Raw genomic sequence first — 57,671 nt, forward strand, 5'->3', positions numbered from 1 at the left:
CACCTAATATAGCTTGAGTGATTTTTTGTTCGGTTAAATCATCTGCTTTTTGTTGGATAATTTGAACATCACTGCCTGGTGGTATGGTATAATTGGACACTGTGCCATGATTGGATCTACCAAGCTCTTCTGTAGATGGGAACCACTCAATCCAATTAGTCATTTCATATTCTTTTAATGCTTCTTTCTCAGCACTGTTATAGTTAGCTACAATTTGTTCTTCAGAATTTGGTGTTATTGGTTGACCCTCTGAGTCTACAGCACCATTACCCCATTGTGGGAATGGATAGACATAGTAGCCGACACCTGTTTCTTTTGCATAATCTGGATCATTGTTCATTCTTTCGCGATCATCTTCTTGCATGACACGTTTTCCATCAACTATATCGTAATTCTCGCCTTCAATTCCCCAATTAGTAAGAATTTGTGCTTCTTCTGATGCCATCCAATCTAGAAATTCAAATGCTTCTTCCTGATGTTCACTCGTAGATGAAATAGCTATACCCCAACCACCTGCAAATCCATAATCCTTTAATGCTTGAGATTTATATTCCTCTCCTAATGTTACAGGTAAAGGAGCATAAGTTCTCCATTCTTTACCATCAGCAACTAATGCTTTATCGGCATCTCCAAAGTTCCAATTCTGATCGGCTACACTTAGCACGCGTCCAGATGATAATTTGGAGATATACGTATCATAAGTTTGCGTAAAGGATTCTGGATCTAGTAATCCTTTTGCATTCATTCCATTTAACCATTTGAAATATTCTTTAAATTCTGGTAGTAAAAATTTATAGGATGTTTCACCTGTTTCGTCATTAACCGCCCATTGGCCATCATCTTGTAATCCTGCTGCAAATCCTGCAGGGTTTCCTACGGTAATAAGCCAACGCCAATCACTACCTAAAAGCGATAGCGGGAGTGTTTTCTGTCCATCAATTTCAGGATATTTTTCGTAGTATTCTGTTAACGCTGCTTCAAAATCCTCTAATGTGCGAATCTCAGGGTAACCTAATTCACGTAATACGTCTAATTGAATTTGGAAGGTTCCACTCGTTTCCCAGTAGGCATTTTCCACACCATATGTTCCTACTGTATAAATACTTGGATCCTCAATTGAATTACGAAGACGGTTAATTTGATCGCCATACATTGCTTTTAGATTATCACCTTTTTCTTCGATCAAATCATCCAGCTTAATGACACCTCCAGCTTCGATTAATTTACCGATATCACCTTTGGCAAAAATAAGATCAGGGTATTCCCCACTAGCAATCATTAAAGGAATCGCTTCATCATTTCCACCAACTGGATAATCCATTTCTAGTTTGATACCAGTTTTTTCTGTTATTTTTTTGGCAACTGGATCATCAAACGTTTTTTCTTCTCCTCCATCAGCATTGAAGAATGTTAAAGTTAATGGTTCATCTGAGGAACCCTCTCCTTCCTTCTCTGCATTATCTGAAGTTTTGCCATCACTACATGCAGCAAGTACGACTAAGCCTAGTAAAATAAGTACTGCTAGCGAAAATTTTGATAGCCTCTTACTCATATTAACCCCTCCATTTTGAATGTTTATATATATATTAATTATAAAATTAATACCTTAGCTCTTGACTGCCCCCAATGTTAGCCCTGTTACAAAATATTTCTGTAAAAATGGATAGACTAGAAGGATTGGAACAGTTGCAATAATGGTAATCGCCATTTTAATTGACTGTGGATTCGTTTGACCTGCTACAATTTCAGCATTTTGTGAATTAATATCACCACTGGAAATATTGGCATTGTCAATAATCTTCATCAGCTCGAATTGCAAAGTCGTTAATGCTTCATTGCTTCTAACATAAAGATACGTATCAAACCAACTATTCCATTGTGCTACGGCCAAAAATAATGCTATCGTTGCAATTACTGGCATACAGAGCGGGATAATAATCCGACTAAAGATCACAAAATCATTAGCCCCATCTATTTTTGCTGACTCCTCTAACGCTGCTGGTAAGTTATCCATAAACGAGCGGATTACGATTACATTAAAGGCAGACAGTAGCATCGGTAGAATATAAACAGAAAAATCATTAATTAAACCAAGATTACGAATTAACATATATTCTGGAATCAGACCACCACTAATGAACATTGTTAGCACTAATAGTAAGCCAACAAAGCCATTTAAGACGAAATCCTTTCTACTCAACGTATATGCCAGCATGGTACTTGCAATAATTCCTGTAACCGTACCAATGACTGTTCGTAAAATAGACATGAAGAAGGCTTGTAGTAAACGATCATTACTACCAAAAATCTCTTCATAATTCGCAAAGGTAAATTCCCTAGGCCAAATATGAATACCACCTCTTGCTGTATCTGTCGCATCATTCAAAGAAATCGCCAATATATTTAAGAACGGGTAAAGTGTAATGACAACAACAAATAGCATAAATAGCGTCAATATGATATCAAAAGCTGTCCATTTCTTTTTCATTGTGTATGCTCCTTTCGTTCATTTATCATTAAAATACCCTACCTTCGCCTATTTTTTTGGCAAAGCCATTACAAATCAAAATTAGAATGACACTTATGACTGACTTAAAAATACCGATAGCTGTACCAAACGAATATCGGAACATACCAATACCATAATCTAAAGCATATAAATCTATAACAAGTGCCTTTTCCTGTACAATGTTGTTTCCTAGTAACATTTGTTTCTCAAATCCAATATTGATTAGATTACCAATATTTAAGATTAATAAAACGATGATCACAGAACGAATACTTGGCAAGGTAATATGCCACATTTGGCGGATTCTACTTGCTCCATCCACTTTTGCTGCTTCATATAATTGAGGATCTACACCCGCCATTGCAGCTAAATAAATAATGGCATTCCACCCTGTTTCCTTCCACACATCAGCTGCTGTTACAATCCCCCAAAACATCTCAGGCATTGCCATGAAATTGATAGGATTATCAATGAAGCCCATTCCTGTTAAGAGATTATTAATAATTCCTTCTTGTGAAAGCATTGTTATCACAATGTTAGCTGCAATAACCCATGAAACAAAGTGTGGTAGATAAGAAATCGTTTGTGTCCACTTTTTCACCACCATAAAGCGCAATTCATTTAATAGTAAAGCAAATACAATGGCTGAAGCGGTACCAAAAATAAGCCCTAAAATCCCCATACCTAACGTATTTTCTAATGCCGTATAAAACATGGGCTCATTAAATAAATCTTTAAAGTGATCAAGACCTGCCCAATCCTGCTCCAAAAAACCAAATTGTGGTTTATAATCCTGAAAGGCCATTAACCATCCCGCAATTGGGATATATTTAAAAACAATTAACCAAATAACAAATGGTATCGACATGAGAAGAAGTGCCTTTTGCTTACTTGCCCTTTTCCAAAAGCTTTTTTGGTCTGGTCCTGCAGAAGGTTTCTTCTTCTTTCTTAATCCTGTTCCCGTTCCTAGCTGAATTTGTTCTCCTACAGAAGTAGCAGCTTCAGGCTGTGTGTTTGACGCATTATTTGCTTGACTCATATTTTTCTCTCCTTACCTGAAAACCTAATTATCATGATTAAAGAAATCCTTAATCTATGTAAGCGCTTCTTACTTATATAATATTATAACGGAAACCGCTTTCCCCATATACCGTATAAACTAGTGATAAAACCTAGTAAAAAGGAGAGGTGATCGAATTTTATAGGCAATTTTTAGATGTTGACTAAAATACATCAAAAAGGAAGAGATTAAGACATAAAATACAAATTCGAATAGAGAGAGCCTGAATCCAAAAAATCGGAATCAAGCTCTACCTGATACTTTTTATTCGTTCGTACCCCAAAGTTCCATCGTATCTTTTACTTTTTGACTCATTAATTCATTTGCCTTTTCTATGTTCATTGCTTCTAATTCAGTAATCATATCATCCCATGCCTGATCAAAGTTTGCAGGGTCTCCTAAGATAGCTTGTGTAATACGTTGTTCTGTTAAATCATCGGCTTTTTGTTGAATAATTTGAAGCTCACTTCCAGCAGGAATACTATAATTGAATGCCTGACCATGTTTCGAAATTCCTAAATCTTCTGTTTGTGGGAACCAGTCAACCCAGTTTTCCATTTCATACTCTTTTAGAGCTTCTTTTTCTGCACTATTGAAGTTAGCAATTGTCTGTTCTTCAGAGTTAGGAGTGATAGGCTGCCCACTTGAATCTACCGCACCATTACCCCATTGAGGAAATGGATAGACATAGTAACCAACACCTGTTTCTTTAGAATAATCAGCGTCACTGTTCATTCTTTCGCGATCCTCTTCTTGCATAACTCGTTTACCATCAACCATGTCATAGTGTTCGCCTTCAATTCCCCAATTCACAAGAATCTGCGCCTCTTCCGATGCCATCCAATCTAGAAATTCAAATGCCTCTTCTTGATACTCACTAGTTGAAGAGATTGCTATTCCCCAACCACCAGCGAAGCCATAATTTTTCAAAGATTTAGATGTGTATTCTTCACTGATAGTCACTGGAAGTGGTGCATACGTTCTCCACTCTTTCCCATCTGCTACTAAAGCCTTATCAGCATCAGTAAAATTCCAGTCTTGGTCTGCAATGCTTAATACTCGTCCTGAAGATAACTTAGAAATATACGTGTCATATGTGTGTGTAAATGATTCCGGGTCAAGCAACCCTTTTGCATTTATACTATTTAACCATTTAAAATATTCTTTTAATTCTGGACGAAGGAATTTATAAGTTGCCTCTCCTGCTTCCTCATCTACTACCCATTGACCATCTCCTGCAAATCCTGCCGCAAAACCAGCTGGATCCCCGACTGTAATTAACCAACGCCAGTCACTCCCTAGTAAAGATAGTGGAATGGTTTTTTGCCCATCGATTTCCGGGTACTTTTCATAATATTCCGTTAGTGCCGCTTCAAAGTCTTCTAGTGTCCGGATCTTGGGATAGCCTAACTCACGCAAGACATCTAATTGAATTTGGAAGGTTCCACTTGTAGACCAATAAGCATTTTCTACACCATAAGTACCAACTGTATAGATACTTGGGTCATCTAATGAATTACGTAGTCGATCTAATTGATCGCCATACATCGCTTTTAAGTTTTCACCTTTTTCTTCGATCAAATCATCAAGCTTAATAACACCACCAGCTTCGATCAATTTTCCAATATCGCCTTTGGCAAAAATAAGATCAGGATACTCCCCACTTGCTATCATCAAAGGAATAGCCTCATCGTTTCCTCCAACTGGGTAATCCATTTCTAATTTGATACCAGTTTCTTCTGTTATTCTTTTGGCAACTGGATCATCAAACGTTTTTTCTTCTCCTCCATCAGCATTGAAGAATGTTAAAGTTATTGGTTCATCTGAGGAACCCTCTTCTTCATTTTCAGCCTCTTTTGAAGTTTCGCCATCACTGCATGCTGCAAGTGCGATCAAAGTAAATAGAATAAGCACTGCATGCAACCATTTTGATAGCTTTTTAGCCATATTAACCCCTCCATTTTTGGATATTTTTATATATTAATTATAAAATTAATACCTTAGGCCATTGACTGCGCTTAAAGTCAGTCCCTTTAAATTAAATTTCTGTAAAAATCGATAAACAAGCAGGGTTAGAACAGTTGCATTGATATAATCATCTCTTAATCGATGATAGATGGCTTTGACCTGCAACAATTATTCCATGATTAGAGAAATCATCGGTATCTGTAAGCGCTTCCCTATAATTATAATGGAAACCGCTTTCTCCATATACCGTATAAATTAGTGATAAAATCCTGTAAAAAGGAGAGGTGATCGAGTTTTATAGGTAATTTTTAGATATGGATAGCAATGCTCTGTTAGAAAAACTCGCATTCACTCGTCCTTTAACCGATGTGTTAGCTTTTCTAATACTTTAGACATCAAAATTTTCACTTCGTCGCAATACTTCCTGAAAAAAATTTATACTTTCCTAGCGTAAAAAAAGAGAAGCTGTTGCTAAAATCAACTCCTCTTCTTGAAACCTCAGTTTAAGTTATGGTAGAACATTGGCCAGTGCCTCTAATGCCTGATAAACCTTATCTTTCTCAATAATAAAATCGATCCCTTCATTATTTTTGTTTAGCGCAAAATATTTATCATCCATCGATAAAAATTCCAAGGAGTAAGTTGGGTCTTGTTCCTGATCCGTATCAGCTGTATATTGAATCATTAATTCCCGCTCCATCTCTTGAGGCAAATCTTCCACAACTTCATCAAAAGTTAGTCCTGCTAAGGTTTGATATGCCTCTCTCCAATCTATTAAATGTATTGGCTTATCATTTATTATAAAGGACGACTCTGTTTCTTCTTCGTCCTCTGATCTCTTGTGTTCCCCCAAAACCGTCCAATGGTATTCGTTTGATTGAATTTTTAATTCTTTCACTGCATTTAATGGGAGAATATGAACAAAATGATCAATTAAATCAAAGGAAGGATGACTATATGGCTCTAAAGCTTCCGTTGTCACAGTAAATACTTCGTCCTCCCCTTCCAATTTAGCATAGTATTGCTGATTGGCAGCAGGCTCCCCGATAAGCAATGTTTCTGATTGGTCCTTTGCTTGAAAGGTAATTTTAAAATCTGTTTTTCCGAGCTTTGTTGCATCCTCCACAACTTGAGTTTTAGTTAAGCCTTCGAGTCCACCCAGGATTGCTTCCATTTTCGAAAAGGCTACACTATATACACTTTTATATGGCTGATACATATACCATCCGCTAATATGGGCAAGTGACTCGCGTTCCGTAAAAGGGGAGTCATTACGAAGCTGGATAATTTCCGTTCCATTCTCAATATCAATCTTCTCTAATTCTTTGGCATTGATGCTAATAATTTGATTATCTAACAAGCTATTTACATTTAATGGAATGGTTTCAATATCCGTTCGATCCACTAGATAAATCGTTTCTGTTTCATGATGTTCAATATAATATTTATCCCCATTTACATTCGTCTGACCAACTGATACACGTTGTTTGTCTCCATCCTCATCCGCAAATACGACAGTAACCTCTGGAAATTGCAAACTTACCTCATTTGGTTTAACATTTGCTTCGACTCCTTGTAATCCTTGCATTGTTTCCACAAAATGAGAAACCTTTTCATTATTTTGTTCACGTCCCACCCCCTGTAATCTCCATTGATCACTTTCCTTCTTTAACTCCACTTTTTTGTCTGCTAATACTTTAATACTCGTAATCTCCTTAAAATCTTTCACGATAGCCACATTTTTGTTATCATTCTTCTCGGAATCGGTCTGATTTGAAATGATAAAAAGTAGGGCGACAATGGCAATGATACCTAGTACTAACCAAATGATAAATTTATGCTTTTTCATCCTTACGCTCCTTGTTCTCATTTGACATTTCTAATTCCATTACTTCAAATGGCTTACGCATATTAAACATAATAAAAAAGGTAGCAATACTCATACAAAACCAAATCGTAATACTAGGTGCAAAGTAATAGATAACACCTAATGATACAAAGGTAGATAGATTTAATAATGTTGTTTTAAAAAATTTAAAATTGGCATATATCGCGACAAGCCATAAATTTTTTATTTTTACTTCAAACCTTGTTAATATAGGAAAGGCATATAATAAAATGAGTAATGCGACAATAATTAAAATAAAGATAATCGGTGTTAAAACCTGGATATTAAAGCCTGTATAACGCAAATCTAACAGTAGAATAACGAGGATCGTCCATTTTAACAGCCAATACTTCGTACCAATCATGAAGTTCTTCTTATAATAGGTCCAAAAATCCTTTGTCGGACTGATTTCTTTCTCTCGAACTAACTTGCCCATTGACGCAAAAAGTGCAGCAAAGGCAGGCCCAGCTGGTAATAGCGCCAAATAAAATAATAGAATATTATCCAATGTTAATTCGACAAATAAAAATACCACCAAAAAAAGAATATTTGCAAGCATAAAATAGATATTTGTCATCAAAAAATAATAAATATATTGTAATGCAACATAAAGCGGTCGATCTATCCCCATTTCCATTCCCCCATTCTATTCATGTCTTTCCTGTAATTCTATCGCTCTTTTTTGAAATTCCTTTGGACTAATGCCAATATATTTTTTGAACTTTTTATAAAAATAATCAATATTATGATAACCAACCATTTCTGACACTTCATAGACCTTTAGCTTTCTTTCTTCTAGTAATTGTTGTGCCTTTTGCATCCGTACTTTGTCTAAATATATATGAAAATAATCCCCTGTATAATTTTTAAATTTTTTTCCTAAATAAGACGGATTATATTTAAATAGCTCTGCCATCAATTTCAAATTGAGTTCCTTATCATAATATTGCTCGATATATTGGATGATTTTTTTGACAGGATCATCAATATTTCCAACAAATCCGTTAACCTTTGTCGACAATTGAATAAATCTTTGCTTAAGACAATCTAATAACATGATTAAATTAGGAGATTGGTAGATTTGTTCCATCCATTCGTCAAGCTTTATTTCTTTTACATCAGGATTAGTTTTGCTAAGGCGATTATAGACATTTTTCACCAGCTCGATTAATTCCACGAGAATATTTTCCTTTTTAACCACATGTCGTTGATAGTATTCCTTGATTTCGTCCAACAAATGATCTAGCTTTAAAAAGTTCTCAAATTCAAGTACTTGTGATATTTTATCATCCCAATTCTGCGCTGCTTTTGGTCTATTTTCTCTAGAATGAATGATTCTATCTGTAAAAATAATGGTATCGTCATAACTAAATCGAAAATCTTCCAAATGACGTAAGGACTGATAACCTGTAGATAAATCTAATAGGGAGAATGTTTTTTCTACTAGTTGTATCTTAGTATCCCTTGCAATCGATTTTATTTTCATTCTAGCCTTTTCCAAATAACTCTTTATTGTGGATCGATCATAATTAATGAATAGAATGCAAATACTCTGTTCCATCTGTAAGATTTTTGTCTGATAGTCCTCCATAGACAATAGCTTATTCTGTATGTTTTCCCAATCAATTGGTTTACTTGCAATTATATTTGCTAAATGAAAGGTATCATTTTCATAAGTGAATAAAAGCCTCTGACTTAATGTGTCTAGTTTTCCTACTAATAGATCCTTCCATTCCTGCTTCTCCACCATTTTTTCATAGTGAAGTAGTTGGGAATCCAGCTTACGTTCTTCGATACATTTTTCTTTTATTTTTTGGATTAATGGGATTAATTCATTTTCGTCTACTGGCTTTAACAAATAGGATTCCACTCCTAAACGGATCGATTCCTGTGCAAAGGTAAAGTCAGAGTATCCCGACAATACGACATATTTAGCAGTATTTCCAAATGCCTTTGCACGGGCCACCATATTAATTCCACTAATTCCTGGCATCTTAATATCCACAAAGACGAGATCTGGGTTTTGCTGTCTAATTAATTCCAATCCTTCTCTTCCATTTTTAGCAGTTCCAACTATTCGATAACCATACGACTTCCAATCAATAATTGAGCATAAGCCTTCACGAATTAATGGTTCATCGTCAACAAAGAGTACTTTTAACATAGGTGAATTACCTCCCTTTCAAAGTCGATTGTTTAGTTCTTCTGCTTAGGTAAATTCATCGACATTGTCGTTCCGCTTCCTTCAACACTGTCCATCCTAATGCCATATTTGTCACCATATAGTAAGCTAATTCGTTGATGGACATTGTGTAACCCAATACTATTCCCATTTGATTGATAGTCTTGATCTTTCATTCTATTATTTAATTCATTTAACTTTTCTAAAGACATTCCTACCCCGTTGTCATTTACTTCTACAAGAATATCGTCCCCATCTTCTTGGATGCGAATTCGTAACATCCCTGGCTCTTCCTTCATTTCTAAACCATGAATGATCGCATTTTCGACTAATGGTTGAATCAATAATGGTGTTATTTTATAAGAAAGGATATTCTCATCTATCTCCATTTTATAGGATAAGTGTTCCCCAAATCGTAGCTTCTGAATTTCTAAATAGTTTTCAATTAAAGCAACCTCTTCACTCAATGGGATCGATTGATCAGTTCGCTTTAGGGAAGAGCGCATCATTTTGCTAAGCATTTTTATTACTTTTGCTACCTCAGGATCTTTATTCAATATAGCCTTCATTCGTATCATTTCTAATGTATTATAAAGAAAATGTGGATTGATTTGACTTGCGAGCATCTTAAAATCCATCTCTTTTTGTTTGCGCTTCCAAGTCTCTTCTTTAATCTTATGAATATAAACTTCATCAATTATTTTTTGCACACTTTCGGATGTGGTTTGTAAATCCTTGTACACGTCTTTTATTTCATCATGACCCTTCATTTCCTGTGTAATATGGAAGTTTCCTTTTGCTACTTGGAACATGGCCCTTCGTAATTGCTGAATTCTTTTATGAAAACTATTCGTAAAAAAGCCAATGAGTATTAGTGAAATAGAAAGTGCACCCAAACTAATGAGAAAGCCTCGTGTAAAAATAGTATTCGGTTCATGAATAATGCCGTCAATTGGAACTTGTGTTGCTATTTGAATCGTATTATCTAGTGATTTCTCTGGTCGAAAACTATGAACATTAACCTTCACTGTTTCCTCATTAATCGTTTTGTCCATTACATAATTACCAATATCTGCATTTCTGTTCTGATAAAAATTAGCGTGTCTACCAAGTAAGGCAATATTTTGATTATACACGATCCTTTTATTATCAAGTGTAATAAAGGTATTATAGGAAACACCTTCTACTACAGATTTTAATATATCGGGGGATATATAAATAACTAATACACCTAAAGGTTGATTCTCATGATCAAAAACCGTTCTTGTGAGCGCTAAGTATTTCTTGCTTGTCCAATGATCCTGCATATATAACCATGTCAGTCTCCCACGCTTCATTAATGCATTTTGATACCAGTGTTGATTTTGGATGACCTTATTCGCATAAATAAAATGAGAATCAGTAATGATATCCTTTTTCATAAAAAATTGGATTTTTTCGATTTCTTCATAATAGGTTAAATAATCATCAAAAACTGGATATTGATTATAGGCATTATACACTTCAAGTGGAGAGTCATACTGACCAGCTAGAAATGTTTTTAAGTCTTGATTGATATAGATTAAATCAGATATATTGATCACACGCTTGATGATTGATTTTAAGCGCATCTCCATTTTATCTGCATTTGCCTCTACTTCACTCATCGTATTGGACAAAACGATTTCCCTTGTTCCAAAATTCAAATAAGCACCAACAAGAAGAATGGGGATTGCAGTCACCAAAATGAAAATTCCTAATAGCTTGTACTTCACCTTAAGTAGTTTTTTCAAAAACAATCCCCCTTCCTTCTTTCGTTTTTTTTGCCACTCTCGATTTGGATTACGTACAAATTAGTTCAGGATTTTGCTAGAAATGGCGTTTATTGCTTGGATAAATGTCATTTTGGGCCGGCAGTTTGCCCATTCTGGCGTTTATTGCTTGGATAAACGTCATTTTGGGCCGACAGTTTGCTCATTCTGGTGTTTATAGCTTGGATAAATGTCATTTTGGGCCGACAGTTTGCTCATTCTGGTGTTTATAGCTTGGATAAACGTCATTTTGGGCCGACAGTTTGCTCATTCTGGTGTTTATAGCTTGGATAAACGTCATTTTGACCTCGCATTTGCTCATTCTGGTGTTTACAGCTTGGATAAAAGTCAAGTCCTAAATATTGTGTAAAAGCTGTTACCATATTTTCAACGGTTGCTATGTTGGTTTGATTTGGTTCTAGTAGTGGCCTTAAGGCCACTACTAGAACCAAATCTTCGCACAATTTTTATTCGTCTGTTGTTTTTTTCAAAAAAGTACGATTGCCGAGATCTAATGTATCAGCATAATCCATGAGTGCTGCCGCAATGAGACGAAAAGCAGATTGGTGATTCGGGAATGTCCGAATCACTCGTTCTCGTCTTCGGATTTCGGAGTTCAGTCTCTCTATCATATTCGTCGTACGCAAACTGATGTGGTGCTCATCTGGCTCCGCGAAAAATTGCGTGGCATCATCGAAGCCCTCATCCAATATGTCTACTGCTTTTTGATAGCCTCTAGTATCTTCATATGTTTTGATAAATTGATCTTTGAGTAATCGGGCTCTTTCTATGTTTTCTGCTTTAAAAATCGCTTTAAGATGATTACGTGCTTCTTTCGAGTTTTTTCGTGGTAGGGTTTGAATCATATTTCGCAACATATGAACGGTACAACGCTGCCAACTAACTCCAACAAACGCTTCCGTTATCGCCGTTTTCAGCCCTTTATGGGCGTCAGAAATAATTAATTTCGGTGATTGTAATCCTCTTGATTTTAGTGATTCAAAAAATTGATACCAGCTTGTTTTTGATTCCGCATGATCTACTTTCATTCCTAGAATTTCACGTTTATTTTCATCATTAATTCCAATCGCGAGATACACCGCTTTAGAGACTACCTTGTCATGCTCACGCACTTTAATATACATCGCATCTACATAAATATAGCGGAAATTCATCACATTCAGTGGTCGATCAGCCCACTCATTCACCACTGGATCTAGCTTTTTCGTCAAGTTAGAGACCATAGATTTCGATACAGATTCCCCACATAATTCCTCTACAATTTTGGTTATTTTTCGAGTGGAAACACCATTGACCACCATTTCGATCATTGATAATAATAAGGCTTGATCACATCTTGTATATTTCTCAAAAATCTCTGTTGAGAATGCACCGCTACGCGTACGAGGAACTTTTAACTTTATCTTACCAGATGCCATAATCAGCTCTCGGTCATAATAGCCATTGCGGTAATCTTTTCGCTCCGCATTTCGTTCATAAGCATTGGCTTGAATATAATGGTCACGTTCATTTTCCATATATTGATTCAGTAACAATACAAGCGATGATTTGACTACTTCATTTAATCCTGATTGCATTACCTCGTCTTTAATTTTATCGAAATCTAGTGTAAAATTGATTTGGGCCATCATATATTCCTCCTATTTTTGTTTTTGTGGTTGAAAACATTGTAACATGAGGAACTATGATGCCCTTTCTTTTTACACAATTATATAGACATAATCTGGATAAATGTCATTTTGGCCGGCAGTTTGCCCATTCTGACGTTTATAGCTTGGATAAACGTCATTTTGACCTCGCATTTGCTCATTCTGGCGTTTATTGCTTGGATAAACGTCATTTTAGGCCGGCAGTTTGCTCATTCTGGCGTTTATTGCTTGGATCCCACATTCTCTAGTTAAGAGTTATCTCAGAACAATTCTGTAAAATCTTTTCACTACTTCCCCTCTAATGAAGCAATAAATATCCTATTCATGGTGCAAACGCTTTTAAAAGAGGAACAAAAAAAGCGCCTGTAATATCCCTATGCAGAAGATGACGTTCCAATAGCTGTGGACTAACAGACGCTAATAGACTAAGTATAGTATGGAGCACCTATTACTATGGAAATTGCTCCACCGAACAAATCTGTGGCTGGCTAACTTAGAAATTAGTCTACCAAGTTACCATTTGTTTCAATCACTTTTTTATACCAGTAATAGCTTTTTTTCGGAATTCTTTCTAATTCCTTTTCATCTTGTTCATCCCGATCAATGTAGACAAAGCCATATCTTTTTTGATAACCGTTTAACCAGCTTAAAAGATCGGTAAAGGACCATGCGCAATAGCCGAGTAATTCTACTCCATCTGTCAATGCTTTTTGAATTTCTACAATATGTTCCTTGAGGTAATTAATTCGGTAGTCATCCTCAATGGTACGCTGCTCTGTTAGATGATCATAAGCACCTAAGCCATTTTCCGTCACCATCATTGGTAAATCATAGCGATTTTGTAGTCTTCTTAAAGCAATTCGAATACCAATCGGATCGATTTCCCATCCCCATTTCGTTTTTTCTAAATGAGGATTCGACACATTGGCAAACATCCTTTTCTCAGGACTTTGTGCTTGCTCTTCTTTTGGCTGCATAAGATAAGGATCGGTTGCTTGAAAATCTTTTTCCAAATCTGCCTCACTTTCTTGAAGAGGGAATTCAATCTCATTTGCCCTTACCGTACCTCCATGATAATAATTTACACCAAGAAAATCTGGTTTAGCAGATTGCAGCAGCTCCAAGTCATCATCTTTGATGGATGGTGCTACTCCTAATTTTTCTAGTTGCTTAAAAGTCACTTTAGGATATTTACCATTTACATAGACATCTAACCACCAGTGATTTTGAAATTCTTCCCCATTCAGTGCTGCTAACACATTATTCGGTTCACAATCAAGGCTGTACATGGGTCCATAGCCAAAGCTTGGTCCAATCATACCATTTGGAACTAATTCATGAAAACTGTTAATGGCCTTTGCATTTGCTAGATTAATAATATGATTTGCTTCAAACATTCGCTTCACATCAGCGATATTTGGTGGATGTGCTTCCCAGCGGTAACCAAGTGCTGTAAATACGTTTTGTTCATTAAAGCTTACCCAATATTTTACCTTATCTTTAAATCTTTCAAATAAAATTCTAGCATAATGATCAAAATCGTCTATCACTTCTCTCGATTCCCAGCCTTGGTATTCGTCCTGTAAGGCTTGTGGAATATCCCAATGATATAATGTCAAAACAGGCTCAATGTCATATCTCTTAAGTTCATCAATGAGATTTTCATAGAATAGTAACCCTTTTTCATTTACCTCCCCTTTACCACTTGGAAGAATTCGACTCCATGCAACAGAAAAACGGTAGGCCTTCAATCCCATTTCTACCATTAAACGAACATCTTCTTTGTAACGATGATAATGATCTACTGCTATATCTCCATTTGTTCCTTGGAAGGTTTTCCCTGGTATCTTCGTAAATTGATCCCAGATGGAAGGACCTTTTCCATCTACATCCCATCCTCCTTCGATTTGATATGCTGCTGATGCCGCTCCCCATAAAAACCCTTCAGGAAATTTGTCTAATTTATCATGATACATCTGACTGATCGGCTCCTTTTATAATTGTATTACCAAGCTTTTTGGTTGATTGGGATATAAAGTGAACCTCTTTTCCGACACATCTGCTTCTGAATAAAGAGGCAAATAGATTTCCAAGGTTTGTTCAATCTCACTTAAAAGCTCCATAGCTATATTTTTCTTAGTAAGATCCCACTTTAAAAAAGTAACCTGCATTTGTTCCGGAAGTCGAATGCCACGAATCTCTCCCTGTTTCAATGAATTAGGTAAAGCACCTAATAGTGTTAAGCGATGATGGCTATAGTCAACGAGCATTTCATGAACCACTTGAGGTAACGCCCCATTGCCATCTACATTAAACACCTCTTGATCATTATAGTGTGACATCATTAAAGAGGTATAGAAGCAATTATTTTTTACGAGCAAATGGAAGACCTCTTCCACAAGATCTGGCATATGAAATTGCGTCGCACAAAGAGCAGAATGCATACGACCATGTGTCGAGGACGTATCTGCTTCATTATTTAAAAGCCATGCTTCTAACCTCTTATCAAAAGCTATTTTGGCTGCACGCCACATCTTCGGATCTGTAATTTCATTAAATTCTCTGCTTTGAAAGACAGGGTAAAGATGAGAAAAATGCCGATGGTTGTAGTTCTCTTCTTTTCCTGGAGTTAACCATTCCTTTAAAGCACCATCTTCATTGATTTGATAGGCAGGTAATTTTTGTAGCATTTGTTGCCACTTAGTGCGCTCTGGTGAGTCCATTGATAAAATATCATGTGCTATCATTAAATTTGTTAACACTTCCTTGGCTACAGCTATATCCTGTGTTGCATTATCCGCGCATCCATTTTCAGCAGAATAGGAAGGGGTAAATCGATAGGTGCCATCCTCGTCCTCGATTAAGAAATCCTCATAGAATAATACAATTTCCTTTAAAAACGGTATCGCTTCTTCTTTTAGAAAGATTTTGTCCCCAGTAAACCGATAATATTGGAAGTACCAATGGGCGAGCCAGCCTGCTCCACAGGTCCAAAAATGTAATGGCCAATCCTCATTCCAATGAAGGTGCTTACCACTGTTACTAGCATGAATGGCAGCCATCACCCCTCTTGCTCCATAATATTTTTTAGCATTTTCTCTAAACTCTGGGATGAGTTCTTTTATTAAGCGAAAGTAACCTTGCATACCCTCAAGTTGATGACTAGATAAAGCTGCTGCAATGGATAACTCTACATTGGTATCAAAAGTGAAATCCCCACTCCAGGCAGGCTCAAAGGTTCCTGTCCAGATTCCTTGTAGGTTAGGAGTTAATTCACCGGCACTACATATATACATATACCTTCCTGCATCATACATTTTTTCTAACAGCACTGGTGAAATTGATTTGTTTCTTTTAGCTTCTAATACGATATCATCAATTGATCTCAACCTTTCGTGATCAGTTGCTAGACTTAGCTCCACCCGCTCAAATCTATCTCGATGAATGTCACAATGTTTCTGAAAAAGCTTAGTATAAGTTATACCATTCTCTATCATTTTGGAAAAAACTGATCTCTTGCTCTCTATATCATATGGTATAATTTTCATGACGAGTATTGTAGGTGAAGTGGCACAAATATTGATTGCTTCATGACTAGTGATTAGCTTATCCGCACCAATTACTTGGATCCAAACATCATATCCAGCATCACTATACTCATAATCAAATTGTGCATGAATGACATTTTCTTCTATGACTGTTCGCTGTTTCATTTTTTTATCCACATATTGCTTTAAAGAAATATGATAATTTGCTGGACTTAATTCATGAATAATAGCATTATTCGTTTGGGATACGAACGTTTTCCGACGATAGCTCTGATGATTAACTTGATAGGAAACTTGCAATTCACCAGTTTCATAATCGATACTTCGCCTATATCGGGAATAATTGTGATGATCTGTCTCGATAAATAAATGAAAACCAGGATGGTAAGGATCACTCATCGTCAATCCTTCATAGCCTAATTCTGTAGACTTTCGATAATAATAGGCAATGGCCTCTTCATACCCTTTTGTTCGGATTATTTCACGTACTTTATCTAGATATGGTGCCATTTCTGGCAGCTGATCACTATTTCCTTGAGGTAAGTATAGTCTGCAATGATTGCCAACAATCGTATCCTTTATTGGATCTCCAAAAACCATGACACCATGGCTTCCGTTACCACTTACTAGCGCATCCTCCCATTTCTGGGCTGGGGTTTCCGTCCAAATACCTTTTCGTGGTAGAATATGCTTCATCATTTCTCAGCCTCTCTTCCATTGAATAGATTGTAATTTTAATTTTTCTATCCATAGATAAATGTCCTTCTTATCTTGCCATGGTTTCAATACACAATTGACATCGTTCCATGTCTTCGTATCGATTTCTTTCGAACATAGAGGCTCTAGCATTTTCTCGTTATCATATATTTTTAATACACCACTACCTTTTGCGCGGATTGTTATCTGATTGTTATCGCTCGCTTCCACATTTCTGAACATGATCCACCCCTCGTTATCCGTTGTTACACAAGGTTTCTCCTCTTCGCCTTTTGTTAAATAAACGTTGTCGTATGCATCATAATTCTCGGTAGGAGTGAGGCCATCAAGCGATCTTCCCGTTATTTCCTCGCCTTTCATAGGGTATAGATCAGATCTAATAAAAAGCTCTTCACTGGATGAACCTACTAAAAATTGAACAAAGCCTTTTTCAAGTATGTATTGTTCTTTCCTAACATCAAAGACATGTAATTGATCCGAATGTATCGATATCGTCATACTTTTTTCTTCTTTGGGTAAAAGAACTACTTTTTCAAATCCAACGAGTAATTTATTTGGTCTTTCGTAATAGGTTTCCGTAAAACGGACATATATTTGCACAACCTCTTTAACTGGTATATTACTTTCATTCCTAATTGTAAAGGATAGTTTTATAGGTTGATCATTTGATATGATGGCTGGTTCAGTCTGGAGATTATGATAAGAAACTTCAGCATAGTGTAAGCCATGGCCAAACGGAAATAATACATTGTCTTCCGCATACTGATACGTACTTTTCCCTTTTCGAATATCATAATTCAAAATGGATGGAAGCAGATCATTATTCTTGTACCAGGTCATGCTCAGCTTTCCTGATGGATTATTTTCACCGAAAAGTGTAGCTGCTAAGCTGTTTCCTAATTCCTGAGAGCCATGCGAACTATAGATAATGGCAGGTACATGCTCTTTTTCCCAATTTAAAGCATAAGGATAACTACTAATCACGACAAGAATCATGTTAGGGTTTGCTTGATAAACTGCACGAATCAATTCCTGTTGATAATCTGCTAAATTAATATTTTTCCGATCTTCTGTTTCTTTGCCATTTATCATTGGATGATTTCCTACACAGACAACTGCAACCTCACTATTTTTTGCCATCTCTACAGCCTGATCAATACCATTCTCAATAACGATACGCTCAAATTGCGAGGGATCTTGCTCAGAAGTATTGACACGACCTTCTTTATCAATGGATATATTTTCTCCATTCCAGCTTTCTAATTGGTAGTATGCATTCGTCTTATGATTAACTTTTACTTTTTCTCGGTTAAACCAATCAAAAACCTCTTCTTTTGTAGCTATAAAGGAATCAGCAGACTCGTGCAGTGTTAAATATTTACCTGTTACTGGACTCTTAAATAAATGCCAATTTTCACCCCAATCTTCATCTACTATCATCGCTTTTTTCGGTTCATTTTTTCCTAATGCCATCCATTCTTTCTTTTCATTAATTGTTAACGTTTTTCCACCTTTTGTTCGCCATATAACCCGGTCAAACCCATCACAAAAAGAAATTTTGGTATCTGGCAAGTAGTTTTGAATTCCTGCTAGTGGTGTAATGGTATAAGGAGGATAGCCAGTATACCAATCTCGATAAATATGATTTGCGGTTGGACCAATGATAGCTATATCTTTAATCTCTTTTGATAGTGGTAGTAATGATTGGTTATTTGTCAAAAGAACAATGGATTCATTTGTTGCCTCTCTAACCAGCTTCTGATGTTCCACACTACACATTTTGTCTAGATCAACACTGCTGTAAGGGTTTTTGCGATTGTTTTCATCAAAGTGGCCTAAACGAAAACGAACTTTTAATATACGATTTACCGCTCTGTCGATATCTTCAGGTTGAATAAGCTGCTTGTCTAGTGCTCTTTTCGCAGCATCCTCGACCACTTTTTTGCGATCAACAAAACAATCGATTCCTTTTTTTAGCGCATCGGCAAGAGCTTCCTCATAGGTAGGATAATATTTATATTCTTCGACATTTAATGTTAGTGCTCCACCATCACTGACGATAAATCCATCCATGCCCCATTCCTTTCGAACGATTTCCTCGATTTCATTTATTTGCATGCATGGGATACCATTGACACCATTATAAGCTGTCATCATTGATAATGCCTTACCTTCTTTAAAGGCAGGTTCAAATGCTTTTAAGTAATATTCTCTTCGGTTTCTTAGATCAATGCTATTAGAGGTGGATTCTCTTCCGACCTCATTATTATTGCCATAAAAATGCTTAGGAGCTGCAACAAGCTTGACATAGAAAGGATCTTCACCTTGCATCCCTTTAATCAATTCTTTTGAAAGCTCTCCGGTTAAATAAGGATCCTCACCATAAGCTTCCTCTGTTCTTCCCCATCTAGGGTCTCTTTCCATGTCTATCGTTGGTGCCCACAAGGTTAATCCTGTCTTCTCATTCTTTAATTGATAAAAAATTCTTGCCTCATCCCCGATCATACTTCCGACCTGATACAGAAGTTGTTTATTCCAGGTTTGGGACAATCCGATTGGCTGCGGAAAAACACTAGTTTTACTACCTTCCCTATCTACTACTCCGTGCGCTGCTTCCCCTCCAACCGCATATTCTTTTATGCCTAACCTTGGTACAGCACTTTGCGAGGTGCTTAAAAGGGTAATTTTTTCATCTAAAGTCAACGCTTCCATTAAAGTTTTTAATCTTTGTTCAAGTGAATATTTAGTCGATTGAATAATAGCTAAACGATTCATTTAAAACCCTCCTCCAAGAAACCGGTTTCTTTTTTTCAAAAAAAATAGTGCATTTTTAAAAAAAGTTCCTACGATGTCTGATGGCATGTTTCATTTATTAAGCAATATGGTTAAAAGGGATTACCTCATACTTAAAATGCTCCTATAAATTTATTTTATATATCATTATATTAGAAAACCTTAGTATGAAAAACCAATAAAATTAGACATAAAAACATTAAATTATAGTGATTCTTTATGAATTTCCAATTAAATACAGTTCCTTATTATATTACTTTCTTTTATGTTTTCGTCAAAAGAATATATTCTTTATTATTTATCATCAATAAACCTTACCTCTTTAATCAAGTGATTCATATTGATAAACTCTTAGCTAGAGGAGACGTACATTGAATGACGCTTGTCAGTCTTCCTGCTTCGTCTTCCGTTTTATCCATAATAGGAAAATAGAGGTAAAGGAAACTACTGTCGCTAACTGATACATCTGATTTATTTCGATAAAACGTAATAACCACCCAGCTATTAAATTCCCTATTATTCCGGCCAAACCGAGTGCCACTGCCCAATAAATTGTTTGACCAGTTGCTCGGTATTTAATAGGTGTCAGCTCATCAACATAAGCGACAGCAACAAAATAATGAATGCTATATGATAGACTTAGTAAGATTTGTGACCATACTAATGTATCTAGATTGTCGCTTATACCTAGTACAAGCCAACGTAGGCCATAAAAAAAAGCTACTGATGTTAACAATATAGGAAAAGTAAAAACACTCATTAGTTTTTTTGACATAGAGAAAAATGGGACTTCTAAAATGGATTTAATTAAGAGAGCGATACCAACTAAACTAATCGATGCACCTAAATCCTGTAAGTATACGGCATAAAAGGAGTTATTTGCATGAACTGGCAAGTGTAAAAAAAAGCTGAAGATTAGAAATAGAGAAAATGCTGGATTATAAAATAAACGAATAACCTTCTTTAAATGAAACTGCTTTTTTTTAGCTGTCTGAACCGGTAATTGAAGTGCAAGGATTAGAGCAAAAACAATTAAACTACTATGTAAAACAAACATAATATCTAAACCAAAAATGTCTAGCAATCTTCCAATCGCCACCACCCCTACTGCGTACCCTATGGATCCCCACAGACGAATCTTTCCAAAATCTTTTCTACTTCCAATTATTGATATTGCTGTCACATCTGCAATCGGCGGAATAGCACTATGAAAAAAGAAATAAATAATATTTAAAATGAGTAAATGTTCAAAATTTATAGTAATAGGAAACCACAAGGCAGTTGTTGCTGCACCTAAAATCATAATCAATAATGTTATTTTAGGGGAATTAAGATAATCGGTTAACATGCCCCATAACGGTTGTGCAACGACCATTACCATCGGGCCAACCGCAAATAATACACTAATTTCCACAGAGTTTAATCCGAAATCGACGTAGAATAAATTTAAAAATTGAAATGCACCAGTACCAAGAGAAAAACAAAAGTAAAATAACTTTAAAAATCGATACTTGTTCATCGTTAAATTATCCTTCCTTATAAGAAAATTGCTAACCTTAGGTGAGTCACTTTTTCTACTTTATGAGAAATGTCCATATATTGTAGAATACTGAAGCTATCCAATGATAAGCATTTATTAACAAAAAAATTAAATAAGACCTTGTACCAAACAAATGATACAAGGTTTTTTTAATCTAATTTAAAACTGGACTTCGATTCCTTTTTCACTCGATTCATAAATACCACAAAGTATCTTCATTATTTCAACACCATCTTCCACAGGGCTAAAAGTTTGTGTTTCACCTTTTACACTTGCAATAAAATGATCAATTTCATTTTGAAAGGCCTGCACAAAGTCAAAGGATTTATTGTCTATTTGTGGAGCGGCATTTAAAATAGTATTATATCTCTCTGTAATTACATGTAGTTCTGGCTCTAGTTCGATTCCTCCGTTTTCTCCATAGAGATTTACAGTAATCATATCTTCTTTGGCGTGAAGAGTAAAACTAACATCTACCATTAGAGATGCTCCATTTTCAAAACGAATAATAGCATTTGCTAAATCTTCAACAGTATTTTTACTTGGATCATAATCTGCCGCTTGATAAAATGATAAATTTTCAACATTTGAGCGGTTACCAAGCTTACTATATGTATTTCCACTAACTGACTTCACTTTTGGCTTACCCATTAAGTACCAACATATATCAATAACATGTACACCTAAGTCTATTAGTGGGCCGCCTCCTGAACGTTCTTTATCAGCAAACCAACCACCTGGATTTCCCAATCTTCGTAAACATGAAGCTTTTGCATAATAAATTTCACCTAAATCCCCGCCATCGACAAATTTTTTAACAATTTTGGTGTTTGTCGCATATCTGCGCACAAAGCCTACTTGTAAAATTTTACCGCTACTTTTAACGGCCTCCTCCACTTTCATTGCTTCTTCTACTGTTTTACAGAGAGGCTTTTCTACTAGAACGTGCTTCCCTGATTGTAAGGAAGCAATAGCTATTTCAGCATGTGTATTGTTCCATGTACATATGCTTACTGCTTCAATATCTTTATTTGCTAGCAATTGAAGATAATCTGTGTATACATGTGTTGCTTGATATTTATTTGCTTTTTCATTGGCCCTTTTTTTATTCAGATCACAAATTGCAAAAATCTCCACTTCTGGATGATGATGATATGACTCTAAGTGACTTTCAGAGATTGATCCAGCTCCAATGATACCTATTTTCATGTTAAAATCCTCCTTTATATTTCGTTCCACATTCTTCGAAGATTGTCTAGGCTAAGCTTTGATGCCCGCCTGCTATCCTCCATACCTTCAAACTCGACAGATAGATATCCGTCATATCCATTATCTTTTATTACTCTTAGAACTTCTCTCATCGGAATGTCACCATGACCCACTATGGCACCGCGTAGATAATCTCCAGAAATAGTCTCTAGCCACCCTTCTCCTGGATATAGATGGGCAGGACGATGATAAAAATCTTTTATATGCACCATTGAGGCATAACGTATATTTTTCTTAACAGCTGTAACAGGATTTTCATCCGCACACAAGAAATTACCAACATCTAAAGTCGTCTTAAAATTCGCACGGTTTACATGGTGAAGAACAGTTTGAACTCGATCACTAGCTTGCACATAATAACCATGATTTTCAATACTTGTAGTTATGCCGTATTGGCTTGCATAATTAGCAATTTCTTGACAGGCCTCCACAAGCATTGGTAAATCTGCTTCGAAATTTGCAATGGATGTTTCGGGAATCGGTCTCCAAGCAATATCATGACGCATCAGTTTAACACCTAGTTGATGTGCAATATCTACCTCTTTTTTCACACGGTTCATTTCTGCTTGATAACTTTCTTTATTAGGTTGTAGAAAATTCGCACCAATCGCATAATTGGATATATCTAGACCAAGTTCTTTTGCCTTATTGCGGACCTTCTCTATTTGAGTTTGATCTTCTAATGTAAAACCCAAATTAGGTACTAATTCAACATGTTCTCCCCCTTGTTCTGCGATCCATTCCATTACATCAAGAATAGTCATTTCGCCAGATTTCAAAGTAGCAAACAAGCTATATGAGCTTAACCCTATTTTCATGCCTATAAATCTCCTTTATTTTGAATTTCAGCTTACTAGTTGCGTCATTTTCCTCTATTAGGTGAGCGTAGGGGAACAAAAACATCCTCTACACTCACCAGCTTCTATTATTGATTAGCGGACCATTTTTCAGCTCTATCTTGAAGATCGTCTAAATAGCTTTGAATATCAGGAGCATCCCCATTGTGCGCTTGGCTAATAAAACCATTTACAGCAGGGGCAATCTCACTTCCAAAGAATGGGTTAGCCTCATCCATTAAGGTCGAATTGGTCACACTAGCGATTTCAGCTGCAGTTTTCATATACTTATCCTGATCTGAAACAAAGTCTGCATCTACTAGAGTTGGAGTATACGTGTATTCTTGATAATTATGCTTTTGGGCTTCATAACCTGTTAAAAACTTTAATACTTCCCAGGATGCTTCCACATTTTGCGTGTCTTTCGCCATAACGAATGGATCGACGGCAACCCAGCCCTCACCTTCAGGCCCTAAGTTAAGAACTGATTCAAAACGCTCTAATAACTCTTCATTATCAGATGCTCTCACTTCTGCCATTGTACTTGCGCCAGTTGCATCCAGATGGATCGCAATATTATTGTTTTCTAAACCAAAGCTTTCATTTCCTAATGCATTTAAAAAGTCGGAGGGTGGTAACTGAGCAGCTTTTTCTAGCCATTCAAAGACTTTTACCATTTCAGGAGAATTTAAGCTCCAATCTATATTTTTAGGATCATCTAACGTTCCTTCTCCCCCAGTCGCACCATAAGCATGTGTTAGAGCAACAAAGGTAGAGAGATTTAAAGACTTACCATCCAACCATAATCCATAATTTTGTTCGCCTGTCTCAGGATTTTCGCCAGTCATTTGCTTAGCCTTTTCTAGAATTTCTTCAGGAGTTGGATTTTCTGATAAATACTCTACTCCCCATTGGTCAAATAATTGTTTATCATAGATGGTAACCCGTCGTCCCAAAACAGCAGGAATTCCAAAATGAGCAGACTTATCTGGAGACTTAGTACTGTACGAGTTCTCCCATACTCCTTTTAAATATATACTCGGATCAAAATTGGTGTCGTCTTCGATTAAGTCATCTAATTCTCGTAGTAATCCTTGTTGATACCATTGAGTAGCAAAAGCTCCTCCGGTATACAATATATCGACATCACCTGATTGTAACATTGCCGTTTGTTTTGATTGCGCATTTTCCCAGGGAACCTGTGTTAATTCTATCTTAATATTCGGGAATCTAGGTTGAAACTCTTCTTCAATAAAAGTTTGCATGCCTTTGTTCTCTATACCTGTTATTGGATCAATTCCATCTTCTAGCTGAAAACCTGCCAACGCCACCCTAACAGTACCTTCAATCTCAGAGACAACTTCAATATCACTGTTTTGACTATCAGAGCTTGAACTATCTGAACATGCAACAAGTAACGGAATAAATAGAATAACCAACCAACAAACTAATTTACTTCTCATTACTAGCTCCCCTTTTTATTAAGTTTTTTCTTCGTTCGAACCAGCCTAACCATTTATAGAAGTAATCCCCTCCTTCTCTTACAATTTTTATTGTTTGATTCCCGATAAAGCAATACTTTCCACGATGTATCTTTGCAGGAATAAATAAGTAATAATAACTGGGAGTAAGCTTACTGTTGTTGCAGCCATAATGACTGATGGTAAAGGAAGAGTTTTATTATACGAAAACATGGCTAACCCGAGTTGAATGGTAAATTTATCTGGAGTTTGCAACGCCAATAGTGGCCACAGCAAATCATTCCAAACCGCCAAGAATTGTAAAATTGTCATCGTTGCAAGAATTGGAACACATAAAGGTAAGTAGACTTTAACAAATACTTGAAATTCATTTGCACCATCGATAATCGCCGCTTCTCTTAAAGTACTAGGAAGCTGATCTATAAAAGATTTTGCTAAAAATGTACCAAATGCAAAATTTAACGCCGGTAAATAAAATGCCCAATAACTATCAAGCAATTCTAACCAGTCAAATAATAAATACTGTGGTATCATGGTCATTTCAAATGGAATCATCATTGTACTTAATGCCAGAACCAATACAATTGTAGCGCCTTTAAATTTTAATTTTGAAATGGCATAGCCAGACAACAGTGCAGATCCTAAGCTTACGACAATTACTCCTACTGAAACGATTAATGAATTTAAAATGTATTTGAACATTGGGATATTTGTAAAGGCTAATTTGTAAGTTTTTAAAGAAAACTCTTCAGGCCAAAAACGTGGTGGGAAAGGTATATTCAACCTTGCTTGCCAATCAAAGCTAGTAAGAACCATCCACAAAAACGGGATGATCATAATGAGTGAGCCTATTGATAAAACTACCATTAATAAGATGTTTCCAAAAAGTCTCTGTTTTTTAGCAGAACGTCCAAAACTCTTGTTAGAATACGACTCCTTTAAATGACTAACACTCGAAGGTTCCAATTATTACACACTCCTTCAATCCAAATTACTATTTTTATTGGCAAATAGTAAAGCAATGGTTAGTACTAATATGATCATAAATAAAATATAGGAAGCGGCAGTTGCTATACCCATTTGTGAGGATAAAAATGCATTTCGATAGATATATAATACAGCTGTCATCAAAGAACCTGCAGGATTACCAGCAGTTCCCCCAATCAACCAAACGTCTGTAAACCTTTTCATTGCAGTTATCGCACCCATAATGACCATAAACAAGATAATTGGCCTTAAGTATGGAACTGTGATATAAAACCATTTTTTGAACCAACTAGCTCCATCCACTTCTGCAGCTTCATATAAATCTCTAGGAACACTAGAAAGTGCTGCAATAAAAATAATAGTGTTATAGCCTAACATTCCCCATAAAGTCATTAGAACAATACTAAACTTTGAAAAAGTCGGATTAGTAAACCATCCAATTGGATCTATACCAATTAGTCCAATTGCATAATTTAAAAGCCCTTCTTTCCCAGGACTAAAAAGAAAAGTAAATAAAATACTAGCAGCAACCAAAGACACCACATTCGGTAAGAAATAGACTCCTTTAAAAAAATTTTTCCATTTTAGCCATGGAACATTATGAATTAATGTTGCTAATATAAAAGAAAGGGAGACACCTAAAATAACGGATAGAATACCCATATAAAGAGTATTGAAAATTGATTTCCAAAACATCGAATCTGTTAATACATATTGATAATTCTTTAATCCTACCCATTCACCAGTTAAGGAATTTGCAGTTTGTTGGAAACTCATCACTAATGCAGCAATCATAGGGTATATTGCAAAACCAAATATACCAATTAACAGTGGTGTGGAGAACAACAATCCCGCCCAGTCTCGAGAACTTAATAATTTCTTTTTTGAGCGAGTAATTGACTTGCTATCTGCCATTTCAGATCCCATTGCCATTTTGACGCACCCCCGTCTCAAGTCCTAGCTATTTTTATAAATCGATTCTGTCCAATTCTACTAGTTTCTTATTGTTTGATGATTGATATGCGGCTTTCACAACTTCTAACGCTCTAAACCCATCTTCACCAGTAATGGAAGGTTCTCTACCTTCTTTCACACAAGAAATGAAGTCTTCTATTAATCCTTGATCCATATCCCTTCCCCATGGTAATTGTTGCACCTTGTTATCCCGATCGTTGTACCATACTAAATGCTGTTTAAAAACATCGATAGATAAATCACCTTTTGTTCCAGTAATTTCCATCGTCACATCCCCCCAAGTAGGAAACGTTTTGGGGCGAGACCAACTAGGATCAATGGAAACAATAATACCTGATTCTAATTCTGCCGATACCATGCCACAATCCTCTACATCAATATCATAAAACTTTGTATCCAATTCTGCGTATATGTTGCGAACTTCATCATTTAGCAACCACCGAGTCAAGTCCAGAAGATGTACAATATGATCAGTTGCTGCTCCGCCCCCTGATAAGGATTTATTGATAAACCAACCACCTGGCATTTGGCCATGATTGGTTCCATTAATCGCAACTATCTTACCAATTTGTCCTGATTCAATGATCTTTTTCACCTGTTGCATTACTGGCGAAAATCGAACTGGATAAGCAATCTGTAGTACAACATTCTCTTGATGACAAGCATCAATCATTGCTTTTGCATCAAGCAAATCCGTAGCGATTGGCTTTTCACATAAAATATGCTTTTTTGCTTTTGCAGCAGCAATCACATGTTCTTTGTGCTTAGCATTTTCCGAGCATACTACTACAGCCTCTATATTAGTAGCTAGGAATTCTTCTAGCACTGTATAACAATGACAATAATATTTTTCTGCCATTTCAACTGCTCTTTTGGCATCTTCATCCCAAATCGCAACTAATTCAACTTCTGGGTGTTCCATTAAATAATGAGCATAAGCAGATGCGTGTAGATGAGCAAAACTAATGATTCCAACTTTCATTCCTGCACCTCCTCTTCAGCAAGATACACTGGCACTCCATTACGAGCAGAAAATATCGTAGCCTGTGCTAATTCAACTGCTTTCACTGCTTCTTCAATGGAAATGATTGGGGAGGCTCCATTGACGATACAATCTTTAAAATGACTTAATTGTTTATAGATGGCGGATTCGGTAACTAATTCTTTCGGCAAATAATCGGAAGATTGATTTGGTTGCTTTGTAGCTATTTGAATTGGCTCTTTACTGTCACTGTTGCCCACAAGCAAACCTTCCTTGCCTGCAATCTCAAAGGAAGACTTCAAACTACTTTCTCCCCAAGAAAGCTCCAAGTGAACAATCACTCCATTTTTCATTCTTAAAATAATTAAAGCATAGTCGAATTCTCTATCATCCTTTTGTTTGATATGTCGAGCCAATACTCTTTCCACATCTCCAAATGTCCATAGCAACCAATCCAAATCATGAATACCTAAATCTAACAATATGCCTCCACTCTTGTCATTGTCTCTAAACCAACGACCTGGAAAAGAAGTCTTCCTTGATAACCGGACCACCCCTACTTCCCCTACCACACCTTGCTTAATCTGTTGACGGAGAAAAGCATATTCTGGATCAAATCGTAGTGTATGACCAACAAAAATTTGAATATCCTTCTCTTTGCTAAGCTGCAGGATTGCTTTTGCTTCGTCTTCATTTAGGCAGAGTGGTTTTTCACAAACAATGGATACCTCTTCATCTGTTCCTATCACCTCTTTCATAGCTTCATAATGTAAAAAGGTTGGTAAACAAATATCAACAATTTCTACTTTCTGATCCTCCAATAAACTTCGGATATCGAGATAAGATGTTGTGTTATACGTTTCCGCTAACTGCTTTAATTTATCTAGATCTCTACCAACAATTCCCACTACGTCGATATTACTTATCTGTAACCAATTCTCTAGGTGCCGCTGCCCCATTTTCCCCACACCAATTATTGCAACTTTCACCATTTTGCCACCTTCTTTCTTACATTAAGTCAATGGAATAGGTTTACCTAATTCTTGAGATTTGTTTGCAGCTAATGTGACTTCCAGTGTATTTAAACCGCTTTCATAATTAGATAAAATAACAGCTCGATTTCCAGTTAAAACAGCTTCAATAAACGCCTTATCCTGCTCTTCATAGAAATCCACTTTCGAAGGGTATGTGATCGTTGAGTCTTTTTCTACTATCGTTAAATTTACCCCATCTATTACAACGCGAAAATCCTTTCCTAATAATTCGACGCCCATTCGATGATCTGTTTGAGTAAATGAACAATCTAAATGGCCCACAGCCCCAGAATTTAATGTAAAATTAACAGATGTGGCATCTGGAATATCAATATTTTCTATATCCTTGAGAACTTGTAGATTCATATTGGCGTAGACTTGATTTATTTCTCCTCCAAGATACCGAATGAGATCCATCGTATGAGTAGCTTGCTCTACTAATTGCCCGCCAGACTTATTCATTTCCCGATACCATGGGGTGGGTACAAAGGAAGTAATATAATGTCCTCGAATCATCGCTATTTGTTTGTCTTTCAAATATTCTTTTGCTTTTTTTACTGTATCTAAATAACGAAGACAGTAGCCAGAAGCACAGAGAATACCAGATTCTTGAATAACTTTTAGTTTGTATCTTGCTGTATCAACATCTAACCCTAAAGGTTTCTCTACCATTAAATGAATTCCTTTTTGAGCAGCCTTTTCTTCAATATCACCATGAGCAAATGGAGGAACACATAAGAACAATGCGTCTACACTTTCTTTTTCCAACATTTCCTCCGCATTCGTATATGCTTTTGCATTATATTTAGAAGCGGTTTTTTCAGCATTTTCTTTTACAATATCACAAATTGAAATGATCTCGACCCTATCATCCTTAGCTAAATTTTTTAAATGTATGGAAGCAATGCCTCCTCCACCAATAAACCCAACTTTTACTTTATCCATTTTTATGCCTCCTTTTCACTAGAATTTAATATCATTTCCATATGCCTCGCTGTATCAATTGCTAATGCTTTAGGATCAATTGTGTATGGCGTGAGCTCTGCGGTGATTGTATCCTGATAACCGATATCATTTAAAGCTTTATTCACTTTGATCCAATCTACATCACCTGCTAGTAATGGAACAAATCCTGTTATATTCCCAACGGCATTACTAAAGTCCTTCACATGGACTTTTCGTATTCGATTTCCTAACAAAGTAATCCATTGTTCAGGGAATCCAAATTGTAATACGTTTCCAACATCGAAATAAACACCCACATAAGCTGAACCTAATTCATCCACATAATTAGCCATTTCTAGAGGAGATAACAAAAATTTGTTCCAGACATTTTCAATTCCAATATGTATTTGATACTTCTCTGCAAATGGTATAACTTTTTTTAATTCCTGTTGGCTTCGATGGTAACAGTCTGAATAAGCTACTTCCTTTGTCACGACTCCTGGTACTACAAGTACTGTATCAATATCCATTAGAGCAGCAAACTCAATTTGCTTTTCTATCACCTTCCTCGCTTGTTGACGCACTGATTCATCAGGATCTGAGAGAGGTGATTCCCAAAACAACCCCGTCGATAAGCTTCTTAATTGCAAGTCATACGAATCTGCTAATTGTTTAATTTGCTTAATATCATCGGATGTTGAATCCATTGTTAATCCTACACCACCAGATGGATTCACATTCAGCTCCACAGCATCAAATCCAGCTTCTTTACTATAGCTAAATACTTTTTCTAGTGGCGTGCCTTCAGGATAACACCATTGATTAAAACCTTTTAGCATAATACCCCTCCTATTTGTTTACGTACTTCTATTATGTCTTATTTCATCATGGGTTAATTTAAATTGAAATTTATCTTGTAATAACACGGATGCAGCTCCTATCATTTCAAATTCTTCTCCTAGTGAAGCGATTTTTATATTTACATCTTTATATAGTGTTTTTAGCGATCGATCTTCAACCAAATGACTAAGTCTGTTAAATAATAATTTGTTATTATTCGTTATCTCACCTCCCAAAATAATGATATCTGGGTTAAATAAATGAACGAGATTCACTAAACCCGCTGCTAAGTAAAAAGAAACTTCGTTTAGTACTTCATTTGCCAGCTCATCTCCTGCATTTATTGCTTGGGTAAAATGTTCAGGTAAAATTGATTCGTTCTTACCATTTGATAAATCCGTTAGTAATGTATTTTTTCCATTTTTTATTGCTGTAATTAACCTTTCATGAATGGATGGCCAACTAACGTAATTTTCTAAACAGCCTTTGTTTCCACACTCACAAGGCTTTCCATTAATATTAATCGTGGTATGCCCGAATTCACCCGAGCCTCCTTTAACTCCTCTTGCGAGCGAGTCATTTACAATAATGCCAGCACCAAGTCCATCCCCTATCGTAATATAAACCATATTTTTATATTCTTGGTATAGGCCAAAATTTTTCTCAGCTAATACATACGCATTTGTATCATTATCAAGCCAAGTTGGAAGCTCTAATCTATTTTCGACGATGTTCTTCAAGTACACATTATTTAATTGAAGTTTTGGATTGTGGTGAATAATTCCTTGATAAGCATCCACAATTCCCTGTGTAATTATTGAAATACCTACACAAATTCTATTATCCTTTCGTTCAGTCAAAAATCCATGCAACAACTCCAGTAAATACTCAATTAAATGTTCATTCGTATACCCATTCGTTAAATAAACATTTTTTTGGTTTATCTTTGCCTCCAAGTTCATATCTGCAATGGTAATTTTGGAATATGATATTGATACTCCAATTAAATAATGATTATCTGGAGAAAACTGAAGTAAAATTGGTTTTCTACCACCACTTGATAATCCAGTTCCATTTTCATTGACCAATCTTTCCCTTATCAGATCTTGGACTGCAGATGTTACGGTGGTTGGGCTAAGTTCATTTTTTTTAGCGATCTCACTTCTCGAAATTGGTCCATATCTACGAATAGTGTCTAATACAATGGATCGGTTTAATTCTTGAATTAATTTTAAATCCCCAGTTCTTTTCATCTATTCTCATTCCTGTTCTGTTGTAATAAACTTGTTTATTTCTATCTTACTTTTTCCACCGCGATTATTAAGTTGATGTAAAAAAATATTGGAATACTATATATAATGATTTTTACAGCTAACTTATTCCAATCAGCTGATTAAGTTACGGAGAATATATCACAATATTGTAAGCGTTGTCAATACAAAAAATTAAACTCATGGCTGCGTAATATTTTTTAAGCTTAATAAATAATAATTCCTTAAGATTTTTATTATAGCAATTGATAAGAAATGATGAAAAGATACAATTGATAAAATAAGTAGAGGATAACATTATTGTGAAGGGATGAAAAAAAGTGAATATTGTTCAATCCAAAGATGGTACGCAAATAGCTTATGATGTGCTAGGTAAAGGGCCAGTTCTTATTTTTATTACAGGGGCCACATGTTTTCGTTCATTTGAACCTGTAATACATGATGCATCAACCTTTGCGCAACAATTTACTGTTTACAATTACGATAGACGTGGACGTGGGGACAGTTCCAACACTCTACCTTATTCGATAGAAAAAGAAATAGACGATTTGGAAGCATTAATTGATGAAGCCGGAGGAGACGTACATTTATATGGACACTCATCTGGAGCGATTATTGCACTTGAGGCAGCTATCAGGTTGGATAATAAAATCAATAAGGTAGTTCTATATGATCCTCCTTATGTCGAAGATGAAGCAGCCAAAAAAGAATTTAACCAATTAAAAGAACAACTAAACGAACTACTTGAGCAAAAAAAATATGCTGAGGCACTTGCCTTTTTCTTAGAGGGTATTGGTATTCCAAGAGAAGTAATTGACGGAATGTTTCGCCAATCACCTCAATGGAATAGCATGCTGAAAATTGCCCCAACTCTTGCCTATGACACGATGTTAGCAAGTGATCTAGCCCCTTTAAAAAAAGCTTCAAAAGTCACTGTTCCAGTACAAATCATTGTTGGTAAGGAAAATCCAAAGAACATGCAAGAGGTTGCTAAACAATTGAGTGAAGCAATCCCAAATGCCAAACTTATTGAATTAGAGGGGCAAAATCATATGCCAGATCCTAAATTGGTGCTGCAAATCATGTCGAGCTTCTTAAAAGCCCACAGGTAATAAGAATATTCAACTATTAATGGCGGCTGCTTATAGTCGCCATTTCTATTGTCAGTATGGAATCACTATTTAGCTATATCTTTCATCTATCCTATCATCATTCCTTATTACCTCCAGAGGTAATTCTGTTATCAGTAAAATTTTCAACTGCTTTCTTTTTTTCATAAAAATGATGCGCATTCTGTAGAATTCCTTCTCTTGTATAAAAAAGACTTTCTTCATTTAGTGGTAGCTTGACCGTTTTTCCCAATTGGGCAGATTCATAGATGGCCGTGATCAATTCAAGTGTATTTCTTCCTTGCTTACCATCGATTAATACTTCCGCTTCCCCGAGAATTGCTGATAAAATATTATCAATTTGCCCCAGATGACCCTCAAATGCTAAATCAGATAATTGGTCATAGCTTCGTTGTATTTGTTCATTTAAATCATTATCATCTTCTGGAAAACCATTTTCTCTTGATTTAGAAGCTACTACTTTCCAAGGAGCTGAAACTCTAGCATTTTTCCCTTGAAAAATAAGCTGTTGCTCCTCTCCATGATGAACGACTGAGCTCGTAATTTGAGCTAAACTGCCATCCTCATATTTCGCTATTGCTATGGATATATCCTCAACTTCCGCATTATCATGAGACGTATTGCTTGTGACAGCAGTGATCTCACCAGGCATACCATTCATCCACTGGAAAATATCAATATGATGAACAGCGTGATTCAACGTACAGCCACCACCTTCTTTTTCCCAAGTGCCCCGCCACCACAAATCGTAATAGCTGTGCCCTCTCCACCAATGTGAATCTACTTGTGTATGCACAATTGGTCCCATCAGCTTCGTATCTAAAATTTGCTTTAACTTCATCATAGGTGTTGTGAAACGATTTTGTGCGACAACAGATAAAATTTTATGATTTTGTGCTGCTGCTCTATTCATTGCATCACATTCCTTTAAAGAAGAAGCCATAGGTTTTTCTACTAAAACATGCTTTCCGGCGTTTAAAAAATCTATCGCAATATCAGCATGTGTATATGGTGGGGTACAAATGGATACTAAATCAATATTTTCACTTGTTAAAAAATCTTGATAATCCTTACTTATATCAACCTTTAATTGATGTTTTATTGCTTTTTCCTCCGCTTTCTCTACATAAAAATCACATAGTGCCACAATATTACATCTGTCTTGGAATTTCAGATAGGCATGAATATGGGCATCGGAAATCGCGCCTGTACCAATAATTGCAACATTAATCATTCTTCCATCCTCCTAGTTCAGCATTATTCAAAACGGAACCATGCAAAATCAAACTTTGATCCAGGTAAAAATATAAAGCTAACCTTTTGAACTCCCGTTATTTTGTCTATGGAAAACACTTTAACCTCATAACCATCTGTTTGGTTAAATTCTACAATTTGATTTGTATCCTCTTTGTCTCCTGAAAAACGAACGTGAATCGTGTTCTTATCAATTGAGGAATTTCCACATATCATTAATTTAGTTGTACCCTTTTCCGTAAAATCAAGCTCATCGAATTCTAAGGTAACATTGTTCCCAATGCCTTCCACACCTTCCTCTGTCAATGTATAGGTATCCCCATATATACGGTCCATTTCTGTTGCGTTATTTTGTTCGAACCCGCGATTTTTCGGTTCAAAGGAAAAACCTTTGATATGAACCTTTTGTTTTAAAACAAAACAGATCGATGTGACGCCTTTTAATCTCTTCGACAGTTGATAGGTTTCCTCCTGATAAACATTCCATTTGGATTCCTTTTGATAAATAACATCCGCTACGAGCTCACTCCCTTGCTCTTCTGGCATTCCTTCCCATATCTCTATTCCGTATTCCTCACTTGATAGTGCAAAAATTGGGATGGTGATCATATCTGAGCCATAAGTTCCGAAGTCAATATCACGAAATCCTACATGGGTTTCCCCATCTCTACTTGTTGCAACACCACGCTCATTACCATTCCCGAGGTCTCCTTTACTATAATCATATAATCCAGCGGAGATGAATTGATACGGATTTTTATAAGCTGTTCCAAGTCCTGTTGCTTTCATCTCTAATTCAGAGATCAGCGTTGTATGATTGGTACCATTTTTACTAGTACATCGAACACGAAAATCCCCATCACCTAATGCTATTATTTTTGCTTTCTTCCCATTTGATTCAATTTTTGCAATATTGGACTCGACACCGATATCTGTCACAACACTCCATTCCACATCATGGTAGGAGGTATTGGCTGGATAAAGCTTTGCCTCGACCTCAATCTCTTTTTTATTAGAAGTAAAAAACTGACCTGCTTCACTAATAAGCTCTATCTTTCGCAATGGTATTTCTGCTAGATTTCCCATAACTGGTGGAATGTCTTTATTTTCCATTGATGCAGATATTCCCAAGACTTCTTCTTCAGAAGGTATAGCTGTAAGCTCGATGAACTTTGGATCCATCCCTTTTGAGGTAACCTTGACTTCTATTTTTCCGGGATCTAGTGTAGCGGCAAGGATAGCCATTAGCTTTCCACTAAAAAGCCTTCTGCTCTTTCCTTTATACGAGTCATAATCTGTGCTATCTCCATTATCAAGACCTACTAGCCTAGCTGCACCATTTACTTCCACTTCTACCCGATTTGTGGCATTTTCTACAGGATTACCCTTCTCATCCTTCATCCCAATTTCGATAAAGATCAAATCCGTGCCATTTGCTATTAATGTTTGTTTATCTGCCTTCCATTGTATCTGACTCGCATCACCAAATGATCTCCTAACATCTGTTGCAATTACATTCCCTTTCTCATCATAAGCAATTGCTTTGATTTCGCCTTCCTGGTAGGCAAGCTTCCACCACCCGGTAATCTCCTTAGCGTATTTATGATCGATTTCAAAGATACCTATTCGCTTACCATTGTGTTGTAATTCGACTCTTGGCGCATTAGAACATACTCTTATATCGATGATCTGACCAGGATTAAAATCCCAATACGGAAATAGATGAACCATTGGATGCTTTTTATAATCGCTCCAAGCCGCTTGGTAAATATAAAAAGAATCCTTTGGAAAGGTTGCTGTATCGATTTGTCCTAAATAAGCATTCTTCGTATGGTAAGGAGTTGGTTCTCCAATATAGTCAAAACCTGTCCAAATAAACGTACCAAGTGAAAATGGTGCATCTCGGTCTGCGATAATACATGCCTCCGATGATTTAGCACCCCAGCTCGTGGAGCTATTACCAAGGGCAGAACATTGCTGATCATCATCTGCTAGAATCGATTTCTCAAAGGGAAAATGGTAAATCCCTCTACTCTGAACTGTTGATGCTGTTTCACTTCCATATATAATCCAATCAGGATGCTCCTGATGATGCTCATGATAATATTTTTCTGCATAGTTATAGCCTGCTAGCTTGACAATATCGGCACATTTTTGGGCATTCTCCCAAGGCATATAATTGGAACCAATCGTTACTTTAGCATTTTCCTTCGGATCAAATTTTTGAACATATTCTGTTAGCATTCTAGTAATCTCTTGTCCTCTTGCATTTGCATGGGTATCATAAATCTCATTTCCAATACTCCACATCAATAAGCTAGGATGGTTTCGATCTCTTCTCACCCAGCTTTTTACGTCTTGAAATGCCCATTTCTTAAAGTATCTAGCGTAGTCATAAGGAGTTTTCGATCTTTCCCACATATCAAAGGCTTCACTTATAACAAGAAAACCCATTTCATCAGCTAGGTGCATGAGCTCCTTCGCTGGCATATTATGTGCGGTCCTTATAGCATTAACACCCATTTCCTTTAGGAGTTTAAGCCTTCTTCTGAGGGCCGTTTCATTAAAGGAAGCACCTAATGCCCCTAAATCATGATGCTCACATACCCCATTCAGTTTCATCTTCACCCCATTCAGAATAAAGCCTTTATTTGGGTCTAACACAATATTTCGAAAGCCAATGGAATGCGAAATTGTCTCCACATTTGATTGATTAATTTTTAAAGTAGTAACTAATCGATAGAGATTTGGATTACCCATACTCCACAAATAAGGATGTTGGATTTCTAGACATTGTACGTTTTGATCGCTCTCAGTCTGTTCGGAAGTCGAGGCAATCTCTTTTCCCTGATAATAAAGCGTATGCGTAAGCTCTGCAGTCTGAACAAGGGAAAGCTCTGTCTCGATTTCTACATGCCATTCGTTTTCGCTTGATGTTGTTGTAATATATACACCATCTGTTGGAATATGATTTTTGTCTCTCTTTTTCAACCAAACATTACGATAAATCCCAGCGCCAGAATACCAACGACTATTTGGGCTTTGATGAACGACTTTTACGAGGAGTTCGTTTTCACCCTCTACTAAAGCATCTGTAATATGATGTTCAAACGCGGAATAACCATATTTCCATTCACCGATAAATTGTTGATTGACATACAGAGTAGAATCCATATAGACCCCATCAAAGTAGAGTAGAATATCTTGATCATTTTTTTCATAAAAAAATTTTTTACGGTACCACCCAATACTATTCTCGTATAGATTCATGGAATCATATATAAGCCAATCATGTGGTATATCTACTGGCTTAAAATCTAGCTTTTTAGCATCTGATACATTTAAACTACTTTTTGCAAAGGTCCAACCATCATTAAAGAGCATCTGAGTATTCATATTCCGTTCCTTTCTATTCTTGTTTGACAAAGCTAACTTTCACATCATCAATAATTGGCTTCGTATTCATCATTAAAAACCAAGTAACTAAGCTAGTGATAAAAATAAGAATAAAATCTGTCGTAAAAAACATGAGCACGATTGTAAGAAAAACAATTCCCAAATTACCTGTCGTAATTTTTATGCGTGTAAAAATATAGTAGATAGATAAACGATAAATATCCCTTATTCTAAACTTATAGTGGGTAGTAATTACAAGCACATAAAAGGTAAAGATCGTCAGCAATAAAAGAGCAACTAAAAAAATGCCGTTCAAAATTTGGTAAAATACAGTAGGATTTTGATTAAAATATTGGATATCAATAACTAATATAAAAAATGTCATTAAAATAGGTATCCACACCTTCATTACATCCAAAAAGTTTTTCCTATATGCCTTCCAAAACTCCGCAAATGGAGCGATATCTTTGTCACGCACTAGTACTCCTAAACTATGAGATAATGCTGCAAAGGCAGGCCCTGATGGAATAAAGGCAATAAAGTAAAAAATCGCATTAGATATACTCGGAATAAGGAGCATAAAGGCAGCAAAGAATAATAGGTTGGTAAAAATAAATAACATATTGAGGACCAGCAACCAGTATACATAATTGGAAAAACGATAAAATCCACCTTGGGAGTATTGGTTTGTATTCATTTATAAAAACCCTTTCATTTATGTATTTGTCAGATGCAAACTAGCTCTTCTTATTTATTTTACTATGAATTCCCTGACAATAGGTGATTTTATTTCCATTTAATACATTGTTCGGTTGCAATAAATTCAACTGGAATCGTTGGGAATCTTTTTTCTATTCGCTTTGCTAAAAATCGCATTCCTGATTCTTCACTTTCTAAATGGCCTAATATAATAGCACCAATGCGATTGCCTTGGTTATTAGCATCACGAATATACTCAGGAGTTTCCCATTCAGGTCCTTCTCCATAGATAACAAGATCTACTTGATCTACTTCAAAAGCAGGGATAGCCGTTAATCCTCCACCTCTATAACCTACCAACATAGCAATTCGACTACAATTCATGGATAAATCGCCAACATAACGAACTGTAGAGAGATTTAATTTATGTTTAACATAATCTATCACATCACTTAGCTTCCGTTTTGGAATTTGAATGATTGTCGCTATTTCTTTATGTTCCTCCACATCATCCATCCAATCAAGATGGTGTAGTAGGCCTTCCATAATACCATCTGGTTGGTATTCACGATGGATCGCATCATGAAGTCGATAGATCGCTATACCAGAGGATTGAATAAGCTTCCATTTCTTTTGACCAACCTCACTCTCCACTACTTGATCATCATCGTGTTGAAAGAATACACCCTCATGACAAATTAATAAATTAACTCCTTGTTTAATAGCTTGCTTTATTACTTCATATGTCGGCATAAAACAGATGGCTATTTTTTTAATTTTATTATTTTCGTCTCCAAATTTCAGGGTATCCACTGTATTTTCTATCGGGTTACTCGTCAGCTCGTTCACTACTTGTCGAATCGTCCATTCCATTTTCTTCACCTATTCCAAATTTTAACTATTTAATCCAAAACTTTTGAAAACCGCTTATAGAGGAAAAGGAAACATAACACAATCGTATTATGTTTCCAGATAACATTATTTATTTTCTTGATACACTTGGTTTGCTAGTTCTACATATCCTTGAACATTTTTCGCTTCTATTTCTTTCACATATGCATCCCATTCATCTAAACTTCTTTCACCAACAATAAATTTAAGTGTGTTTTGTGTCACATGGTCTTTTAATGGTGTACTGATAAGGGACGATTGTTCTAATTGCATGGCATCATATTTGATTGGTGGGTCTGGTAAGACGAGTTCTTTTGTTTCATGCATAGCATTTTGGAACTCAATCTCTTCTTCACTAAACATGGAGTGAAGTAATTCAGTAGGACCACCATAGGAAAAGTTTCCTCCCGAGAATCCATAATCGATTTGAAGATGATTTTCGGCTTCTGGATTCATCCCTCTAAAGGTCACATCTTCTGCCAATTGACGTTCTCCGTTTTCCTTCGTATAAGTTTCGCCCTCTACACCCCATTTAGCAAACTCCAAGCCTTCATCACTGTACATGAGCCAGTCAATAAATTGCAGCATTGCTTCAAAATTAGGGTCATCCTTCGCGTTAGCTGAGAACATAATACCATTTTCTAATTTAGATCCGCCCATCAAATGACCAGCAGGTCCGCCTGGTACGACAATTTTCTTAATCTCATAATTGTCAGCACCTAAGGTTTCATCCATCGTCGTACGATATTGCGTCAAAGTTTGACCATTTGTATTAATTACAAAGGATTTGCCACTTGTGAATTTTTCAATTGCTGGGTCATCCTCTTGTGTTACACTCTCAGGGTCTAACAAGCCTTTCTCTACTAAGCCATGAAAATATTCTACCATTGCCCGATATTCATCCGTTGTCGGGGCAAATATAAACTCATCAGATTCTTCTACATAAGTAAGCATATTACCGAGGCCCCAACCTGCCTTCGTGCCAAAAGTAACTGCAGCAATATTTAATGTACTATCCAGTTTAAATCGATCAGAAAATGGAATAACGTCTGGATATGCTTTTTTCATTTCTTCAAGCATTACTTCGACTTCTTCCCATGTTTCCGGTTCTTCTAGACCGAGTTCTTCTAAGATATCTGTTCTAACAGCCAAGCTATAATCTGGCCATACTTTTTCATGCACCCCTGGAAGGACGTAATATTTTCCATCTTGTTGGCGCAAGCCTTCAAGGAATGGTTCAATTTCCCACTTTTCCACCTTTTCTTGGTAGTGTGGCATCATATCAACGTAATCACTAATCGGCAAAATAGCTCCAGAAGATACAAATGGTGTTTCTTCCCCTGGGTATGTTTTTGGGATTATATAAGGGGCATCCCCACTACTGATTAGCAAACTTCTTTTCTCCGTATAGTCACTCATTGGTACAGAAGTTAATTCTAATTCCACATTGGTTAATTCCTTAATCTTATCAAAAAACAACCAATCATCCTTTATCGGATAATTCGGATGATCACTAAATAGAGAAGTAAATGTAACCGGTTCTGTCGCTTTAAAGGTATCACCAACTCCATAATCCTCCATTGCTGCACCAGATCCTGATTCACTCGAACCTTCTTCACCCTTACCATCTCCATCAGATTCCGCATCATTACACGCTGCCAATAGACCTAGAAACAAGATAAACATAAGTGCTAACATCCATTTTGTCCAATGCTTTTTCACTCTTTTTCCCCCTCTATTTGTTTAAAAGTTGAATGGTCGTTTGCTAAAACAGTTTTCCGTTAGGGATCACCTCCTTAAAACCTATCTTCATTAACCCTTTACTGAGCCTAACATGACACCTGAAACAAAATATTTTTGAATATAAGGATAAACTAATAAAATCGGTAAAACAGTTAACACCATAGTTACTGATTTAATGTTGGCAGAGATTTGAACTAAATTATCAGCACTCGTCGCACCTGTTCCAACACTCGCTTCTGCGCCTTTAATCATATTTCTTAAGTAAATCGATACAGGAAACAATTCTTTTTCCGTAAAATAGATAAAGGCAGGAAACCAGGAATTCCAGTGGGTAACAGCATAGAATAGCATCATGGTTGCTAGAATCGGTTTTGACAATGGCAAGACAATTTTAAAGAGAATCCCGAATGTACTTGATCCATCCATAATCGCCGCTTCTTCCAATTCATCCGGTATATTTTCGAAAAAGGTCCTCATGATTAACATGTTAAAAACACTAATCGCATTCGGAATAACAATTGCCCAAATAGAATTACCAAATCCTAAAGAGGTTACGAGTACATAGTTTGGAATTAATCCCCCATTAAAGAACATGGTAAAAACAAAGAACATGGTTAAAAATCTTCTACCTTTTAAACGCTTTTTCGCTAACGGATAGGCAATCATTGTCGACAAAACAAGCGATATTAATGTTCCTATCACCGTATAAATGACGGTGTTCTTATAATTAATCCAGAACATAGAATCAGACATAATCACCTTATATGTCTCCATATTAAAGCCCTTTGGCCATAAGCTAACCTTCCCTGCATTAATATAAGCTTCAGAACTAAATGATTGTGCTAAAATATTGAAAAATGGAAATAAAGTAACAAAAACAATCAATAATAAAACCGTCACATTAAAGATTTTAAATAGTTTATATTGCCAAGACTCTTTCATCTAGATCCCCCCTACCACAAGCTGTTGTCAGTTATTCGACGTGATAAATAGTTCGCACCAAAGACTAAAATTAAACCTATGATTGATTCAAATAGACCTATAGCAGTACCATAACTAAAGCTTCCAGATTCAAGACCAACCCTGTACACATAAGTAGCAATGATATCTGCCGTCTCATATGTAAGTGGATTGTAGAGTAGTAATACCTTTTCAAAGCCAATTTGAAGGAAATTCCCAATATTTAAGATTAAAAGCACCACAATGGTTGGCAATATTCCAGGAATCGTAATATGGATCGTTTGCTTCCATCTATTTGCCCCATCAATTCTAGCTGCCTCATATAACTCTTCATTAATTCCAGTAAGTGCTGCTAAATATAAAATCGCTCCCCAGCCTAGTCCTTGCCATAAGTCAACGCTTACAAAAATGGTCCTAAACCATTCTGGCATCTGTATAAAATTAACCTTTTCTAGACCTAGGAAGGAAAGCAAACCATTGATTGGACCATTTAATGCTACTAACTCGAATACCATACCTGCAACGACTACTACCGAAAAAAAGTGTGGTAAATAAGAAGCTGTTTGAACAAATCTTTTAAACAATCGGTTCTTTACCTCGTTCAGCAATAAAGCAAAAATAATCGGAGCTGGAAAAGTAATAATAAGTAATAACAGCGCTAATATTAATGTGTTAGCAAAAACATTATAAAAGGTTGGATCACTAAGAAACATCTTAAAATAATGAAATCCTACCCACTCTTCCCCGATAATATTTCCACCAGGAATAAATCTTCTAAACGCAATAATATTTCCAAACATAGGAACATATTTAAAAATGATTAAGTAAACGATTGGAATAATAATGAGAGAATATAGCTGCCAATCTTTTAAAACTACTCTCATACCACTTTCTCTCGACAATCTCCATTTTGATAATCTTGTTTCAGGATTTTTATTCGTTTGCTCCATTCCATCTCCCCCTTATGTAGCTTCTGTCAACAAAGAAAAGGCTTACATTAAAATGAGTGTAAAGTCATTTTCTCTTATTTTTTGTTAAACCCTAGTATGACTAGTATGCTAGTTAAAACAAAATATTCCTTTACAAAGAACTCATCTGCACTTTGTTTAATCGTTGCACTTATTATAAATCGAATATTTTTATTTGTCAATATACTAGAATGGTAGTATTTTATTTTTTTTATTAGTTAGTTAGAGAGCAGGATCAAGGATAATCAATATTTATGGAATAAAAGAAAGCCTCGAAAAGAAATATTTCTTTTCGAGACTTTTTGTAATAAGCTTATCTATTTTACTGCTCCAAGTGTCATCCCTTTCACAAAATACTTTTGCAAAAATGGGTAAACTAAAATAATTGGAACACTTGCAACAATTGTCATCGTCGCTTGAATGGATTTCGGTGTAACTTGATTAGATCCAGAATCCGATGAGTTAGCAAACGCTGACGCCATATCTCCACTTGACGTAGTACTAGAATTTTGTAAGATTTTCATTAATTCATATTGTAAAGTGGTTAAATGTTCATTACTCGAATTATATAAGAAAACATCAAACCATTGATTCCATTGAAATACTGCCACAAATAAAGCCACCGTTGCAAGTACAGGTAAAGACAGTGGAAGAACAATTTTAAAAAATATTCGAAAATCCCCTGCCCCATCGATCCTTGCTGATTCGAAAATACTTTTCGGCAATCCTTCGATAAAGGATCGCATGATGATAAGGTTAAATGCACTAATGAGTGTAGGTAGTATATACACCCAAAATGTGCCTATTAACTGCAACTCTTTCATCAGTAAAAATGTTGGTATTAGCCCACCATTAAAGTACATTGTCATAATAAAGATAATAGTGACAGATTTTTTGAACATAAATTTTGATTGTGCAATAGCATAAGCTACCATTGCAGTACAAAGTAATCCGACCCCTGTACCAATAAGCGTTCGTAAAACCGAAATAATAATCGCCTGAATGACAGCTGCTTCTTCGAATACATGTGAGTAATTATTCCATGTGAATTCTCTTGGCCATAGATATATTCCACCTTTTACTGAATCGGTTGCATCATTTAAAGAGATAGCGATCTGGTTTAAAAAAGGATATAGCATAACTACACATAAAAGAACGAGGAAAATAACGTTACAAGTATCAAAGATAACATCCTCTCTTGTTTTTCCCATCCCGCTTTTTTGAAGCTTCCAAAATTCCAATCCACACACCTCCTAGTAAAGTCCGCCTTGGCCCATTTTTTTAGAAAAGGAATTCGCTGCGATCAAAAAGATAAAACTAATAATTGTTTTAAAGATCCCAGCTGCAGTCGCTAGCGAAAAATTAAACATCGATATCCCATACTTGATAACAAAAACATCGATATTCTCGGAATACTCCACGTTCATTCCATTTCCTAATAGGTATTGTGGCTCAAAACCTGATTCCAAAATATATCCAATATTCATAATTAATAAGACAACAATAACGGACTTCATTCCAGGAATAGTAATATGACGAATTCTTTGCAAACGAGAGGCACCGTCTATTTTGGCAGCTTCATATTGTTCTTGATCTATCATCGAAATTGCTGCCAAGTAAATAATCGCATTCCACCCTACATTCTTCCATGTTTCAGCAGCACCTAAGATTCCCCAAAAGTATTCCCCTACTCCCAGCCATAAAATGTCTTCCTTTATAAGTCCTAAACTAGTTAACAGGTCATTAAAGATTCCATCTATGGATAATACGGAAGATACTAATGCAGCCGCTACAACCCAAGACAAAAAGTGTGGTAAATAACTAATCGTCTGGACCACTCGTTTAAATTTAATATTTGATAATTCGTTTAATAGAATCGCTAAACCAATGGCTGTTACAAACCCGAGTACTAAATTAATAATACTTTGAGCCAATGTGTTACGAAGTACCCCTAGAAATCTATCGTCAGTGAACAAAAACAGAAAATGCTTGAAAGCGACCCATTCCTGTTCGGAAAAACGAAGAGCTGGCTTAAAGTCTTGAAAGGCCATAGTCCAGCCCCAAATCGGTAAATATTTAAATATAATGACCCATATGACAAATGGTATGGTCATTAATAAAAGGGTTTGCTGTTGTTTACATTTACGTAAAAAAGCCTTTAAACCTTTTTCTTTCTTTGGAGTAAGTAGTACATCGGACGTTGTTTCTGATTGCAAGATTAATCCCCCTTTGCATAGCTAATATGTTGGATATGGAAAAAGGAGAAGGCTGCAATAAGTCAGCCCTCCGCTTTCGAAATTATTCGACACTCTCTACAAGCTCTACTTTTCTTTTTACCGAATCAGTAATTACTTTTTCATACTCTTCAGCAGGCAATTGAGAAAATTCTTTCTTATATGTTTCCCACATCGCATCAAAATCACCTGGCTCTGCGAAAATCATTTCAGGGAAAGCTTTCAACATTAAATCATTTGCCTGTTGTTCATAGAGAGCTGCCTGGGAACCAGTTTCTATCGGTGTATCCCATGCTGGGAACCAAGGTCTTGAATCAGGCTCAGAGAAATGCTCTGTGAATGTTTCAATTCCATATGCATTCAAGAATTCTTTGTCTCCTTCATCATAGCTTAAAGTAGCTACTTCCGGCTGACGGCCTGGCTCAACCGCATTTCCATCATCAAATTCACCACTCATTCTTGGCCATCCCCATTCAAAATAAGTAAAGCCAAATTCCTCTCTATAATCTGTTTTTGATGTTTGTTCAATTTGCTCCTCTGTTCGGTAATAGCGCCCATTCTCATCAATCTCATAATGCTCTCCTTCTATTCCCCACATAATCAATTTTTGGGTTTCGATTTTCGCAATATGATCTAAATATTTAATGATTCTTATTTGATCTTCTTCAGGTGTACCGGTAGTAATACCCATTCCAGGGGACGCAACATATGCTACTGGATCCAAATATTGATCTTTTACGCCTTCATCAAATACGATAGGGAATCCCATATAATCATTGTAATAATCTTCATCCTCGCCTAACGCGTTAGTGGATTGACTTACTTGCCAGCCATAATCGAAAAATCCAAGCACTCTTCCAGAGGTTATTTTTGCTAAATATTCATCATAGTTTTGCGTAAAAGCTTCTTGGTCGAACAATCCTTTATTGTTAATTTCATTTAATTTCTTTAGCCATTCCTTTGTCATATCTTTATCGTTATAAACGGTTGCCTCGAGAGAATCCATATCAACCGTTACCCCTCCGTCATTTGGGAAACCAGCTAAATGCATTGGTTGATTCGTTAATGCAAAAAATCGCCAATCATGAGTTAATGCTGTAAATCCGATAGTATCGGCACCATCTATCTTCGGGTGCTTTGCAGCATATTCTTCGATAATACCGAAATAATCCTCTAACGTTTTAGGCTGTGGATAGTCTAATTCCTTTAATACAGAACGTTTAATCCACCAAGCTCCTTGATTCAGATTAGCAGGTTTAGCATAACCGTGAGGAGCACCTGAAGAAATCAAGTAAATATTCCCATCCTCACGCTTCATTAATTCCCAGTATGGCTTATACATTTCATAGAGGTTTGGGGCATGTTCTTTAATAAGATCATTTAATGGCACAAAGCCTCCTGCATCTATAACAGCATCTGTTGACTGCTCTGCATTTAACAATTCTGGATACTCACCACTTGCAATCATTGTTCCTATCTTTTGATTAACGTCACCAACGATGTGCTCGATATCAAAATTGACACTTGTTTCTTCCTCGAACATTTTTCCTAAGGTTGTTTCCGATGTATTAATATCTGTTCCTGGTCCAGAAGCATCAAAAAAGTCATACGTAAATACTTCGCCATCTGAATTTTCATCACCATCATCATTCGTATTACTTGATGGATTATCATTATTACATCCTACAAGCATAAGCATAGTGACTAATAAAAAAACTATAAAATAAACCCACCTCTTTAACATAACTAATTACCCCTTTCACTTTTTATTTTTCTGTAAGCACTTTCATTTTAGCGTTTTATCAGTTCTTTTATCACCCATAAAAGTTTAGAAAATACTTTGAAAATTATAGATGTCCATCATTGACCTTCCAAAATATGCGTATCCTTTGATTAAAATCAAAGAATACGCATGATGGATTAGAATTACTCTCGATCGGCTTGTCGAAATAAAGGAATCGATAATTTAATTTTGGTTCCATGTTGATAGCTACTTTCCAAGGAGAAATCAAATCGTTCACCATAGTAAAATTTTAAGCGCTGGTAAACATTTTTGATTCCAATGCTGTCACCAGTAATCTCTTCTTCTGTTAATGATTGAATAATTGCTCTGTATTTCTCTTCTTTTATCCCAATTCCAGTATCACTGACCATACACGTTAACAAATCCTTATCAAGGTGAAAAGAAATATCAATCTTCCCTTTTTCCTTTACAGGTTCTATCCCATGAATACTAGCATTTTCCACGAACGGGATGATTATCATATGAGGAATCATCATATTCTCTACTTCCTCCGGTAGATATATCGAATAACTCATCTTATCTCCGAAACGGTATTGTTGAATGTTAAGAAAGGATTCAATTAATTGCACCTCTTCCTTCACTAGCACCCAATCTCTTCCCCAAGTAAACGAATTCCGAAGTAGCTGCGCCAGATTTTGGATGATGGACGCTGTCTCGTTTTCTTCTTTTAGAACACTCCGCATCCGAATTGTTTCCAAAACATTAAACAAAAAGTGGGGATTGATTTGGCTTTGAAGTGCCTTTAATTGTGCTTCTTTTTTTTGTAACTCTACATCCTTCTTTTGAATCGTGACAAGATAGACATCTTGGATTAAGTCCTTGATCTTCATTGCCATTCGATTATATTCCGTTGTCAGGACTCCAATCTCATCTTTATATTCTTCTCCTTTGATAATTTCAAAGTTTTGGTTTTTCATCTGGCGCATTTTTTTCAAGATTTTATTTAGACGAAGATGAATATTTCCCGTCATATATATGATAAACATCGAAGGAATGATGAAATTCCAAATAGCAAGGTAAAGAATAAAGAATCGAGATTCTCGAACCTGGTCGATCAGGTTATTTTCTGATAAGACTCCTACTAATGTCCAGTTATTTAAATATTGAGTGTGGTATTGATTGCGTATGATCGTTGCCCTGTCAGATATCGCTACATCTTCAAAAAGCAAAGATTGATCCTCCCATTCAATGCCCGAATCATTAGAGTATTCAATAATACCATTGTCATTGATTAGATAAAGATTTCCTTCAAATGTCGCATTGTTTAAAATAAGTTCAATAAAGCTCTGATTGAGATGTACCATTATAATATTTTCGTACTGGGAATCCTTTGTGTTTTGATCACGAACGACAGCAAAATGATCTCTTTTTCCTTCTTTCATAATCGTTGTGACAGCAGGATAGTGCTTTCGTTTCTCATTAGTAAAGGTATACCAATAGGATCCTTCCACTGAGGGGTCAATCGCAAATATCCCTCCAGCAGTAATAACAGAGGAATTATCTGTATATAGATGAATAGATCGAATAGTAGAGTATACTGGAGAATATTTATTAATATCTCGAAAGTATTTATTATAGGCATGGATAAAACCTATCGGACTCTCATAATCCTGGCTTAACAATTCCGATACGTATGGATCAGAATACAAGATGGATGCAACTCCTGCTGCATCCTCCACTCCTTGTTTAAAGCTATTAAAAATTTGAGTTAATGCTAACTCGTTATCTTGTCTTTTCTGCTCTTTTACGTTCTCTGAAGTAACATAGTAAAAGATAATATTCGTCAGTACAATTGGTAGAAATACAGAAATAAAATAGATCATAAGTAATTTATTGCGTATCTTAATATTATTAAAGTGTAAATCCTTCATATCATTCCTCTTGTAATAATGAATTTTCTGTATTGTGAAGGTGTTTTTCCGACCATTTTTTCGAATTGGGTAACAAAATAATCCGAATTATTAAATCCCACTTTTTCTGCAATTTCATACACTCTCATATCTGTCTGTCGCAATAATTTTTTGGCTTCGTCTATTCGAAGCTTTAAAAGAAAGTCTTTAAAATAAACTCCATACGTTTTTTTAAATAATTGCCCCATATACACAGGATTCATATAAAATTTATTAGCAATACTCTTTAATGTGAGCTCCTGATCAAAATGGGTAGAAATATATTTTTTTATTTCATGAATGGTTGCATGAACATTGTTTTGATAACATGAACAAAGGGTTTTCGAGCTCTCTACTAGAAAGTCGGTTACTAAGGATTGTAATTGAATAGCAGTAAGTGGCACACGTTCCCATTCTATTATTTGTTTAACATTAGAAATTCGTTGCTCTTCTCCTAATGAACCGCGAAGTAAGTCAAGTACATCGTGAATGACTCGGTTAATGACATGATGAATCGCATCTGCAGTCATTCGTTTTTTATTAAATAACGCCATCATTTCTTTCACCGCTTCTTTGATTCCATCCATATGATGTTCTTCGATTAATTCACGTAATTTAGTATAGAATGCTGCCTCTAAGTCTTCATTATAGATGGGTAAATGCTGAAGCTTTTGATATAGGAAGATATTGGTATGTAGGTCGATATATTTGTATTGGATCGTCTGATTGACAGATTGAAAGGATTTTTTTATCTCAGATAATTGCTTGATGGTTATGCCTACATAGATAAAAATCCCATCCATATCTAAGAAATGATAAAGATTATCTATAAATGTTTGAAGTTCTATATCATTTCTCGTTAGAAATAGATCTGTTATACAAAGAAAATATTTTCCTGGGCTTAACTCAAACAATGCGGTACTTTCACTATAGGTGTATTGTTCTAAAAATCCATCGGTTTTTGTATAAATGTGATAGGCATCCTTATTTATACCATTCACTTCTATAATAATTGCCGTGAATTGATTAGCATGACAAAACATTAAACGTTGTGAATCAGATGTTAACAAATTATCCTGCTCTTGAAGTAGCCCTTTCACTAATGTAACCGTTAACATTTTTTCTTTATATTTTTTAGTCCTTTTTTCCGTTTCCAGCTTTGTTACGACTTTCTTTAGTGTTTGCTGGATTTCTTCATGATCTATTGGCTTTAGAATAAAATCCTGAACTCCGTAGCGTAATGCTTTTTGTGCATATTTAAAGTCATTGTAACCACTGATCACAATGAAATATGGTGTTGTTGAAAGCTTCTCATTTAAACTTTTTATTAAATCTAATCCATCTATTACAGGCATCCGGATATCTGTTATTACGAGATCTGGTGGTTCGATCATTATTTGCTCTAAAGCATCCTCCCCATTCGCTGCATCCCCACAAATGGAAAATCCATAATATTGCCAATCAACTAATTTCATCATTCCTTTTCGAACGTAATGATCATCATCGACTAAAAATACTTTATACATCTATTTCTCCCCTTTCTTTCATTAAACAAACATTCCAATTAATTGTGAGGAAAGTAAATCTTTCCAACCGTTTAATCGACATGGAAGGCTACCATTCGTAGGAATGAATGACCAAACAAAGGAAAGTATCCTTGATACCATATGTTCTTGCTATAAGAGGAGGTATCATCAACTATTATCGTTCCCTCAAAATATGAACTCCACCTCCCGTAAAAGATTTTTAATTAAATTTCACTTTGTTCATTCATTGAACGTACTTATTATAGTATACTATGAGAAATAGGAAAATAACAAATTAATTTTAGCTTAATAGACCAAATAGAAAAGGAGTTTTCATATGACGAAAAAAGCAGCATTTATCACAGGAAATTATCGCAATCTACTACATGAATATGGGTATTCTCAAAAAGAAATAGACGAAAAATTAAAAAATACGTGGAAGCAATTATTCTCAGCAGATCATCCTGAAACTCAAATCTACTATCCAGTAGGAGAGGATCTTGGTTACATGCTAGATACCGGCAATAATGATGTCCGAACAGAAGGAATGTCTTATGGAATGATGATGGCTGTTCAAATGGATGATAAGGAAATATTTGATCGCTTATGGAAATGGTCCAAAACCTATATGTATATGGATGAAGGAGAAAATACGGGATACTTCGCTTGGTCCTGTGCACCTGATGGTACTAAAAATGCCCTAGGGCCAGCTCCAGATGGGGAAGAATATTTTGCCATGGCGTTATTTTTTGCTTCTAATCGCTGGGGAGATGGCGACTATCCATTTAATTATAATCAACAAGCAAGGGATATCTTACATTCCTGCTTACATAAAGGGGAGAACAATGATGGCTATCCAATGTGGAATCCTGATAATAAATTGATAAAGTTTGTTCCGAGTGTAGAATTTTCAGATCCTTCTTATCATTTACCACACTTTTATGAGTTATTTGCTTTATGGAGTAATGAAGAGGATCGTCCATTTTGGAAGGGGGCAGCAATAGAAAGCCGCAAGTATATCGCCAAATCTGCTCATCCTATTACAGGTCTGGCTCCTGAATATGCATTTTATGATGGTCAACCCAATCATGTGAGAGGCTTTGGACACTTTTTTAGTGATTCCTATCGAGTTGCTTGTAATATTGCTATTGATTATGAATGGTTTCATGATAACGCATGTCCGATAGTTGTAAATGAAAAAATTCAAAGTTTTTTTGCAAATGTAGATCCTGATGATTTCCGGAGGTATAAAGTGGATGGAGAGCCTTTTGAGGAGAAGGCTTTACACCCTATAGGCCTCCTTGCTACAAATGCCATGGCATCCCTTGCAACACACGGGGAAAACGCTAGGAAGTGTGTAGAATTATTCTGGAACACACCAGTTAGAACCGGGAATAGACGATATTATGATAATTGTTTATATTTCTTTAGCTTATTAGCTTTAAGCGGAAATTATAGAATTTGGAAATAAATAGGAGAGGAAGTGAGCAAGACTCCTCACTTCCTTTGTTTATTTCCTAAATTTCATTAAATTTTGATTTAATTCTGTAGTCTGTTTGTACACATCACGATATAGCTTAAACAACGATTGATATTTGTCTACATTTTCAGGAATTGGTTGATACGTTTCTGCATCCTCTAAGAACTGATCTGCACACTCCTTTAAAGAAGCGAACCATCCAGAACCATATGCAGCCAGCATTGCAGCACCCATCCCTGGTCCTTGCTCACTCTTTAATTTTACGATTTGTGCATTAAAAATATCTGCCTGCATTTGTAACCAATCTTTATTCTTAGCTCCACCACCAATGGAATAAATCGTATCAATCTGCTTACCATTTTCTCTAAAAATAGCTATAGATTCATTTAAGGAAAAAGTAATCCCCTCTAAGACTGCCCGTGTAAAGTCCTTTATCGTATGAGAGCTATCCATTCCAATAAAGCTTGCACGAATTTGGGAATCTGCGTGAGGGGTTCGCTCTCCAACTAGGTAGGGTGTAAATAACAAGCCATTGGATCCAACTGGGACATTGCCGATCCCATCAAGTAATTCATTAAAATCCTGTTCTTTGGCAAAGGTATTTTTAAACCATGTTAAACTATGTCCGGCAGATAGCGTAACTCCCATCGCATAGAAGGCATTTTCCTCTCCATGGTTAAAATAATGAACCTTACCTTTATAGTCTTTATCACCTGTAGGCTCATAGGATAGTACAACACCTGATGTACCGATACTAGCAAACGTTTTTCCTTCTGATAAGATACCTGATCCTATTGCGCCACAGGCATTGTCAGCTCCACCTGCAAATACATCGGTAGTAGCAGAAAGCCCTGTTTGTTCTGCTATTTCTTTTGTGATTTTTCCAACATTCTCATGTGAGTCGACAAGAGCTGGACAAATCGAAACATTAAGACCTAACAGCTCACAAATTTCCTTGCTCCAATTCTTCTGTTCAATGTCTAGAAGGCTAGTTCCTGCAGCATCGGAGTAATCCATATGTAAGGCACCTGTTAAACGATAACGAACATAGTCTTTTGGAAGCACAAAGGTCGAAACATTAGCAAATACTTCTGGTTCATGCTCTTTTACCCATAAAATTTTTGGTAAAGTAAAACCTTCCAAGGCTAGGTTTTTCGTAATCTCGATAAATCTTTCTTTTCCTACCTTTTCGTAAATTTCCTGACATTGCGCTGTTGTTCTAGTATCATTCCAGAGAATTGCGTTACGTAATACTTCCTTTCTATCATTAAGTAAAACAAGTCCATGCATTTGTCCTGAAAAACTAAGTCCTTCAATCGAAGAGGCATCACCATTCCATTCCGTAACAAGCTGCTTTAATCCAGCAACGGTCTGTCTTACCCAGTCTTCTGGATTTTGCTCGGAATAGCCTGTCTTCTCTTGAATCAATGGATAGTCCTTTGACACTTCCTTCACTACTTCACCAGATTTGTTTACTAATAACAGTTTTACAGCACTTGTTCCCAAATCCACACCAATGACATAGCTCATTTTCTCACCTCTTTTTCCATGTATATAGAAGACTTAGCGATCGCCAAGTCTTCTAATTCTCTATCTTTATTTACTTGCAAACTCTGTTAATAAGTATTGATTTATAGTTGCTTTGATCACTTCTAAGCGACCAGATTTATTTTTAATTTCCTTAAGGTTTAATGCATGTTCCTCTAGGGATTTGAAGTCAGCTTTTCCTTCGACAATATCTTTACCGATTCCTTCTTTATAGCTAGCATAACGGTCATCAATAATATTCTCAAAGACCTTATCTTCTACAAGCTTGTTTGCCACTTTATAACCAACAGCAAAATGATCCATACCAGCAATGTGTGCATGGAATAGGTCCTCTTGCTCGAAAGAACCTCGACGTGCTTTGGCATCAAAATTTAAGCCACCTGAGCCTAAACCACCATTTTTAATAATTTCATACATAGCTAGTGTAGTAGAATAAATGTCTGCAGGGAACTCATCCGTGTCCCAACCTAATAGAGGATCCCCTTGGTTAGCATCTACAGATCCTAGTATTCCATTCACTCGTGCGTAGCGAAGCTCATGCTCAAATGTATGCCCTGCTAAAGTGGCATGATTTGCTTCAATGTTTAGTTTAAAGTGGTTTTCTAAGCCATAGTTTAATAGAAATGCATGGGTTGATTGTGAATCGAAATCATATTGATGTGTTGTTGGTTCCTTTGGCTTTGGCTCAATAAGGAATTGTGCATCAAATCCAATTTCTTTGGCATAATCCACTGCCATTTGGAAGAAGCGTGCTAGGTTATCTTGCTCTAATTTGAGATCAGTATTAAGTAGTGTCTCATAACCTTCACGACCACCCCAAAATACATAGTTTTCTCCACCAAGTTCTTTCCCAATTTCTAATTGCTTCTTCACTTTAGCAGCAGCATATGCAAACACATCTGCATTATTAGAAGATGCGGCACCATGTACAAAGCGTGGGTTGGTAAAATTATTAGCAGTATTCCATAAAAGCTTTACATCACTGTCTTTCATATGATCCTTAATTAGAGCTACAATTGTATCGAGATTTTGGTACGTCTCTCGTAAACTATTCCCTTCAGGAGCAATATCGACATCATGGAAACAGAAATATTTCACACCGAGTTTTTCAAAAAATTCAAAGGCTGCTTCCACTCTTGCTTTTGCACGATCCATTCCATCATATTTGTCCCAGTTACGGATTGCTGATCCTGCACCAAATGGATCTGATAAATCAGCAGTAAACGTATGCCAATAAGCTACACCAAAGCGTAGAAATTCTTCCATTGATTGTCCATTTAATTCCTCTTTTGGATTATAAAATTTAAATGCTAAAGGATTCTTAGAATTCGGTCCTTCATATTGGATATTGTTAACGTTTTCAAACCATACCATTTGTTCTACCTCCAAATACTTATTAAGATTGATTGTTTCGATCACATTATATCAATATCCACTAAGTTTGTCTAGCGAATAAACAAAGATTATAGAATTATTTTTTCTAGTATGCTAAAATAGTGTTAAACGTAATCGCTAAGAGAGTGAGTGAATGTATTGAGTCAAACGTGGAATCAACATGTAGTCAAAAAAGAGAATAAATCATTAGTTCTTGAAACAATTAAAGAAAAGGCACCTATCTCTAGGGCTTCGATTGCACAAATAACTGGCCTTAATAAAGGAACCGTCTCCTCTCTCGTCGGGGAGTTAATAGACGAGAAGTTAATAAATGAATCTGGTACTGGTGAGTCTAGTGGTGGAAGAAGACCTGTTATGCTTTTATTAAATGAAACAGCTGGTTTTACCATCGCGGTAGATTTAGGGGTCAAGAGTATGCTTGGGGTACTAACTGACCTACGGGGGGCATATTGTAGCAGAGAAGCGTGTCAAGTTCTCCGATAATAAATATGAGGAAGTACTTCCATTATTATATGAATTAATTGATCATCTTAACAATGCCGCCCCACCATCAGAATATGGAGTTGTCGGGATTGGAGTTGGCGTTCCAGGTGTTGTGACAAATGAAGGAGAAATATTACTTGCTCCTAATTTAGGATGGAAGAAGGTTCCTTTACAACAATTATTACATAATAAATATCAAATACCCATTACCGTAGAAAACGAAGCTAATGCTGGTGCTTATGGTGAAAAAGTTTATGGAATTGGTCAAAAATCTCAAGAAATTGTTTATACCAGTATTAGTATTGGGATTGGAGTCGGCCTCATATTAGACGGTAAACTTTATAAAGGGCTGCGAGGCTTTTCCGGTGAGTTAGGTCATATGACAATCAAAATGGACGAAGATCCATGTAGATGTGGAAATAAAGGCTGCTGGGAATTATATGCCTCTGAACAAGCACTATTAGATCAGGCAGAAGCATTAGGATATAAGAATGTAACTCTCGATCAATTAATGGAAGCTGCCCAGAATGGCGAAGAAAAGGCTTTACAGTTATTTGAAGATTTGGGCGACTATTTAGGTGTTGGTATTACTAATATCATACATATCTTTAACCCAGAACAGGTGGTGATTGGAAACACCGTTAGTATAGCAGAACGCTATATTCTTCCAGCAATAGAAAAAAGAATCGAAAGAAATGCGATCGGTTTTAATAAGAATGATGTACAAATCAATGTAGCTAAATTAAAAAAACACTCTACTGTACTTGGAATGGTAGCATTTATCGTGGAAGAATTCTTCCATACAAATGTTCATGAGTTAATCAGTGAGTAAGAAATGGGAGTCGGCTTACCCTACACTTAACTGTTTGGATAAGTTCGTCTCCTTTTGCGTTTATTTTTCGTTACGGTAAAACACCTGTTAGGCTCTTTTTGCATATGTTACATGGGGTGATAACATGGAATTAGAATACAAGCAGTATCTTGAAAGCTTGATAGCATGGGGAAATGATGTAAAGCAGGCCTTAGAGCAAACAAGTATATCAGAAGAAGATCGAACTAAATGGATGGAGCAACTGGACAACTGGCAAAGTAAAATTTATGAACAATTACAATCAGAAAAAGTAGAGCATGATAGGGAGATCACAGCATTAAGAGAGGAAGGACAACAAATTTTACTTGGAATTGAGCAACGAGATGCCTATCGCTATACACAAAATAGTGTTCCTTATGGGCAGCATCAATTACCTCCTCTACCCTATGCATATAACGCCTTAGAGCCTTACATTAGTGAAAGGATCATGCGATTGCATCATACGAAGCATCACCAAGCATATGTTGATGGCTTAAACAAAGCAGAAAAAGCATTATATACTGGCAAAAAAGGAGAGAAACCATTAAAGCATTGGTTAAGGGAGCAAGCATTTCATGGCTCAGGACATTTCTTGCATACCATTTTTTGGTTTAACATGACACCTAATTCAACGAAAAGACCATCAGGGGAAATATTAAACCAAATAGAAAAAGACTTTGGATCATGGCAAGCATTTAAAAAGCTTTTTACCGAAACAGCAAACTCAGTCGAAGGAGATGGCTGGGCTGTTTTACTATGGGAGCCAAGAAGTGGAAGACTTGCTGTCCAATCCTTTGAAAAACATCAATGGTTCCAGTTACCAGACACGATCCCATTATTAGTACTTGATGTTTGGGAGCATGCTTACTATTTACAGTATGAAACAGATAAAGCAGGCTATATTGACAATTGGTGGAATGTCGTTAACTGGGATAATGTGAACGATCGTTTTCAAGAAGCTAGGAAGATAAAATGGGAGCTATTTTAAGACCAGCTCACCTAATGGAGCTGGAATAAAAGTAGTTTTATCGATGCATAACCAGAACCTTATCAGTATCATTTAGATAAGGTTCTGGTTAATGTTTTATCATATTGCGTATCCAAATGCCTCTAATTATTACACACCACTATATGCC

At 36.1% G+C, this 57,671-nt stretch carries 44 protein-coding genes (2 of these 44 running past the window's edge); 5 read left to right on the forward strand and 39 right to left on the reverse strand.

Features of this window, described 5'->3' with window-relative positions:
* The 24 genes from ACZ5N5_RS19170 to ACZ5N5_RS19285 all read right to left on the reverse strand — a co-directional run.
* A protein-coding gene (locus ACZ5N5_RS19170) for an ABC transporter substrate-binding protein (RefSeq protein ID WP_109983590.1) crosses the window boundary here: on the reverse strand, positions 1 to 1,552 show its 5' portion. The gene continues 131 nt to the left of window position 1, outside the view; only the first 1,552 of its 1,683 coding nucleotides appear in the window; it begins with the start codon at positions 1,550 to 1,552; its stop codon lies beyond the left edge, outside the window.
* A 54-nt stretch (positions 1,553 to 1,606) separates the two neighbouring features.
* The gene (locus ACZ5N5_RS19175; protein WP_054787111.1) at positions 1,607 to 2,488 is read right to left on the reverse strand and encodes a carbohydrate ABC transporter permease; all 882 of its coding nucleotides are present in this window, start codon (positions 2,486 to 2,488) and stop codon (positions 1,607 to 1,609) included.
* 28 nt (positions 2,489 to 2,516) lie between these two features.
* Positions 2,517 to 3,377, reverse strand: coding sequence for an ABC transporter permease (locus tag ACZ5N5_RS19180; RefSeq protein WP_464373798.1), 861 nt, complete (start codon positions 3,375 to 3,377; stop codon positions 2,517 to 2,519).
* A 456-nt stretch (positions 3,378 to 3,833) separates the two neighbouring features.
* Positions 3,834 to 5,516, reverse strand: coding sequence for an ABC transporter substrate-binding protein (locus ACZ5N5_RS19185; RefSeq protein WP_464372929.1), 1,683 nt, complete (start codon positions 5,514 to 5,516; stop codon positions 3,834 to 3,836).
* 529 nt (positions 5,517 to 6,045) lie between these two features.
* Positions 6,046 to 7,386, reverse strand: a complete 1,341-nt coding sequence (locus tag ACZ5N5_RS19190) for a DUF4340 domain-containing protein (RefSeq protein ID WP_464372930.1) — start codon at positions 7,384 to 7,386, stop codon at positions 6,046 to 6,048.
* Positions 7,373 to 8,056: a YesL family protein gene (locus tag ACZ5N5_RS19195; protein WP_464372931.1), complete on the reverse strand. Its 684-nt coding sequence runs from the start codon at positions 8,054 to 8,056 to the stop codon at positions 7,373 to 7,375. Before ACZ5N5_RS19195 ends, ACZ5N5_RS19190 begins: the two co-directional genes overlap by 14 nt.
* Positions 8,057 to 8,071: 15 nt before the next feature.
* Positions 8,072 to 9,589, reverse strand: coding sequence for a response regulator (locus ACZ5N5_RS19200; protein ID WP_109983596.1), 1,518 nt, complete (start codon positions 9,587 to 9,589; stop codon positions 8,072 to 8,074).
* A 32-nt stretch (positions 9,590 to 9,621) separates the two neighbouring features.
* Positions 9,622 to 11,379: a sensor histidine kinase gene (locus tag ACZ5N5_RS19205; RefSeq protein ID WP_464372932.1), complete on the reverse strand. Its 1,758-nt coding sequence runs from the start codon at positions 11,377 to 11,379 to the stop codon at positions 9,622 to 9,624.
* Positions 11,380 to 11,642: 263 nt separating this feature from the next.
* Positions 11,643 to 11,837 carry a hypothetical protein gene (locus ACZ5N5_RS19210; RefSeq protein WP_054787119.1) on the reverse strand — a complete coding sequence of 65 codons (195 nt, stop codon included), beginning with the start codon at positions 11,835 to 11,837 and terminating at the stop codon, positions 11,643 to 11,645.
* Positions 11,838 to 11,864: 27 nt separating this feature from the next.
* Positions 11,865 to 13,046 carry an IS256 family transposase gene (locus ACZ5N5_RS19215; protein WP_464372933.1) on the reverse strand — a complete coding sequence of 394 codons (1,182 nt, stop codon included), beginning with the start codon at positions 13,044 to 13,046 and terminating at the stop codon, positions 11,865 to 11,867.
* A gap of 521 nt (positions 13,047 to 13,567) precedes the next feature.
* The gene (locus tag ACZ5N5_RS19220) at positions 13,568 to 15,043 is read right to left on the reverse strand and encodes a glycoside hydrolase family 1 protein (protein WP_464372934.1); all 1,476 of its coding nucleotides are present in this window, start codon (positions 15,041 to 15,043) and stop codon (positions 13,568 to 13,570) included.
* An 18-nt stretch (positions 15,044 to 15,061) separates the two neighbouring features.
* Entirely contained in the window at positions 15,062 to 17,314 is a 2,253-nt protein-coding gene (locus tag ACZ5N5_RS19225) for a glycosyl hydrolase family 95 catalytic domain-containing protein (RefSeq protein WP_464372935.1), read from the reverse strand.
* Between the two features lie 3 nt (positions 17,315 to 17,317).
* Positions 17,318 to 20,107 carry a beta-glucosidase gene (locus ACZ5N5_RS19230; RefSeq protein WP_464372936.1) on the reverse strand — a complete coding sequence of 930 codons (2,790 nt, stop codon included), beginning with the start codon at positions 20,105 to 20,107 and terminating at the stop codon, positions 17,318 to 17,320.
* Positions 20,108 to 20,510: 403 nt separating this feature from the next.
* Positions 20,511 to 21,644, reverse strand: coding sequence for an MFS transporter (locus tag ACZ5N5_RS19235; RefSeq protein ID WP_277678347.1), 1,134 nt, complete (start codon positions 21,642 to 21,644; stop codon positions 20,511 to 20,513).
* Positions 21,645 to 21,824: 180 nt separating this feature from the next.
* Complete coding sequence (locus ACZ5N5_RS19240; protein WP_464372937.1) at positions 21,825 to 22,874, reverse strand: Gfo/Idh/MocA family protein; 1,050 nt, start codon at positions 22,872 to 22,874, stop codon at positions 21,825 to 21,827.
* A gap of 14 nt (positions 22,875 to 22,888) precedes the next feature.
* The gene (locus ACZ5N5_RS19245; protein ID WP_109983603.1) at positions 22,889 to 23,752 is read right to left on the reverse strand and encodes a sugar phosphate isomerase/epimerase family protein; all 864 of its coding nucleotides are present in this window, start codon (positions 23,750 to 23,752) and stop codon (positions 22,889 to 22,891) included.
* Between the two features lie 107 nt (positions 23,753 to 23,859).
* Complete coding sequence (locus ACZ5N5_RS19250) at positions 23,860 to 25,233, reverse strand: extracellular solute-binding protein (RefSeq protein WP_054787128.1); 1,374 nt, start codon at positions 25,231 to 25,233, stop codon at positions 23,860 to 23,862.
* Between the two features lie 87 nt (positions 25,234 to 25,320).
* Positions 25,321 to 26,127, reverse strand: a complete 807-nt coding sequence (locus ACZ5N5_RS19255) for a carbohydrate ABC transporter permease (protein ID WP_245902280.1) — start codon at positions 26,125 to 26,127, stop codon at positions 25,321 to 25,323.
* 105 nt (positions 26,128 to 26,232) lie between these two features.
* Complete coding sequence (locus tag ACZ5N5_RS19260) at positions 26,233 to 27,171, reverse strand: carbohydrate ABC transporter permease (protein WP_277678345.1); 939 nt, start codon at positions 27,169 to 27,171, stop codon at positions 26,233 to 26,235.
* Positions 27,172 to 27,205: 34 nt separating this feature from the next.
* Entirely contained in the window at positions 27,206 to 28,195 is a 990-nt protein-coding gene (locus ACZ5N5_RS19265; RefSeq protein WP_109983606.1) for a Gfo/Idh/MocA family protein, read from the reverse strand.
* A complete protein-coding gene (locus ACZ5N5_RS19270; protein WP_464372938.1) occupies positions 28,192 to 29,184 on the reverse strand; it encodes a Gfo/Idh/MocA family protein in 993 nt (330 codons plus the stop codon). The genes ACZ5N5_RS19265 and ACZ5N5_RS19270 overlap by 4 nt, the downstream gene beginning before the upstream one ends.
* Positions 29,185 to 29,208: 24 nt before the next feature.
* Positions 29,209 to 30,174, reverse strand: a complete 966-nt coding sequence (locus ACZ5N5_RS19275) for a Gfo/Idh/MocA family protein (protein WP_277678343.1) — start codon at positions 30,172 to 30,174, stop codon at positions 29,209 to 29,211.
* 2 nt (positions 30,175 to 30,176) lie between these two features.
* Positions 30,177 to 31,013, reverse strand: a complete 837-nt coding sequence (locus ACZ5N5_RS19280) for a sugar phosphate isomerase/epimerase family protein (protein ID WP_464372939.1) — start codon at positions 31,011 to 31,013, stop codon at positions 30,177 to 30,179.
* Between the two features lie 18 nt (positions 31,014 to 31,031).
* On the reverse strand, positions 31,032 to 32,267 hold the full coding sequence (locus ACZ5N5_RS19285) for an ROK family transcriptional regulator (RefSeq protein ID WP_464372940.1): 1,236 nt from the start codon (positions 32,265 to 32,267) through the stop codon (positions 31,032 to 31,034).
* Positions 32,268 to 32,605: 338 nt separating this feature from the next.
* Between ACZ5N5_RS19285 and ACZ5N5_RS19290 the strand changes: the two genes are divergently transcribed.
* A complete protein-coding gene (locus ACZ5N5_RS19290) occupies positions 32,606 to 33,397 on the forward strand; it encodes an alpha/beta fold hydrolase (protein WP_109983611.1) in 792 nt (263 codons plus the stop codon).
* Between the two features lie 97 nt (positions 33,398 to 33,494).
* Here the strand turns inward: ACZ5N5_RS19290 and ACZ5N5_RS19295 are convergent, their stop codons facing one another.
* The 12 genes from ACZ5N5_RS19295 to ACZ5N5_RS19350 all read right to left on the reverse strand — a co-directional run bounded on the left by ACZ5N5_RS19295 (position 33,495) and on the right by ACZ5N5_RS19350 (position 50,779).
* Entirely contained in the window at positions 33,495 to 34,649 is a 1,155-nt protein-coding gene (locus ACZ5N5_RS19295) for a Gfo/Idh/MocA family protein (RefSeq protein ID WP_464372941.1), read from the reverse strand.
* 23 nt (positions 34,650 to 34,672) lie between these two features.
* Entirely contained in the window at positions 34,673 to 38,065 is a 3,393-nt protein-coding gene (locus tag ACZ5N5_RS19300) for a glycoside hydrolase family 2 TIM barrel-domain containing protein (protein ID WP_464372942.1), read from the reverse strand.
* A 13-nt stretch (positions 38,066 to 38,078) separates the two neighbouring features.
* On the reverse strand, positions 38,079 to 38,762 hold the full coding sequence (locus ACZ5N5_RS19305) for a YesL family protein (protein WP_277678339.1): 684 nt from the start codon (positions 38,760 to 38,762) through the stop codon (positions 38,079 to 38,081).
* A gap of 89 nt (positions 38,763 to 38,851) precedes the next feature.
* Positions 38,852 to 39,637, reverse strand: a complete 786-nt coding sequence (locus tag ACZ5N5_RS19310) for a Nif3-like dinuclear metal center hexameric protein (protein WP_464372943.1) — start codon at positions 39,635 to 39,637, stop codon at positions 38,852 to 38,854.
* Between the two features lie 105 nt (positions 39,638 to 39,742).
* Entirely contained in the window at positions 39,743 to 41,377 is a 1,635-nt protein-coding gene (locus tag ACZ5N5_RS19315) for an ABC transporter substrate-binding protein (RefSeq protein ID WP_245902260.1), read from the reverse strand.
* Positions 41,378 to 41,467: 90 nt separating this feature from the next.
* The gene (locus tag ACZ5N5_RS19320; RefSeq protein ID WP_054787132.1) at positions 41,468 to 42,340 is read right to left on the reverse strand and encodes a carbohydrate ABC transporter permease; all 873 of its coding nucleotides are present in this window, start codon (positions 42,338 to 42,340) and stop codon (positions 41,468 to 41,470) included.
* 11 nt (positions 42,341 to 42,351) lie between these two features.
* Positions 42,352 to 43,242 (reverse strand): ABC transporter permease, encoded by an 891-nt coding sequence (locus ACZ5N5_RS19325; protein WP_245902281.1) that lies wholly within the window; start codon positions 43,240 to 43,242, stop codon positions 42,352 to 42,354.
* 401 nt (positions 43,243 to 43,643) lie between these two features.
* Positions 43,644 to 44,537 carry a carbohydrate ABC transporter permease gene (locus tag ACZ5N5_RS19330; RefSeq protein ID WP_464373799.1) on the reverse strand — a complete coding sequence of 298 codons (894 nt, stop codon included), beginning with the start codon at positions 44,535 to 44,537 and terminating at the stop codon, positions 43,644 to 43,646.
* Positions 44,538 to 44,579: 42 nt separating this feature from the next.
* The gene (locus ACZ5N5_RS19335) at positions 44,580 to 45,542 is read right to left on the reverse strand and encodes an ABC transporter permease (RefSeq protein ID WP_245902261.1); all 963 of its coding nucleotides are present in this window, start codon (positions 45,540 to 45,542) and stop codon (positions 44,580 to 44,582) included.
* Between the two features lie 82 nt (positions 45,543 to 45,624).
* A complete protein-coding gene (locus ACZ5N5_RS19340) occupies positions 45,625 to 47,304 on the reverse strand; it encodes an ABC transporter substrate-binding protein (protein ID WP_464372944.1) in 1,680 nt (559 codons plus the stop codon).
* Between the two features lie 182 nt (positions 47,305 to 47,486).
* Positions 47,487 to 49,235, reverse strand: coding sequence for a sensor histidine kinase (locus ACZ5N5_RS19345; RefSeq protein WP_464372945.1), 1,749 nt, complete (start codon positions 49,233 to 49,235; stop codon positions 47,487 to 47,489).
* A complete protein-coding gene (locus ACZ5N5_RS19350) occupies positions 49,232 to 50,779 on the reverse strand; it encodes a response regulator transcription factor (protein ID WP_464372946.1) in 1,548 nt (515 codons plus the stop codon). The genes ACZ5N5_RS19345 and ACZ5N5_RS19350 overlap by 4 nt, the downstream gene beginning before the upstream one ends.
* Before the next feature lie 337 nt (positions 50,780 to 51,116).
* On the opposite strand from ACZ5N5_RS19350, the gene ACZ5N5_RS19355 reads away from it, so the two are divergent.
* Positions 51,117 to 52,250, forward strand: coding sequence for a glycosyl hydrolase family 8 (locus ACZ5N5_RS19355; protein ID WP_464372947.1), 1,134 nt, complete (start codon positions 51,117 to 51,119; stop codon positions 52,248 to 52,250).
* Between the two features lie 39 nt (positions 52,251 to 52,289).
* Here the strand turns inward: ACZ5N5_RS19355 and xylB are convergent, their stop codons facing one another.
* Positions 52,290 to 53,789, reverse strand: coding sequence for a xylulokinase (xylB, locus tag ACZ5N5_RS19360; protein WP_054787138.1), 1,500 nt, complete (start codon positions 53,787 to 53,789; stop codon positions 52,290 to 52,292).
* A gap of 66 nt (positions 53,790 to 53,855) precedes the next feature.
* The gene (gene xylA, locus ACZ5N5_RS19365; RefSeq protein WP_464372948.1) at positions 53,856 to 55,181 is read right to left on the reverse strand and encodes a xylose isomerase; all 1,326 of its coding nucleotides are present in this window, start codon (positions 55,179 to 55,181) and stop codon (positions 53,856 to 53,858) included.
* Between the two features lie 159 nt (positions 55,182 to 55,340).
* On the opposite strand from xylA, the gene ACZ5N5_RS19370 reads away from it, so the two are divergent.
* The 3 genes from ACZ5N5_RS19370 to ACZ5N5_RS19380 all read left to right on the forward strand — a co-directional run bounded on the left by ACZ5N5_RS19370 (position 55,341) and on the right by ACZ5N5_RS19380 (position 57,523).
* Positions 55,341 to 55,685 (forward strand): winged helix-turn-helix transcriptional regulator, encoded by a 345-nt coding sequence (locus tag ACZ5N5_RS19370; protein ID WP_464372949.1) that lies wholly within the window; start codon positions 55,341 to 55,343, stop codon positions 55,683 to 55,685.
* Positions 55,651 to 56,517 (forward strand): ROK family protein, encoded by an 867-nt coding sequence (locus ACZ5N5_RS19375; protein WP_464373800.1) that lies wholly within the window; start codon positions 55,651 to 55,653, stop codon positions 56,515 to 56,517. The genes ACZ5N5_RS19370 and ACZ5N5_RS19375 overlap by 35 nt, the downstream gene beginning before the upstream one ends.
* Before the next feature lie 124 nt (positions 56,518 to 56,641).
* Complete coding sequence (locus tag ACZ5N5_RS19380; protein ID WP_109983623.1) at positions 56,642 to 57,523, forward strand: superoxide dismutase; 882 nt, start codon at positions 56,642 to 56,644, stop codon at positions 57,521 to 57,523.
* A gap of 129 nt (positions 57,524 to 57,652) precedes the next feature.
* On the opposite strand, the gene ACZ5N5_RS19385 is transcribed toward ACZ5N5_RS19380, so the two are convergent.
* Positions 57,653 to 57,671: the 3' portion of an SDR family oxidoreductase gene (locus ACZ5N5_RS19385; protein WP_054787139.1), read on the reverse strand. 827 nt of this gene lie beyond the right edge of the window; only the last 19 of its 846 coding nucleotides appear in the window; the start codon falls outside the window, past its right edge — the gene reads right to left on this strand; it ends in the stop codon at positions 57,653 to 57,655.

It is taken from the genome of Gracilibacillus sp. JCM 18966, from assembly GCF_055392695.1.

Coding starts and splice junctions, on each gene's coding strand:
- ACZ5N5_RS19250 (WP_054787128.1), bottom strand. CDS start 25,233: ATGAGAAGTAAATTAGTTTGTTGGTTGGTTATTCTATTTATTCCGTTA.
- ACZ5N5_RS19215 (WP_464372933.1), bottom strand. CDS start 13,046: ATGGCCCAAATCAATTTTACACTAGATTTCGATAAAATTAAAGACGAG.
- ACZ5N5_RS19260 (WP_277678345.1), bottom strand. CDS start 27,171: ATGGCAATGGGATCTGAAATGGCAGATAGCAAGTCAATTACTCGCTCA.
- ACZ5N5_RS19280 (WP_464372939.1), bottom strand. CDS start 31,013: ATGCTAAAAGGTTTTAATCAATGGTGTTATCCTGAAGGCACGCCACTA.
- ACZ5N5_RS19245 (WP_109983603.1), bottom strand. CDS start 23,752: ATGAAAATAGGGTTAAGCTCATATAGCTTGTTTGCTACTTTGAAATCT.
- ACZ5N5_RS19345 (WP_464372945.1), bottom strand. CDS start 49,235: ATGAAGGATTTACACTTTAATAATATTAAGATACGCAATAAATTACTT.
- ACZ5N5_RS19380 (WP_109983623.1), top strand. CDS start 56,642: ATGGAATTAGAATACAAGCAGTATCTTGAAAGCTTGATAGCATGGGGA.
- xylA (WP_464372948.1), bottom strand. CDS start 55,181: ATGGTATGGTTTGAAAACGTTAACAATATCCAATATGAAGGACCGAAT.
- ACZ5N5_RS19230 (WP_464372936.1), bottom strand. CDS start 20,107: ATGAATCGTTTAGCTATTATTCAATCGACTAAATATTCACTTGAACAA.
- ACZ5N5_RS19340 (WP_464372944.1), bottom strand. CDS start 47,304: ATGTTAAAGAGGTGGGTTTATTTTATAGTTTTTTTATTAGTCACTATG.
- ACZ5N5_RS19355 (WP_464372947.1), top strand. CDS start 51,117: ATGACGAAAAAAGCAGCATTTATCACAGGAAATTATCGCAATCTACTA.
- xylB (WP_054787138.1), bottom strand. CDS start 53,789: ATGAGCTATGTCATTGGTGTGGATTTGGGAACAAGTGCTGTAAAACTG.
- ACZ5N5_RS19285 (WP_464372940.1), bottom strand. CDS start 32,267: ATGAAAAGAACTGGGGATTTAAAATTAATTCAAGAATTAAACCGATCC.
- ACZ5N5_RS19190 (WP_464372930.1), bottom strand. CDS start 7,386: ATGAAAAAGCATAAATTTATCATTTGGTTAGTACTAGGTATCATTGCC.
- ACZ5N5_RS19295 (WP_464372941.1), bottom strand. CDS start 34,649: ATGATTAATGTTGCAATTATTGGTACAGGCGCGATTTCCGATGCCCAT.
- ACZ5N5_RS19330 (WP_464373799.1), bottom strand. CDS start 44,537: ATGGGAAAAACAAGAGAGGATGTTATCTTTGATACTTGTAACGTTATT.
- ACZ5N5_RS19300 (WP_464372942.1), bottom strand. CDS start 38,065: ATGAATACTCAGATGCTCTTTAATGATGGTTGGACCTTTGCAAAAAGT.
- ACZ5N5_RS19235 (WP_277678347.1), bottom strand. CDS start 21,644: ATGAACAAGTATCGATTTTTAAAGTTATTTTACTTTTGTTTTTCTCTT.
- ACZ5N5_RS19305 (WP_277678339.1), bottom strand. CDS start 38,762: ATGAATACAAACCAATACTCCCAAGGTGGATTTTATCGTTTTTCCAAT.
- ACZ5N5_RS19310 (WP_464372943.1), bottom strand. CDS start 39,637: ATGGAATGGACGATTCGACAAGTAGTGAACGAGCTGACGAGTAACCCG.
- ACZ5N5_RS19200 (WP_109983596.1), bottom strand. CDS start 9,589: ATGTTAAAAGTACTCTTTGTTGACGATGAACCATTAATTCGTGAAGGC.
- ACZ5N5_RS19185 (WP_464372929.1), bottom strand. CDS start 5,516: ATGGCTAAAAAGCTATCAAAATGGTTGCATGCAGTGCTTATTCTATTT.
- ACZ5N5_RS19320 (WP_054787132.1), bottom strand. CDS start 42,340: ATGAAAGAGTCTTGGCAATATAAACTATTTAAAATCTTTAATGTGACG.
- ACZ5N5_RS19195 (WP_464372931.1), bottom strand. CDS start 8,056: ATGGGGATAGATCGACCGCTTTATGTTGCATTACAATATATTTATTAT.
- ACZ5N5_RS19350 (WP_464372946.1), bottom strand. CDS start 50,779: ATGTATAAAGTATTTTTAGTCGATGATGATCATTACGTTCGAAAAGGA.
- ACZ5N5_RS19180 (WP_464373798.1), bottom strand. CDS start 3,377: ATGTCGATACCATTTGTTATTTGGTTAATTGTTTTTAAATATATCCCA.
- ACZ5N5_RS19240 (WP_464372937.1), bottom strand. CDS start 22,874: ATGAAAATAGGTATCATTGGAGCTGGATCAATCTCTGAAAGTCACTTA.
- ACZ5N5_RS19220 (WP_464372934.1), bottom strand. CDS start 15,043: ATGTATCATGATAAATTAGACAAATTTCCTGAAGGGTTTTTATGGGGA.
- ACZ5N5_RS19225 (WP_464372935.1), bottom strand. CDS start 17,314: ATGATGAAGCATATTCTACCACGAAAAGGTATTTGGACGGAAACCCCA.
- ACZ5N5_RS19275 (WP_277678343.1), bottom strand. CDS start 30,174: ATGGATAAAGTAAAAGTTGGGTTTATTGGTGGAGGAGGCATTGCTTCC.
- ACZ5N5_RS19265 (WP_109983606.1), bottom strand. CDS start 28,195: ATGAAAGTTGGAATCATTAGTTTTGCTCATCTACACGCATCTGCTTAT.
- ACZ5N5_RS19175 (WP_054787111.1), bottom strand. CDS start 2,488: ATGAAAAAGAAATGGACAGCTTTTGATATCATATTGACGCTATTTATG.
- ACZ5N5_RS19325 (WP_245902281.1), bottom strand. CDS start 43,242: ATGAGAGTAGTTTTAAAAGATTGGCAGCTATATTCTCTCATTATTATT.